42 protein-coding genes and 1 tRNA gene (2 of these 43 running past the window's edge) are annotated in these 57,671 nt (G+C 71.4%); 11 read left to right on the forward strand and 32 right to left on the reverse strand.

Annotated elements, in window-relative coordinates; all coding sequences use genetic code 11:
* On the reverse strand, positions 1-721 hold the 5' portion of the coding sequence (locus tag K4B79_RS00770; protein WP_232024176.1) for an ABC transporter substrate-binding protein. 773 nt of this gene lie to the left of the window's left edge; 721 of the gene's 1,494 nt are visible here — the first part of the coding sequence; its start codon is at positions 719-721; its stop codon lies off the left edge, out of view.
* The gene (locus K4B79_RS00775; RefSeq protein ID WP_232024177.1) at positions 718-1,254 is read right to left on the reverse strand and encodes a GNAT family N-acetyltransferase; all 537 of its coding nucleotides are present in this window, start codon (positions 1,252-1,254) and stop codon (positions 718-720) included. Before K4B79_RS00775 ends, K4B79_RS00770 begins: the two co-directional genes overlap by 4 nt.
* Positions 1,255-1,369: 115 nt before the next feature.
* Between K4B79_RS00775 and K4B79_RS00780 the strand changes: the two genes are divergently transcribed.
* The 4 genes from K4B79_RS00780 (at position 1,370) to K4B79_RS00795 (ending at position 4,692) form a co-directional block, all read left to right on the forward strand.
* On the forward strand, positions 1,370-2,377 hold the full coding sequence (locus K4B79_RS00780) for an ATP-binding protein (protein WP_232024178.1): 1,008 nt from the start codon (positions 1,370-1,372) through the stop codon (positions 2,375-2,377).
* Positions 2,378-2,446: 69 nt separating this feature from the next.
* Positions 2,447-2,839, forward strand: a complete 393-nt coding sequence (locus tag K4B79_RS00785) for an SCO5389 family protein (RefSeq protein WP_232024179.1) — start codon at positions 2,447-2,449, stop codon at positions 2,837-2,839.
* A gap of 93 nt (positions 2,840-2,932) precedes the next feature.
* Positions 2,933-3,445, forward strand: a complete 513-nt coding sequence (locus K4B79_RS00790; RefSeq protein ID WP_232024180.1) for a MarR family winged helix-turn-helix transcriptional regulator — start codon at positions 2,933-2,935, stop codon at positions 3,443-3,445.
* On the forward strand, positions 3,442-4,692 hold the full coding sequence (locus tag K4B79_RS00795; RefSeq protein ID WP_308280350.1) for a multidrug effflux MFS transporter: 1,251 nt from the start codon (positions 3,442-3,444) through the stop codon (positions 4,690-4,692). The genes K4B79_RS00790 and K4B79_RS00795 overlap by 4 nt, the downstream gene beginning before the upstream one ends.
* A gap of 1 nt (position 4,693) precedes the next feature.
* On the opposite strand, the gene K4B79_RS00800 is transcribed toward K4B79_RS00795, so the two are convergent.
* The 10 genes from K4B79_RS00800 to K4B79_RS00845 all read right to left on the reverse strand — a co-directional run bounded on the left by K4B79_RS00800 (position 4,694) and on the right by K4B79_RS00845 (position 15,046).
* Positions 4,694-5,548 carry an alpha/beta fold hydrolase gene (locus K4B79_RS00800; protein WP_232024182.1) on the reverse strand — a complete coding sequence of 285 codons (855 nt, stop codon included), beginning with the start codon at positions 5,546-5,548 and terminating at the stop codon, positions 4,694-4,696.
* A gap of 107 nt (positions 5,549-5,655) precedes the next feature.
* On the reverse strand, positions 5,656-7,014 hold the full coding sequence (locus K4B79_RS00805) for a GH1 family beta-glucosidase (protein ID WP_232024183.1): 1,359 nt from the start codon (positions 7,012-7,014) through the stop codon (positions 5,656-5,658).
* Positions 7,015-7,042: 28 nt separating this feature from the next.
* Positions 7,043-7,882, reverse strand: a complete 840-nt coding sequence (locus K4B79_RS00810; RefSeq protein ID WP_232024727.1) for a carbohydrate ABC transporter permease — start codon at positions 7,880-7,882, stop codon at positions 7,043-7,045.
* A gap of 7 nt (positions 7,883-7,889) precedes the next feature.
* The gene (locus tag K4B79_RS00815; RefSeq protein WP_232024184.1) at positions 7,890-8,873 is read right to left on the reverse strand and encodes a carbohydrate ABC transporter permease; all 984 of its coding nucleotides are present in this window, start codon (positions 8,871-8,873) and stop codon (positions 7,890-7,892) included.
* Between the two features lie 5 nt (positions 8,874-8,878).
* A complete protein-coding gene (locus K4B79_RS00820) occupies positions 8,879-10,195 on the reverse strand; it encodes an ABC transporter substrate-binding protein (protein ID WP_232024185.1) in 1,317 nt (438 codons plus the stop codon).
* 188 nt (positions 10,196-10,383) lie between these two features.
* The gene (locus K4B79_RS00825; RefSeq protein WP_232024728.1) at positions 10,384-12,513 is read right to left on the reverse strand and encodes an elongation factor G; all 2,130 of its coding nucleotides are present in this window, start codon (positions 12,511-12,513) and stop codon (positions 10,384-10,386) included.
* Between the two features lie 380 nt (positions 12,514-12,893).
* On the reverse strand, positions 12,894-14,012 hold the full coding sequence (locus K4B79_RS00830) for a serine hydrolase domain-containing protein (RefSeq protein ID WP_232024186.1): 1,119 nt from the start codon (positions 14,010-14,012) through the stop codon (positions 12,894-12,896).
* Between the two features lie 44 nt (positions 14,013-14,056).
* Positions 14,057-14,443, reverse strand: coding sequence for a hypothetical protein (locus K4B79_RS00835; protein WP_232024187.1), 387 nt, complete (start codon positions 14,441-14,443; stop codon positions 14,057-14,059).
* Between the two features lie 157 nt (positions 14,444-14,600).
* The gene (locus tag K4B79_RS00840) at positions 14,601-14,831 is read right to left on the reverse strand and encodes a hypothetical protein (RefSeq protein ID WP_232024188.1); all 231 of its coding nucleotides are present in this window, start codon (positions 14,829-14,831) and stop codon (positions 14,601-14,603) included.
* A 2-nt stretch (positions 14,832-14,833) separates the two neighbouring features.
* A complete protein-coding gene (locus K4B79_RS00845; RefSeq protein WP_232024189.1) occupies positions 14,834-15,046 on the reverse strand; it encodes an MbtH family protein in 213 nt (70 codons plus the stop codon).
* 115 nt (positions 15,047-15,161) lie between these two features.
* Between K4B79_RS00845 and K4B79_RS00850 the strand changes: the two genes are divergently transcribed.
* A complete protein-coding gene (locus K4B79_RS00850; RefSeq protein WP_232024190.1) occupies positions 15,162-16,247 on the forward strand; it encodes an alpha/beta hydrolase-fold protein in 1,086 nt (361 codons plus the stop codon).
* Positions 16,248-16,318: 71 nt separating this feature from the next.
* Here the strand turns inward: K4B79_RS00850 and K4B79_RS00855 are convergent, their stop codons facing one another.
* The 8 genes from K4B79_RS00855 to K4B79_RS00890 all read right to left on the reverse strand — a co-directional run bounded on the left by K4B79_RS00855 (position 16,319) and on the right by K4B79_RS00890 (position 36,572).
* On the reverse strand, positions 16,319-18,034 hold the full coding sequence (locus K4B79_RS00855) for an ABC transporter ATP-binding protein (protein WP_232024191.1): 1,716 nt from the start codon (positions 18,032-18,034) through the stop codon (positions 16,319-16,321).
* A complete protein-coding gene (locus K4B79_RS00860) occupies positions 18,021-28,985 on the reverse strand; it encodes a non-ribosomal peptide synthetase (RefSeq protein ID WP_232024192.1) in 10,965 nt (3,654 codons plus the stop codon). The genes K4B79_RS00855 and K4B79_RS00860 overlap by 14 nt, the downstream gene beginning before the upstream one ends.
* 74 nt (positions 28,986-29,059) lie before the next feature.
* Positions 29,060-30,847 carry an ABC transporter ATP-binding protein gene (locus tag K4B79_RS00865; RefSeq protein WP_232024193.1) on the reverse strand — a complete coding sequence of 596 codons (1,788 nt, stop codon included), beginning with the start codon at positions 30,845-30,847 and terminating at the stop codon, positions 29,060-29,062.
* Between the two features lie 2 nt (positions 30,848-30,849).
* On the reverse strand, positions 30,850-31,902 hold the full coding sequence (locus tag K4B79_RS00870; protein WP_232024194.1) for an iron-siderophore ABC transporter substrate-binding protein: 1,053 nt from the start codon (positions 31,900-31,902) through the stop codon (positions 30,850-30,852).
* A 181-nt stretch (positions 31,903-32,083) separates the two neighbouring features.
* Positions 32,084-32,923, reverse strand: coding sequence for an ABC transporter ATP-binding protein (locus K4B79_RS00875; protein WP_232024195.1), 840 nt, complete (start codon positions 32,921-32,923; stop codon positions 32,084-32,086).
* A gap of 56 nt (positions 32,924-32,979) precedes the next feature.
* Positions 32,980-34,068: a FecCD family ABC transporter permease gene (locus tag K4B79_RS00880; RefSeq protein ID WP_374208411.1), complete on the reverse strand. Its 1,089-nt coding sequence runs from the start codon at positions 34,066-34,068 to the stop codon at positions 32,980-32,982.
* 53 nt (positions 34,069-34,121) lie between these two features.
* Entirely contained in the window at positions 34,122-35,180 is a 1,059-nt protein-coding gene (locus tag K4B79_RS00885) for a FecCD family ABC transporter permease (RefSeq protein WP_232024196.1), read from the reverse strand.
* Positions 35,181-35,204: 24 nt separating this feature from the next.
* Positions 35,205-36,572, reverse strand: coding sequence for a lysine N(6)-hydroxylase/L-ornithine N(5)-oxygenase family protein (locus K4B79_RS00890; RefSeq protein WP_232024197.1), 1,368 nt, complete (start codon positions 36,570-36,572; stop codon positions 35,205-35,207).
* 263 nt (positions 36,573-36,835) lie between these two features.
* On the opposite strand from K4B79_RS00890, the gene K4B79_RS00895 reads away from it, so the two are divergent.
* Positions 36,836-37,783, forward strand: coding sequence for a methionyl-tRNA formyltransferase (locus tag K4B79_RS00895; RefSeq protein ID WP_232024198.1), 948 nt, complete (start codon positions 36,836-36,838; stop codon positions 37,781-37,783).
* A gap of 47 nt (positions 37,784-37,830) precedes the next feature.
* Here the strand turns inward: K4B79_RS00895 and K4B79_RS00900 are convergent.
* The 4 genes from K4B79_RS00900 to sucC form a co-directional block, all read right to left on the reverse strand.
* Positions 37,831-37,915 (reverse strand) — tRNA-Leu (locus K4B79_RS00900).
* 220 nt (positions 37,916-38,135) lie between these two features.
* Positions 38,136-39,698 carry an aldehyde dehydrogenase family protein gene (locus tag K4B79_RS00905; protein WP_232024199.1) on the reverse strand — a complete coding sequence of 521 codons (1,563 nt, stop codon included), beginning with the start codon at positions 39,696-39,698 and terminating at the stop codon, positions 38,136-38,138.
* 51 nt (positions 39,699-39,749) lie between these two features.
* The gene (sucD, locus tag K4B79_RS00910; protein ID WP_232024200.1) at positions 39,750-40,649 is read right to left on the reverse strand and encodes a succinate--CoA ligase subunit alpha; all 900 of its coding nucleotides are present in this window, start codon (positions 40,647-40,649) and stop codon (positions 39,750-39,752) included.
* Positions 40,650-40,660: 11 nt separating this feature from the next.
* Positions 40,661-41,791 carry an ADP-forming succinate--CoA ligase subunit beta gene (gene sucC, locus K4B79_RS00915; RefSeq protein WP_232024201.1) on the reverse strand — a complete coding sequence of 377 codons (1,131 nt, stop codon included), beginning with the start codon at positions 41,789-41,791 and terminating at the stop codon, positions 40,661-40,663.
* A gap of 144 nt (positions 41,792-41,935) precedes the next feature.
* Between sucC and K4B79_RS00920 the strand changes: the two genes are divergently transcribed.
* The 5 genes from K4B79_RS00920 (at position 41,936) to K4B79_RS00940 (ending at position 49,934) form a co-directional block, all read left to right on the forward strand.
* Positions 41,936-43,618 carry a thiamine pyrophosphate-binding protein gene (locus K4B79_RS00920; RefSeq protein WP_232024202.1) on the forward strand — a complete coding sequence of 561 codons (1,683 nt, stop codon included), beginning with the start codon at positions 41,936-41,938 and terminating at the stop codon, positions 43,616-43,618.
* Positions 43,619-43,627: 9 nt separating this feature from the next.
* Positions 43,628-44,869 (forward strand): formyl-CoA transferase, encoded by a 1,242-nt coding sequence (frc, locus tag K4B79_RS00925; protein ID WP_232024203.1) that lies wholly within the window; start codon positions 43,628-43,630, stop codon positions 44,867-44,869.
* 4 nt (positions 44,870-44,873) lie between these two features.
* Positions 44,874-47,018 (forward strand): acetate--CoA ligase family protein, encoded by a 2,145-nt coding sequence (locus K4B79_RS00930; protein WP_232024204.1) that lies wholly within the window; start codon positions 44,874-44,876, stop codon positions 47,016-47,018.
* 122 nt (positions 47,019-47,140) lie between these two features.
* Complete coding sequence (locus K4B79_RS00935; RefSeq protein ID WP_232024205.1) at positions 47,141-48,529, forward strand: OFA family MFS transporter; 1,389 nt, start codon at positions 47,141-47,143, stop codon at positions 48,527-48,529.
* Between the two features lies 1 nt (position 48,530).
* A complete protein-coding gene (locus K4B79_RS00940) occupies positions 48,531-49,934 on the forward strand; it encodes an OFA family MFS transporter (RefSeq protein ID WP_232024206.1) in 1,404 nt (467 codons plus the stop codon).
* Positions 49,935-50,027: 93 nt separating this feature from the next.
* On the opposite strand, the gene K4B79_RS00945 is transcribed toward K4B79_RS00940, so the two are convergent.
* The 8 genes from K4B79_RS00945 to K4B79_RS00980 all read right to left on the reverse strand — a co-directional run.
* On the reverse strand, positions 50,028-51,074 hold the full coding sequence (locus tag K4B79_RS00945) for a sugar phosphate isomerase/epimerase family protein (RefSeq protein WP_232024207.1): 1,047 nt from the start codon (positions 51,072-51,074) through the stop codon (positions 50,028-50,030).
* An 88-nt stretch (positions 51,075-51,162) separates the two neighbouring features.
* Complete coding sequence (locus K4B79_RS00950; protein WP_232024208.1) at positions 51,163-52,560, reverse strand: nucleotide pyrophosphatase/phosphodiesterase family protein; 1,398 nt, start codon at positions 52,558-52,560, stop codon at positions 51,163-51,165.
* Positions 52,557-53,837, reverse strand: coding sequence for a metabolite traffic protein EboE (gene eboE / locus K4B79_RS00955; RefSeq protein ID WP_232024209.1), 1,281 nt, complete (start codon positions 53,835-53,837; stop codon positions 52,557-52,559). The genes K4B79_RS00950 and eboE overlap by 4 nt, the downstream gene beginning before the upstream one ends.
* Before the next feature lie 3 nt (positions 53,838-53,840).
* The gene (locus tag K4B79_RS00960) at positions 53,841-54,689 is read right to left on the reverse strand and encodes a TatD family hydrolase (RefSeq protein ID WP_232024210.1); all 849 of its coding nucleotides are present in this window, start codon (positions 54,687-54,689) and stop codon (positions 53,841-53,843) included.
* Positions 54,689-55,408, reverse strand: coding sequence for an EboA domain-containing protein (locus tag K4B79_RS00965; protein WP_232024211.1), 720 nt, complete (start codon positions 55,406-55,408; stop codon positions 54,689-54,691). Before K4B79_RS00965 ends, K4B79_RS00960 begins: the two co-directional genes overlap by 1 nt.
* Positions 55,405-56,358, reverse strand: a complete 954-nt coding sequence (locus K4B79_RS00970; protein WP_232024212.1) for a sugar phosphate isomerase/epimerase family protein — start codon at positions 56,356-56,358, stop codon at positions 55,405-55,407. Before K4B79_RS00970 ends, K4B79_RS00965 begins: the two co-directional genes overlap by 4 nt.
* Positions 56,355-57,350 (reverse strand): SCO3242 family prenyltransferase, encoded by a 996-nt coding sequence (locus K4B79_RS00975; RefSeq protein ID WP_232024213.1) that lies wholly within the window; start codon positions 57,348-57,350, stop codon positions 56,355-56,357. The genes K4B79_RS00970 and K4B79_RS00975 overlap by 4 nt, the downstream gene beginning before the upstream one ends.
* Positions 57,347-57,671, reverse strand: the 3' end of a protein-coding gene (locus K4B79_RS00980; protein WP_232024214.1) for an inositol-3-phosphate synthase. Its footprint extends 1,004 nt past the window's final position; 325 of the gene's 1,329 nt are visible here — the last part of the coding sequence; its start codon lies beyond the right edge, outside the window; the stop codon is at positions 57,347-57,349. Before K4B79_RS00980 ends, K4B79_RS00975 begins: the two co-directional genes overlap by 4 nt.

A 57,671-nucleotide genomic window follows, 5' to 3' on the forward strand; every position in this document is an offset into this window, starting at 1 on the left:
CGACCTCGCCGGTGCGCAGGGCGCTCGCGCGGGCGGTGCCGTCGGCGATGAAGCGGACGTCGACGCCGGATGCCTGGGCGCGGCCGTCCCAGTAGTCGTCGAAGCGGGCGAGGGTGGCGGACGTGGAGCCGTTGACCTTCGTCAGCTCGAAGGGGCCGGTGGCGGTGCCGACCGGGTCGGCGGCACCCTTCGCGTCGTAGGCCTTCGGGGACAGGACGCCGAGGCTGGGGCTGGACAGCCGCAGGGGCAGCACCGGGTCGGGGGCGCCGGTGGTGATCCGTACGGCGGTGCCGGCGGCCTGGGCGGTGAGGGTGACACCGGCCAGGGCGGCGGGTGCCGGCTTGGCCTCGGTGGCGTGGGTGAGGGCGGCGGCGACGGCCTTCGGGGTGACCTCGGAGCCGTCCTGGAAGGTGGCCTCGCGCAGGGTGAACAGCCAGGTGCGGTCGTTCTCGCGGCGCCAGGACGCGGCGAGCGCGGGGGCGGCGGCGCCGTTGGCGTCCAGGGCGGTCAGGCCCTCGGTCACGCCGAGGCGGCTGAGGATGGTGGCGTCGGCCCCGTACGGCGAGAGGTTCTCGGCGGGCGGGAAGGCGAGGGCGACCCGGAGGCGCGTGCCGTCCTTCGCGTCGCCCGCGGAGTCGCCGCCGCCCGAGGCGAAGCAGGCGGTCAGGAGCGGGGCGAGCAGCAGGGAGCCCAGGATGTGTCGGCGTCGCACGGTGGTCATCGCCCCATCGGTATCTCGAAGTGGACGACGTGGTTCCCGCCGTCCGGGTCCTCGCGCTCGTCGTGCACGACCTTGCCGAGCGAGCGCCAGAAGGGTTCGGCGCCCGGGACGGCCGGGTCGGTGTGGAGGTAGACGGAGCGGTAGCCGCCGTCGGCGGCGGCGAAGGCGAGCAGCTCCTCCACCAGTCGGCGGGCGAGGCCGCGCCTGCGGTGCTCGGGGCGGACGTACACCCGGCGCAGCTGGGCGGTCTCGCCGGAGGGGAAGCGCTCGGCGAGGTGGCGCGGGTTCGGCGGGTGGGCCGGGCCCCGGGAGTCGAGCGCGGCGGTGGCCACGACGGCTCCGTCGGCCGGGTCGACGGCGACGAGCAGGGTGTGACGGGCGGGGGCGAGATAGGCGGCGGCCGGATCGATGATGTCCGCGTGCCATCGGGGCACGTAGCCGGTTCCGAAGTCGCGGTAGACGGTGTCGAGCATCACGGCTCGCGCACTTTCGAGGTCGTCCGGGCTCGCCGCCCTGATGCTGTAGTCACGCACTTGCACATCATATGCATTAAGCGCAAGAGGTTGATCAGGGGGCGATTTGACAGTGATCGACAACACGCCTAAAACCTAACGACATGACATCCATTTTCAAAAAGATGGAGCGGTAGTGCGCATCGCGTTCGTCGGCAAGGGTGGCAGCGGCAAGACCACTTTGTCGGCGCTCTTCTCCCGGCATCTGGCGCGCTCGGGCGCGCCGGTTCTCGCCGTCGACGGGGACATCAACCAACACCTGGCCGAGGCGCTGGGCCACGACGGGGACGACCTGGGCGCGCCTCCCCTCGGTGCCCATCTCTCCGAGATCAAGGAGTACCTGCGCGGCACCAACCCGCGGATCGCCTCCACCGAGGCGATGATCAAGACCACTCCTCCGGGCCGCGGTTCGCGCCTTCTGCGGCTGCTCGGGGACGACGAGCTGCACACGCGGCACGTCCGGCGCGCGGGTGACGTGCCGCTGATGGTCACGGGCGAGTTCGACGAGAGCGACCTCGGAGTGGCCTGCTACCACTCCAAGCTCGGCGGGGTGGAGCTCTACCTCAACCACCTGGTCGACGGCCCCGGCGAGTACGTCGTCGTCGACATGACGGCGGGCGCCGACGCCTTCGCCTCGGGCCTGTTCTCCCGCTTCGACCTGACCTTCCTGGTCGCGGAACCGACCCGCAAGGGCGTCTCGGTCTACCGCCAGTACCGGGACCACGCCCAGGAGTTCGGCATCCGGATCGCCGTCGTCGGCAACAAGGTGACCGGCGAGGACGACCTGCTCTTCCTCAAGGAGCAGGTGGGCGACGACCTGCTGACCCACCTGGTCCACTCCTCCTGGGTGCGGGCCGCGGAACAGGGGCGCGGCGAGGACGACCTCGACACCCTGGAGCCGCACAACCGGCACGCCCTGAGCCTCCTGCGCGAGGCCGTCGACTCCCGCCCCCGCGACTGGGACACCCTCCACCGCCACTCCGTCGAGTTCCACCTGCGCAACGCCCGCTCCTGGGCGAACGCGTCGACCGGCCTGGACCTGACCACCCAGGTGGACCCGGGCTTCGTCCCGGGCCCGGCGGCACTCGCCCGACGACCCCCTGACTCGTCTGAACGCCCTCTGACTCGTCTGACCGCCCCCTGATCACAAGAGCCCCTCTCACCACAAGAGAACTCCCCCCACCCGCACCACAAGAGAACAGGACCCCCTCACATGTCTCTCGACGTCTCCCCCGAACTCCTCGCCGAGGCCGAGCAGGGCGACATCCGCGAAGAGGACTTCGTGGCCACCGTCCGCACCTCCCTCCCCTACGCCTACGACCTCGTCGCCTCCCTCGCCACCGAACTCAAGGCCGGCATCGCCGAGTTCACCGACAACCAGACCCCTCCCCCCTCCGAGAAGGAGCGCGGCCAGCTCCTGCGCGCCCTCGCCAGCGACGCCATCCGCGGCAGCCTGGAGCGCCACTTCGGCATCGCCCTCGCCTTCCAGAACTGCCACCGCGTCGCGGCCTTCCGCCCGGACTCCGTCGACGGCGAGAGCTACGCGAAGTTCACGTCGGTGCGGTCGCAGGTGCTGAACCAGTCGCCGGAGTTCCGGGACTGCTAGTCATACGCCGCCTCGGTTGACAAGCAAACGCTTCTCGAATCCAACGGAACAGGCCATTGATCCGGGTACTTACCAAGCACTAGCTTCGTAAGTATGGCTGATGTTCCGGAAGAGGCGTCGGAGGACCTGATCCTGGCGGAGGCGTTGCGTTGGGGGGTCTCCCGACTGGCTTCCCGGTTGCGCGCCGAGCAACCGGGGGCCGGCCGGCCCCTGACACGACTGGCCGCGTCCGTGCTGGCCAACCTGCGGCACAGCGGGGCGCTGACCCCCTCGGAGCTCGCCGCCGTCGAGGGGCTGCAGACCCAGTCGCTGACCCGGGTGCTCAACGAACTGGAGGGCCAGGGGCGTATCCACCGCTCGCGCAGTGAGGTGGACGCCCGGCGCCAGAACATCGAGATCACCGACGCGGGCCGGGAGGCGCTGCGGGAGCACGTACGGGACGGCAACGCCTGGCTGGCGACGGCACTGCGCGAAACCCTGTCGCCGGCCGAGCGCGGGGTGCTGCGGATCGCCGCCGGGCTGCTGGAGCAGGTGGCGGAGGCCGAGGTCGCCGTCGAGGACCGCCGTGGGTCCGCGCGGGGCGAAGGGGCGGCACCGGCGCTGTGACCGCTCGCCGAACCGGCAGGGCGGCAGCGGGACTTCGGTACCCGTCCCCCGAACCGCCGGCACGACCAGCTCTGTTGACGGTCCTGGCCGGGCTGAGCGGCGTGAGTCCCCTGGCCACGGACATGTACGTCCCCGCCCTCCCCGACCTGGCCCGCTCCCTCGCCACCGACGCCTCCGGCGCGCAGCTGTCGCTGACCGGCTTCCTGGCGGGCATCATCCTCGGGCAACTCCTCCTGGGCCCGCTCAGCGACGCGGTCGGCCGTCGGCCCGTCCTGGTCGGCGGATCCGTGCTGTTCGCCGTCTTCTCCGTCATATGCGCCCTTGCGCCCACCGTGGACGTGCTCAACGCCGCACGCGTGGGGCAGGGCATCGCGGGCGCGGCCGGGATCGTCGTCTCGCGTGCCGTCGTGGCCGATCTCTTCGACGACCGCGACCTCCCCTCGGTCTACTCCCGTCTGGGGGCGATCACCGCGGCGGCCCCGGTGCTGGCACCGTTGGCCGGAGGCGCCTTGCTGCTGGTGGTGTCCTGGCGCTGGCTGTTCGCCGTCCTGGCCCTGATGGGCGTACTCCTGGCCCTCGGGGTGTGGCGGTGGATCCCCGAGTCCCACCCGCCCCACGCCCGGCTCGCGGGAGGGGCGGTGGCGAGTCTGCGTTCCCTCGGCAGCGTGGCCGCGCAGCGCGCCGTCCTCACCCCGGTGCTGGCCGTCGCCTTCGGCGGAGCCGCCGTCTTCGCCTACATCGCCGGAACCACCTTCGTCTTCCAGGACATCCACCACCTCTCCCCGGCCCTCTCCAGCCTCGTCTACGGCGTCAACGCCCTCGGCAACATGGCGGGAAGCCTGGCCTACGGCCGCCTGGCCGCGCGTCGGTCCCCGGAGACCCTCCTCGTGCTCAGCGGCGCGGGGGCCACGGCGGGGGCGGCGGCGCTGTTGGTCGTGCAGGCGAGCGTCGGCAGCACCCTGGCGTTCACATGGCTGTGCCTGTGGGTCACCATCAGCGCGTTCGGTGTGTTCTTCCCGGCCGTGATCACGGTCGCCCAGAGTCGCGGACGTGCCGCCCCCGGGGCCACCTCCGCGCTGCTGGGCGGCGGGCAGTTCCTCCTCGGCGCGGCCGTCTCCCCGGTGGTCGGGCTGTTCGGCACACGGAGCCCGGCTCCCATGGCGGCCGTGATGACCGCCTGCCTCGCCGCGGGCACCCTGGCGGCGATCGCCACCAGGCGCATCCGCGTGGACCCGGAACGTCCCTAGGTCATCCCCGGACCGTGTCGGCGAGGGCCGACGCCACCGCCCCCACGAACCGCTCCCCGTCGTCCAGCCACGGAAAATGCGCCGCGCCCGGCTGGACGACCAGTCGGGCGTTCGGGAACAGGCCCGTGTACTCCGACATCACGCGCGGAGGCCCCGCCACGTCGGCTTCGCCCGCCAGCACCAGGACCGGTGCCGTGAACGCGGTCAGGGCCGCTCTCGTGGTCGGTGGGTGGAAGGCGCCGGCGGAGGCGTAGACGCCGGCGGCCTCGTTGTTGCGTTGTTCGTCCTCGGCGGCGCGGAAGGCCTGGGACTCCTCGTCCCAGCGGGCGTACCAGAAGGGGGCGACGGACTGCCAGGAGTCCGGGGTGGCCCGGCCCTCGGTGACGGCTTCCAGGGCCGTGTAGGCGGGAGGGAACCAGGGCTCGTGCCGTCGCAGGCGGGCGGTTCGGAGGCGGTCGTCGGCGGTGATGTCGAGGCCGACGGCGTAGACGCTGGGGGTGATCAGGGCGAGCCGGGCGACGCGGTCGGGGTGGCGGGCCGTGTAGAGGGCGGCGAGGTTGGCGCCCGCGCAGTGGGCGAGGAGGTCGAGGTGGTCCAGGCCGAGTTCCTCGCGCAGGGCCTCGACGTCGTCGACCTGGCGGTCGCAGCGGTACGACGCGGGGTCCGCGGGCCGGTGCGAGCGGCCCGTGCCCCTCAGGTCCAGCCGGATCAGGGTGCGGTGGGCGGTCAGGCCGCCGAGGTCGCCCAGGTACGCCGAGTCCTGCATCGGGCCCCCGGGCAGGCAGACCAGCGGCGGCCCTTCACCGGCCAGGTGGTAGGTGAGGAGCGTGCCGTCGGGAGCTGGGAAAGTGGGCATCGCCGTGAGGTTTTCAGAGGGGCGGCGGCACGGCAAACGCTTTTGGCCGGACCGCCGCCCCTCTCTCCCTCGGGTCTCCCCGCGCCTCCCCCGGATCTCCCCCGGCCTCAGGCCGCCCTCCGCGCCCGTCCCCCGTGTGCGCGGATGATCTCCGCGTACCGGTGGCCCGAGCCCTTGATCGTGCGTCGCTGGGTCGCGTAGTCGACGTGGACGAGGCCGAAGCGCTTGTCGTAGCCGTAGGCCCATTCGAAGTTGTCGAGGAGTGACCAGGCGAAGTAGCCGGCCAGGGGGGCGCCCCGGCGGGCGGCGGAGGCGCAGGCGGCGAGGTGGCGGAGGAGGTAGTCCTGGCGTTCGGGGTCGTCGACGGTGCCGTCGGGGCGTACGACGTCGGGGTGGGCGGAGCCGTTCTCGGTGACGTAGAGCCGGCGGGCGCCGTAGTCGTCGGTGAGGCGCATCAGCAGGTCCTCGATGCCGGTCGGGTCGATCTCCCAGTCCATGCCGGTGCGGGGGACGCCGATACGGCGGACCGTGCGGACGCGGGGTACCGGTCCGGTGGGGTCGTGGGCGACGGTCTGCGGGAAGTAGTAGTTCAGGCCCAGCCAGTCCAGTGGCGCGGCGATCGTCTCCAAGTCGCCCGGCCGCTCGGGGAGTTCGACGCCGTAGACCTCGCGCATGTCCTCGGGGAAGCCGCGGCCGTGGACGGGGTCCAGCCACCAGCGGTTGGTGTGACCGTCCATACGGTGGGCGGCGGCGATGTCCTCGGGGCGGTCGGTGGCGGGGTGGATCGTGGAGAGGTTGTTGACGATGCCGACCTGGGCGTCCGGGGCGGCGGCGCGGATCGCGCGCGCGGCGAGGCCGTGGCCGAGGAGCAGGTGGTAGGAGGCGCGGACGGCGGCGGTCAGGTCCCTCAGGCCGGGGGCCATCGTGCCTTCGAGGTGGCCGATCCAGGCCGAGCACAGGGGCTCGTTGAGGGTGGCCCAGTGGGTGACGCGGTCGCCGAGACGCTCGGCCACGACGGAGGCGTACGACGCGAAGTGCTCGGCGGTCGCCCGCTCGGGCCAGCCGCCGCGGTCCTGGAGCACCTGCGGGAGGTCCCAGTGGTAGAGGGTGACGGACGGGGTGATGCCCGCCTGGAGCAGACCGTCGACCAACTCGTCGTAGAAGGCCAGGCCCTTGGGGTTCGCCGGTCCGTCGCCGCCGGGCACGACCCTGGGCCAGGCGATCGACAACCGGTAGGCGCCCACGCCGAGTTGGCGCATCAGGGCGATGTCCTCGCGCCAGCGGTGGTAGTGGTCGCACGCCACGTCGCCGTGGTCGTTGCCCGCGATCTTCCCGGGGGTGTGGGCGAAGGTGTCCCAGATCGACGGCGAACGGCCGTCCTCCGCCACGGCCCCCTCGATCTGGTACGCCGATGTGGCCGTGCCCCACAGGAAGTCGTGCGGGAGTGCGGCGAGGTCGATGGTCACGTAAGTCCCTTCAGGGTGAACGGAGTTGTCACTTGACGGCGCCCGCCGTCAGCCCGGCGACCAGATAGCGCTGGAGCAGCAGGAAACCGGCGACCACGGGCACGCTCACCACCAGCGAGGCGGCCATGATCTGGTTCCAGTACACGTCGTTGAGCGTGGAGTAGCCCTGGAGTCCCACGGCGAGCGTGCGGGTGGCGTCGTTGGTCATCACCGACGCGAACAGCACCTCGCCCCAGGCCGTCATGAAGGCGTAGACGGCGACCGCGACGATCCCGGGGACGGCGGCCGGCACGACCACCCGGAACAGCGCGCCGAGCGGTCCGCAGCCGTCCACGAGCGCCGCCTCGTCGAGATCGCGCGGCACCGAGTCGAAGTACCCGATCAGCATCCAGATCGAGAACGGCAGCGAGAAGGTCAGATACGTCAGGATCAGCCCGCCGCGCGATCCGAACAGGGCGATGCCGGTGGCGTTGCCGATGTTGACGTACAGCAGGAACAGCGGGAGGAGGAAGAGGATGCCGGGGAACATCTGCGTGGACAGCACGGTGACCGTGAAGACGCGCTTGCCGCGGAAGTCGTAGCGGCTGACGGCGTACGCGGCGAAGACCGCGATCACCACCGAGCAGACGGTCGCCGCGCCCGCCACGATCAGGGAGTTCACGAAGTAGCGGGCCAGCGGGACCGTCGACCAGATGTCGACGTACGGACGGATCGTCAGGCCGCTGGGCAGCCAGCGGAACTCGCCCGTGACGTCGGCCAGGGGCTTGAGGGAGCTGGAGACCATGACGTACACCGGCAGCAGGACGAACCCGGTGAGCAGGGTCAGGACCACGCGCCGGGTCCACAGGAACGAGCGCGGCGGGGCCATCGGGGAGCTAGGCATCGGAGGCGGCCCTCCGTCCGCGTGAGGTGAGCACGAGGTAGACGCCCGTCACGACGAGCAGGAAGAGCAGCAGCAGGACCGACATCGCGGATCCGGTGCCGAAGTTCCAGGTGACGAACGAGGCCTGGTAGATGTGGACCGAGATCAGGTCGGCGGCCTCGGGGGCGGCCCTGCCGAACAGGACGTACGGCGTGTTGAAGTCGTTGAAGGTCCACAGGAACAGCACCAGCACCAGGACCTGGTTGACGGGCCGCAGCGAAGGCAGGGTGATGCGGCGGATCTGCTGCCACACCCCGGCCCCGTCCAGGGCCGCCGCCTCGTACAGGTCCCTGGGGATGTTCTGGAGTCCGGCCATGACGATGAGGAAGGCGAACGGCCAGCCCTTCCACACGGACACGGTGAGCAGGGCCCAGAAGCTGTTGTCGCCGATGAGCCAGAAGGACGGCTTGTCGGTGAGGTGGAGCTGGTCGTGCAGGACGTGGTTCACCAGGCCGTTGTCGTGCTGGAACATGAACACCCAGGTGATGACGGCCGCGTAGACCGGCAGCGCGTACGGCACCAGGAACAGGGCCCGCAGCAGGCCGCGGCCGCGGAAGGTGTCCTGCATGCAGATCGCCGCCGCGGTGCCGACGAGCCAGCACAGGCCGACCGACAGCAGGGTGAAGGCGACGGTGACCAGGAAGGAGTGCAGCAGGGCCTCGCCGACGGGCGCGCTGAAGTCCACCGACACCTGGTAGTTGCCGAGGCCGGTCCAGGGGGCGGTGCCCCAGTCGCGGATGTAGAACTGCGTGAGTTCCTTGAAGCTCATCACGATGCCGATGACCATCGGCACCAGGTGGACGAGGAGTTCGAGGAGCAGGGCGGGCAGGAGCAGCAGGTAGGGCAGTCCGATCCGGCGGACACGGCCGGGGCGGGGGCGGCGCGGGGCGCCGGGGGGAGCCGGGCGGACCGGCTCCCGGACAGCGGTGGTCGTCATCTCGCTCACTTCGCCGGCATCTGCTGCCGGGCCTTCTCCAGCGCCGTCCGCACCGACTCGGTGGTGACGGGGCGTCCGGCGGCCGCGTCGGCGAACAGCCCCTTGATGGCGGTGCCTACGGCCGTCTCGAACTGGGACTCGTCGGCGACCTGGGGCAGCGCGGCCGCGCTGCTCGCGAGGGTGTCCTTCAGGACGGCGTTCGCGGGGGTGTTGAAGGCGGCGTCCGCCTGGGCCGACTTCACCGGCGGGATGGAGCTGTAGGCGGTGTTGAGGATCTTCTGTTCCGCGTCGCTCGTCATGAACTTCACGAACTGCTTGGCGCCGGAGAGGTTGTCGGTGTTCTTGAAGACGGCCAGGTTGATGCCGGCGACCATCGAGTTGACGTTCTCACCCGTGCCCGGGGTGCCGGACCGCACGGGCACCGGGGCGATGCCGTAGGCGTCCTCGCTCATACCCTGGGACTTCAGGTTGGCGGAGGCGGACTGCCACAGCAGCATCGCGGTCCTGCCCTTGGCGAAGTCGCTGACGGACTGGTTCTGGGCGTACTCGGCGTTGCCCGGCGCGATGATCCTGTCCTTGGCCATCAGGTCGACGTACTGCTTGACCCCGGCGACCGCCCCGTCGTTGGTGAAGTCGGCCTTGCCGTCGGCGGTGAAGAAGTCGCCGCCGTGCTGCTTGGCGAAGACGAAGGCGTGGTGGATGTTCTCCGACGGGTTCGCGCCCTCCGCCCCCAGGCCCCACTTGCCGTCCTTGGAGAGCTTCCTGCCGTCGGCGACCAGCTCCGCCCAGGTGGCCGGAGGCTTCGCGATCCCCGCGTCGGCGAACATCTTCTTGTTGTAGTAGAGCGCGTACGCCATCGAGTACAGCGGTACGGCGGCCGGGTCCTGGCCCCGCGCTCCCGTGGAGCCGAGCGCGGAGTCGACGAACCGGTCCTTGCCGCCGATCGCGGCGAGGTTCTTCGCGTCCCAGGGCAGCAGCGCGCCGGTGGCCTGGAGGGAGGCGCTCCAGGTGTTGCCGATGTTGAGCACGTCGGGGCCCTGGCCGGAGGTGGTGGCGGTGAGGATCCGGTTGAGCAGGTCCGACCAGGGCACGACCTCCAGCTCCACCCTGATCCCGGTCCGCTTCTCGAACTTGTCGAGTTCGGGCCGCAGGACCTTCTTGTCCACCTCGACACTGGCGCCCTGGTTCGAGGCCCAGTAGGTGAGCGTCTTCGGCGAGTCGTCGGACCCGCCGTTCGTCGCCGAACCGCCTCCGCAGGCCGACGCGGCGAGGGCGAGTGACAGGGTGACGGCGCCTACGGCCGCGGCTCGGACACTGCGCATGGCTGCCCCTTCGGGAAATGTACTCACGGCTTAATTTAGGACGTGAGTTAATCCGTGACACCGGAGGCCGTCAAGGGTTTGGACGTCACTTGTCGCGCTCCACCGTGTTCGCTTCCCGAACCCGGGAGCCCGCGCCCGCCACCGAGGAGCGGCCCCTCCTCGGTGCGGGAGGGGCCGCTTGTTCGCGGCTAGCGCGTCGGCGCCGGGGCGTAGCCCGTGGGGCGGGCCGTGAAGGTGCCGCGGCCCTGGGTGCGGCTGCGCAACCGCGTGGCATAGCCGAAGAGTTCGGCCAGCGGCACCGTGGCGGTGACCACGGTCGCGCCCGAGCGCATGGCCGAGCCGGTGACCCGTCCGCGCCGCGCGGCCAGGTCGCCGAGGACACCGCCGACGGCGTCCTCCGGCACGGTGACCGTGACCTCGACGACCGGTTCGAGCAGGGTCATCGCCGAGGCGCGCAGCGCTTCCCGCAGCGCGAACCGGCCGGCCGTGCGGAACGCCGTGTCGGAGGAGTCCTTCACATGCGTCGCCCCGTCGGTGAGCGTGACGCGCAGCCCGGTCACCGGGTGCCCGCCGAGCGGCCCCTCGGCGAGGGCGTCCCGGCAGCCGGCCTCGACTGCGCGCACGTACTCCTGCGGGACGCGCCCGCCGACGACGGTGGACCGGAACACGAAACCGGCGGTCCCGGTGCCCGGGGTGCCGACATCCGTGGTGCCGGTGCCCGTGGTACCGACATCTGTGGTGCCGACATGCGCGGTCCCTCCCTCCGAATCCGGCTCCAGCGGTTCCACGTCCAGGACGACATGGGCGAACTGCCCTGCTCCGCCGTCCTGTTTGACGTGCCGGTACACCAGGCCGGTCACGCCCCGGGCGACCGACTCCCGGTACGACACCCTGGGCCGGCCGACGGAGACTTCCAGCGCGTGATCGCGCCGGACCTTCTCCACCGCGACCTCCAGGTGCAGTTCGCCCATGCCGGCCAGCAGCGTCTGACCGGTCTCGGGATCGGTGCGGACCACCAGCGACGGGTCCTCCTCGACCAGCCGGGCGAGTGCCGAGGCCAGCCGGTCCGTGTCGGTGGACCGGCACGCCTCGACCGCCACGGAGACGACCGGCTCGGCCACGCCGGGCGGTTCGAGCACGACGGGAGCCTGCGGCGCGCACAGGGTGGCGCCGGGACGGGCGTACTTCAGCCCGACGACGGCGACGATGTCCCCGGCGAGCGCCCGGTCCACCGGTGTCCGCCGGTCGGCCCGCACCCGCAGGACGCGTCCGACACGCTCGGTGCGCCGCGCACCCGCGTCCAGCACGGTGTCCCCCTTTCCGATCGTTCCCGAGTACACCCGCAGATAGGTCAGCCGTCCCGTCGGGGTGGCGCTCACCTTGAACGCCAGCGCCGCGAACGGGGCGTGCGGATCGGCCGCCCGCTCCTGCTCCGACCCGTCGTACGTGCCCCGCACGGCGGGTACGTCCAGGGGCGAGGGCAGATACGCCACCACGGCGTCCAGCAGCGGTTCGACACCGCGGTTGCGGTAGGCCGAGCCGCACAGGACGACCACGCCGTCGCCGCTGCGCGTGAGGTCGCGCAGGGCCGCGGCGAGGGTCTCGGCGGAGAGCGTCTCCCGGTCGCAGAACTCCTCCAGGGCGGCGGGATGCCGTTCGGCCACGGCCTCCTCCAGGAGCCGGCGCCGCCGTCCCGCCTCCTCGCGCAGGGCTTCCGGCACCGGCCCCTCCTCGGCCGTGCCACCGCCGTCGCCACCGTCGGTCCAGGTCAGCGCGCGCAGCCGCAGCAGGTCGACGACGCCGGTGAAGCCGCCCTCGCGGCCGATGGGCAGCTGCACGACCAGCGGGGCCGGGTGCAGCCGCTCCCGGATCGACTCGACGGCCGCGTCGAGGTCGGCGCCCGCCCGGTCCAGCTTGTTGACGAACGCGATCCTCGGCACGCCGTGCCGGTCCGCCTGCCGCCACACCGACTCACTCTGCGGCTCCACGCCCGCCACGGCGTCGAAGACCGCCACCGCGCCGTCGAGCACCCGCAGCGAACGCTCCACCTCGTCGGCGAAGTCGACATGGCCCGGGGTGTCGATCAGGTTGATCCGGTGCCCGTCCCAGGAGCAGCTCACCGCGGCGGCGAAGATGGTGATCCCGCGGTCGCGCTCCTGCGGGTCGAAGTCGGTGACGGTGGTGCCGTCGTGGACCTCGCCGCGCTTGTGCGTGGTGCCGGTGGCGTACAGGATCCGCTCGGTGACGGTGGTCTTGCCGGCGTCCACGTGGGCGAGGATGCCGAGGTTGCGGACGGTGGTGAGGGCGTTGGTGTCGATGCGCACGGCCCGGGGCCTTTCGAAGTGAGGGTGGGACGGGGCGGCGCGATTCCCGGACGGGTGAAGGGACCTGACGGCACGTCAACAGGCCTGGTGCGGCCAGGTGTTGAGGTGGGGCGGGTGGGTCAGAGAGCCGTCACGGGCATCCGGTGCCGGCCGCGCAGCGGGCACCGGACGGACGGGGACACGAGGATCACCTCGTGCAGCGACCGGGGAACGACGACAGCGGTGCGGTAGCGCACGGCTCGTCTCCCCTCACTGGTCAGCTGGTCGGGACACACACGGCCCGACGTGGTCGCGGGCGGCGCGTGATCAGTGGTGAGTGTAGGCAGCCGGGGCGGGGACGGTCACCTCGTTTTCCCGCCCCCGGCCCGCCTCGCCTACCGGGTGCGCATGCGCAGCCCCTGGAGGCCGTCGTAGGCGGACATCACGACCTCCAGGCCGCGGGTGTCCTCCTCCGGTTCGCGCATCTGGTTCGTCACGTAGACCACCACCGAGCGGGACTCGGGTTCGATCATGACGAGCGAGCCGCCCCAGCCGCCCCAGCCGTACGTGGTGCCGAAGAGGCCGTAGCCCAGGCCGTAGCGGACCGGCATGCCCAGGATCCGGTCCTGGCCCGCGAACTGCTCCTGCCACGCGCGCTCGCAGCCCGCCGCGGACAGCAGCCGCGTTCCGCGCACCGCTCCCCCGCACGCCAACACCGACTGCGCGAGGGCGATCGAGCGCGCGGTGCCGAATCCGCTCGCGGCGGGGATCTCCGCACGACGCCAGGCGACGCTGTTGCCGTCCCGGACCCGTACTCCGTTGCCGCCCGCCGGGGCCGTGCTGCCGGGGGCGCGGGCCGCGTAGTCCTCGTCGCGGTGGGGCGGCGGGACGGTGCGGGCGAGGCGGTGGTCGTGCTCGGCGGGCAGGCCGATGTGGAAGTCGGCGCCCAGCGGCCCGGTGACCTCCTCGGCGAGGAACTCCCCCACCCCGCGGCCGGTGATCCGGCGGATCACCTCGCCGACCAGGAATCCCTGGGTGAGCGAGTGGTATCCGGCCGCCGTGCCCGGCTCCCACCAGGGCGCCTGGGCGGCGAGACGGGCCGTGACGGACTCCCGGTCGTACAGGTCCTCGGGGGTCACCGTGCCGTCCCAGTCGGGCAGGCCCGCGGTGTGCGAGAGCAGGTGCCGCACCAGCACCCGCTCCTTGCCCGCCGCGGCGAACTCCGGCCAGTACCGGGCCACCGGCGCGTCCACGTCGAGGTCGCCGCGATCGGCCAGGATCAGGGCGCACAGGGCCGTCATCGTCTTGGTCACCGACCAGACGCCCACGAGGGTGTCGCGCTCCCACGAGGTCGTGCGCCCGGCGTCCGTGTGTCCGCCCCAGACGTCCACCACCGGTTCGCCGTCCACGTGGACCGCGACCGAGCCGCCCGCGTCCCCGGCGTCCAGAAGGTCGGAGAGTGCTTCGGGCACCGCGGTGAACAGATCGTCGTACGAGCCCTGGATGTCAGCCATGACGTGCATTCAGCCCGCCGGGCGCCGACGCGGTCAACCGAATATCAGACGACGGTCTCGCAGTACCCGTTGGGCCGCGTGCTGACGAACATGCAGACTCTGTCGCCGGCCACCAGCGGGGTGTGCGGCCTGAACTCGCCCGAGAGGGTCGTCGGCGTCGAACTGGTGGTGAGGGTCCCCGAGGCCTGCAGGCCGTTGACGGTGAACGTGAGGCCCAGGGACGACGGGCGCGGTGTGAAGCGGAACCAGTAGCTGTAGCCCGTGGTGGCGCTGCCCCGGATGCCGTAACAGACGGGGGCCTCCGGGATGCACACCGCCGTGGTGCCGGCCGGTGCGGCGGGCGCCGCCTGGGCGGTCCCCGCCGTCGCGAGCGGGAGGGCGAGGGCGGCCGCGGCCATGGACAGTCCCGTGAGCAGACGTCTCGATCTCATGAAGAGCATCCTTTCGGCATGTCCCGAACAATCACCTCATGGTCCGGCCTCGACGTCCCGCGGCGAGGCGAACGCATCAGGTTTGTCCGAAACGGCCGCCTGATGGCCGGTCCTTGACGGCTTCCCCGCAGTGCGGGGCCCCCAGGAGGAACGGCCGCTACCCGCACGGACGGCCCGGGTACTCGTCGCTCTCGGGTACGCCCGCCGCGCGCATTCTGCGCAGGATCTCGGGCAGGGCCGCCGGATCCTCGATCTCCGCCGGGCAGTTCGTCTCCGTGTCGAAGACCAGGGTGTCGCCGGCCGTGTGCCAGACGACCCAGCGGCACCGGCTCCCGTCGCGCTGCCAGAAGTGCCCGTACTCCGCGGCGACTTGCGCCCGTCCGCTCACGGTCAGACCTCCGTGGACTCCACCAGGGACCGGGGACGCAGATCGGTCCAGTGGGCGTCGATGTAGTCCAGGCACGCCGCCCGGGTGTTCTCGGGGAGGACGATCGTCCACCCTGCGGGCACCTCGGCGAAGGACGGCCACAGCGAGTGCTGGCCCTCGTGGTTCACCAGGACCAGGAATCGGCCTTCGGTGTCGTCGAACGGGTTGGTGCTCATGTTCGGCGTCTCCTCGCGTCCGGGGGGATGGAAGGACCTGCCAAGCTCAGGTTAGGCTTGCCTAATTCGCGAGCTTAGTCTTCTCGTCCGCCCTCTCACAAGGAGACGTCCGCACATGGAGAGCGTCTTCGACACGTACGGACTGCCCGGCACCCCCGGCACCGACGAGTTCTGGGAGACGGCGAGGACACCCGTGTCCGTGCCCGCCGACGACGGGGGCGGCGGCTGGGTGACGTTGTTCCTGTGGCGCGGCACCCCGGCACGCGTCGGCTTCGAGAGCTGGTCGGACCCGGTACCCCTGCGCCGCTGGGACGACACGGACTGCTGGTACGCCGAGGTGCGCATGCCCCCGCGCCTGCGGGTGACCTACCAGTTCCTCACCGACGACGCCGCGTACGCCGACCCGTTCAACCCGGCCGGTGCGGGCGGTGACCGCTCGATCGCGGCGACCCCGGACGCCCCCGGCCAACCCCACTGGCCCCTCGTCGGTGCCGATGACGTCCTGCCCGTCCCCCGCACTCGGCTCCGCTGGGCCGGTCGACGACTCGACGGGCGGCGTACCGTACGGGTCCACCCGGCGGGCGGCGGCGGGCCGGTGGTGCTGCTGCTCGACGGGGACGACTGGCTCTACCTGCACCCGGCCATGACCGCGTTCGACGCGGCCGTCGCGGGCGGCGCGATGCCTCCCGTCACGCTCGTCTTCCTGCCGACACGGGACAGGGAGACCGAGTTCGCGTGCCGGCCCGCGTTGTGGGAGGCGGTCCGGGAGGAACTGCCGCCGCTGCTCGCGGAGTCCGGCGTACCCGCCGACTGGGACCGCCTGGTGGTCGCGGGGCAGAGCCTCGGCGGGCTGAGCGCGGTGTACGCGGCACTGGAGTTCCCGGACCTGGTGTCCCGCGTCGCCTGCCAGTCGGGGGCGTTCTGGTGGACGCCCGACGCCGTGCACGGACCCGACCCCCTGGGCGGCCCGGTCGGCGGCGCCGTCGCCGCGCGGCTGCGGGAGGGTCCCGACCTGTCCGGTCTGCGGGTCGCGTTCGACGTGGGGGAACACGAGACGCGGATGCTGCCCCACTGCGCCGCGGTCGAGACCCTGGCCGTACGGGCCGGCGCGACCGTACGGGCCTCGCGGTCGCCGTCCGGCCACGACCGGGCGGGCTGGCGGCACGCCCTGCTCAGGGACGTGGCCTGGGCCCTCGGGTAGCGGGCCGGTCAGGGGGGCGGTCCAGAGGGTCAACGGGCCGGTCCGGACGGTCAGCAGGCCCGTCCGGAGGGTCAGCGGGCCACCGCCCGGCAGTACTCCTCGTCGGTCGCCAGCAGATTCCGGTGGGTGTCCTCGGCGGTGACGACGCCGTCGTCGAGGACGAGGACCCGGTCGGCGGCGTCCAGGAGGGCCGGGCTGCTGGTGAGCACGACCGTGGTGCGGCCCCGCCGGAGCCCGGCGACATTGCGGGCGATGAGCTGTTCGGTGACCGCGTCGACGGCCGTCGTCGGATCGTGCAGGACGAGGACGTCGGAGTCGGCGGCCAACGCGCGGGCCAGGGACAGCCGTTGGCGCTGTCCCCCGGACAGGTTCGCGCCGCGGTCGCGGACGCCGTAGTCGAGTCCCTCGCGGTGCAGGGCGACGACGTCGGTCAGCATGGACGCCTCGACGGCCTCGGCGACCGTGCGGCTGGTGCCCGGCGGGTCGATGTTCGAGCGGAGGGTGCCCGCGAAGATCTCCGCGTCGTACGGATTCACCAGCAGGTGCGCACGGACCGCCTCGACCGACAGCTCCGCCAGGTCCCGCCCGCCGATCCGCACCGTCCCCTCGTACGCCTCGGGCGGGACGCGCGCGGCCAGGACCGCGGCGAGGTCGGCCGCCACGCGCGGCTGGTAGGCGGCGATCGCCACGAACTCCCCGGCGGACACCTGGAACTTCAGCCGGCGCAGGGTGCCGTACCGGACGCCGTCGATCTCCAGGTCACCGCCCGGTGCCGGCCGCTCCGTGCCCGGGGTCGTCACCGGGGGCGCGGCCAGCACCAGCGCCATCCGCTCGGCCGAGGCGCGGGCGATCATCACGTACTTCGGCATCTCCGAGAACAGCTTGAGCGGTTCGATGATGAACTGGGCCAGGCCCACGGCCATGACGAGTTCCCCGATGGTGATCCGGCCGGCGAACGCCAGCCACCCGGCCATCAGCGTCACGGCGGCGGCGAGGATCGCGTTGAGCGCCAGCGCGGTGCCCGCGTACACGCCGTTCACCCTGGCCACGGTGACCGCCTGGTGCTTCGCCTCGGTGCTGACGCTCCGGTAGGACAGGAACGCCTGGTGGTTGCCGCCGAAGCCGTGCAGCGGGCGCAGGCCGGTGATCAGGTCGGCGACCTTCGCGCCCGCGCGGGCCACCCGGGCCTGCTGTTCCCGGGTGCTGGTGCCGATCCGCTTGGACATCACGCTCAGGATCGACAGGATCGCGACGGTGCCGACGATCACCAGCAGGCCGAGCCGGAGGTCGGCCAGGCCCAGCGCGACGGCCGCGACCAGCACCGCGACCAGCGAGCTGATCAGCAGCGGCACCACCTCGATGATGTCGGCGGTCTGGTCGGCGTCCTCGGTGGCGATGGTCAGCACCTCGCCGGACTTGAGGTCGACGTCCCTGGCCACCGGCTGGAGCCCGCAGGCCGCGACCCGCACCCGCCAGCGGTGCGCCTCGGTGGTGTTGGCCTTCTGCAGGATGCGCATCCCGAACCGCCACGACAGCGACACCGTCGTGATGATCACGGCCAGCGCGCCGACGGACAGGGCGAGCGCGCCAGGGCTCCGGTCCCGCAGCGCGTGCTCGACGATCAGGCCGAGCGCGATGGGGAAGGCGGTCTCACCCGCCTGGTACAGGCCCATGAGACCGGTACCGGCGGCCATGGCGCCGATGTTGCGGCGCAGCGCGGTGCGCAGGATGTCGGACCCCGTGCGGGGCCGCTGCGTGTCAGGAGTGGTCGTCTCAGGAGTGGTCATCGATGTGGCGGGCCATCGCTTCCGGGGTGCGCAGGGCGAACAGGTCTCGGATCGTGATCACGGGGCCGAACTCCCGGCGGAGCAGCCCGATGAGCCGTACCGCCAGCATGGAGTGCCCTCCCAGGGACACGAAGTCGCTCACCGCGCTCACCTCGTCGTCGTCCAGGTCCAGTGCCTCGGCGAAGAACTCGCACACCACCATCTCGGTCTCGGTCTGCGGGCCGCGTTCGTCCGCCGTGGTCAGCGCGCCCAGCGGCTTGGCCTCCGGCAGCGCCTTCGTGTCAGCCTTCCCGTTCACCGTCAGCGGGATGCTGTCGACCTGGGCGTAGTGCGTGGGGCGCAGGAAGTCCGGCAGCCCGGCGCCCACTTCGGCGGCGACCACCGCCAACTCCGCTCCCTCCAGGACCAGATAGGCGGCCAGCCGGTACGCCCCGTCGACCTGCGGGTCCGGCTGGGCGACCGCGGCGACGAACCGGACCGCCGGGTGCGCGGCGAACACGGCCTCCACCTCGCCCAGTTCGACCCGGTGCCCCCGGATCTTGACCTGCTGGTCGGTGCGGCCCAGGTACATCAGGTTCCCGTCGGGCCGCCGCACCACCAGGTCCCCGGTGCGGTACATGCGCTCGCCGGGTGCGCCGAACGGGCAGGCCACGAAGCGGTGCGCGGTCTGGGCGCTCTGCCCGAGGTAGCCGCGCGCGATGCCGATGCCCGCCACGTACAGCTCACCGGGAACGCCGTCCGGCAGGGGCCGCAGCCACGGGTCCAGGACGTACACGTCGGTGTTGTCGATCGCCACGCCGACCACCGGGTCCTGGCATTCGAAGGTGCCGACGCCGAGGGTGTTGATGGTGTACTCGGTGGGCCCGTACAGGTTGTAGCCGACCGTGCCCTCGGTCTCCGCGAGCCGCCGCCACAGCGTCGGGGTGACGGCCTCCCCGCCCAGCAGCACCAGCGGGGGCCGCCGTTCCGGGTCGTCCAACAGCCCCTCGGCGACCAGCTGTTGGGCGTAGGTCGGGGTCACGTTGACGACGTCGATCCCGTGCTGAAGGCAGTACTCGACCAGCCGGGGCGCGTCACGCCTCAACTCTTCGTCGCAGATGTGCACTTCGTGGCCGTCGGCGAGCCACAGCAGTTCCTCCCACGACATGTCGAACGCGAACGACACCGTGTGCGCGATCCGGAAGACGCGATGGCCGTGCTCGGCCAGCACCGGTTCGAAGATGCGGCGCTGATGGTTGATCAGCATGTTGGTGAGCCCGGCGTACTCGGTCACCACGCCCTTGGGCTTCCCGGTCGACCCCGAGGTGTAGATCGTGTACGCGGGGTGCCGCAGGCGGTTCGGGTCGTCGGGCGCGAACGTCACGAACGGTTCGGCGTCGGGGAGGGGGCGGTCCAGCTCGATCAGGTCGCCGGTGAGCCTCGGCGACACCGCGCTCACCGTGAGGGTCACGTCCGGGCGCGCGTCCGCGACGATGGCGGCGATCCGCTCGTCCGGGTGGTCCAGTTCCAGCGGCACGTACGCGGCACCGACGCGCAGGACGGCGAACAGCGCCACGATCGAGTCCAGGGAGCGCGGGATCGCGAGGCCCACGTTCGTCTCGGGACCGATGCCGCGCCGGGCGAGCACGCCCGCCACCGCGCGGCTGCGGTCCCGGAGCTGGGCGAAGGTCATGGTCTTGCCGTGGGCGACGAGCGCGACCCGCTCGGGGTCACGGTCCGCCGCCCGGTCGAACCGGTCCACGACGGTGTCCGTACCGACGTCGGTACGCCTCTCCCGCGTGGGCTCGGGCCCCAGCCCGCGCAGCGCGCCGACCGGTCCGGTCGACCGGGCCACGTCGTCGAGCACGCGCAGATAGTCGTCCAGCAGCCGCCGGGCGTTCCCGGAGTCGCCGTCGCGGTACTCCAGCTTGACCGTGAGCCGGTCGCCGGGCGTGACAACCCATGTGAACGGATAGTGGGTGGAGTCGTCCGCCTTCACCGCGGTGATGCCGTGCCGGGCGTTCATCTCGGCGAAGGCGTCCATGTCCAGGAAGTTCTGGAGCACGAACAGGTTGTCGAACAGGGTGTCGTGCCCACTGGCCCGCTGGATCTCGCCGAGCCCCAGGTGCTCGTGCTCCATCGCCTCGACCCTGGCCGCCTGCACGGCCGACAGGTACGCGCCGACCGTGTCGTCCGGCCGGGCCCGCGTCCACTGGGGCACGGTGTTGAGCAGGACGCCGACGATGTCGTCCAGTCCCTCGCCCTCCCGGCCGGAGACGGTCACACCGAACACGGCGTCGCTACGGCCCGTGCGGGCGCCGAGGAGCAGGCCGAACGCGCCGGTCAGCACCGAGTTCAGCGTGACGCCGTGCGCCTTGGCCGCTTCGCGCAGCAGGTCCGAGCGCTCGGCGGACAGCGTGTGTACGAGCGTTCGCGGCAGGCCGTCCGAGAGGGCGGGGGTCGGTCCGCCGAGCAACGTCGGGCCGGGCAGGGCGGCCAGGTGCTCCGCCCAGAAGCGTTCCGCCACGGCCGAGTCCTTGGCGGCGAGCGCCCGCGCGTGGTCCTCGAAGCTCGGGGTGGCCGGGACGGGGGCCGGGAGCTCGCCCGCGAGGACGGCCTCGTAGGCGTCGAAGAGGTCCCGCAGCACGATCTCGCGGGACCAGCCGTCCCACAGCAGCAGGTGGTAGCTCAGCAGCAGGCCGTCGCGGTCGCCGGGCAGCCGCACCACGGTCAGCCGGACGAGGGGCGGCTCCCCCGGGTCGAATCCGGTGTCCCGGTCCCGGGCGCGCAGGGCGTCGACCTCCGCCTCGTTCGCCAACTCGACGGTGCGGACGGCGACTCGGCGTCCGGCGCTGAGGACCTGGACCGGGTTTCCGTCCTCGTCGGTGGTGAAGCCGGCGCCCACCACCGGGTGCCGCGCCATCACGTGACGCATCGCCTCGGCCAGCGCCCCGGTGTCCAGACGCCGGTCGAAGGTGAACCAGCTCTGCGCCACGTAGTGCCCGGCCGGGCCCGCCATCTGGGCCTGGAAGAACAGGCCCCGCTGGAGCGGGGTGACCGGTGCCGTCCGCTCGGCCGTCCCGGCGGCGTCCGCGACGCGTTCCAGCGCGTCGAGCCAGTGCCCGGTGATCTCGTCCGGGATGCCCTCGGCGAGGGTGAAGGCCGCGCGCAGGCTTCCGGTGGTCTCGTCGAGCCAGGCGTTGACCTCGACGGCGTACGGGCTGCCCTGCTCACCGCCGGTGATGTGCAGCGCCTGGGACTCGCTGCCCCGGCCGAGGTAGTTGAACAGCACCTGCGGGCGGGTGTTGAGCAGCGGGGCCGTCTGCGGGTTGAGATACCTGAGCTGGCCGTACGCGAGGTGCCCGCGCTCGTCCGGCCGGCGTTCGGCGACCTCACGGGCCGCCGCGACGGGATCGGTGTGGGCCGTCAGGCGTACGGGCGCGATGGAGGTGAACCAGCCGACCGTGCGGCTGTAGTCGTGGTGCTCGACGGCCGGGACCCGGCCGTGCCGCTCCAGATCGATCGCCAGATCGGTGGGCGAGGGCTGGACGCGGGTCAGCGCGGTGCGCAGCGCGCCGCACAGCAGCTCGGTGAGACCGACACCGAGGGCGGCGGGGGCGGTGCGGGTCAGGCGTTCGCTCACCTCGGGCGCGAGCACGACCGTGGTCTCGCGCAGCCCTTCGGCCGCGGGGAGCAGCGCGGGCGCCTGGAGTGTCGTGATCCAGTGTCCGAGGTCGTCGACGGCTTGGGTCGACCCGGTCGCCAGCGCCTCGGCGTACTCGGCGTACGGCGTGGTCGGGGGCGGCAGGGGCTCGCCGCGCAGGGCGGCGGCAAGGTCGTCCAGCAGGATCAGCCAGGACACCGCGTCTACGGCGAGGTGGTGCGCGGTGATCACGAGGGTCCGGCTCGCCTCCAGCCACGAGAACGCGATGACGTCTCCGGACTCGGGGTCGAGCCGCGCGGCGGCCTCGTTCGCCACCGCCGTCGCAACGGTCGCGTCGGTCCCGTCGGGGCGTACGACGGTGACCTCGCGGGCGGGTTCGGTGCGCAGCGCCCATACGCCGTGCTCGATGCGCAGGCGCAGCCGGAGCAGCGGGTGCGCGGCGACGACGGTGTTCGCGGCGCGCTGGACATCGGCGAAGTCGGTGCCCTCGGGCGTCGGCAGGGTCCTCGCCTGGGCGAACCGGGCGAGGGGGCCGCCCAGTTCGCGTTGGCGCAGGATGATGGGTGTCGGGGGCAGGGGGCCGTCCTCGCGGGGCACGGGCTCGGCTGCGGCGACGGGCGGTGCGCTCGTCGCCAGGTGCTCGGCCAGGGCACGGGGTGTCTTGAACAGGAAGACGTCCCGGGGCGCGATCTGCAGGCCAAGGGTCCTGGCCCGATTGATCACGGTGATGGCCAGGATGCTGTCGCCTCCGGCGCGGAAGAAGTCGGTGTCGGCGTCGACGGTCGTGCTGCGCAGGGTGTCGGCGAAGATGTCGGTCAGGGCGGTGAGTGTGTTGTCTGCGGGTCGGTGGGGGCTGGTCGCGCCCCGCGGCGGAGCCGCACATGGATACAGCCCCGCGCCCCTGGGGGGCGTAGCGGCTGCGCGCTGGATGAGTGCCCGCCTGTCCAGCTTGCCGTTCACCGTCAGCGGCAGCGCCTCGATCGACAGCACCCGCCCCGGCACCATGTGCGCGGGCAGCTTCGTGGACAGCAGCTCGGTGAAGTCGCCCGGCACCTGGCCCACCACGTGTGCCACCAGATGATCGCCGCTGTCGGCCACGGTGACGGCCACGTCCACCACACCGTCGAGTTCCCTGACGGCGGCCTCCACCTCGCCCAACTCGATCCGGAACCCCTTGAGTTGGACCTGGTCGTCGGCGCGGCCGACGAACTCCAGCTCGCCGTCGAGCGTTCGGCGGGCGAGGTCGCCCGTGTGATACATCCGGGAGCCGTCGCCCGCGAAGGGGTCGGCCACGAACCGGCCGGCGGTGAGCCCGGGCCTGCCCAGGTAGCCGAGCGACACCTGGTCGCCGGCGACATAGATGGCGCCCACACGACCGGGCGGCACCGGCCGCAGCAGGTCGTCGAGCACATGGGTGACCAGACCGGGGATCGGGCCGCCGATCGGGCTGGCGCCGCCGTCGGGGCCGAAGTCCTCGTCGGTCAGGACCCGGTGAGTGACGTGGACGGTCGTCTCGGTGATGCCGTACATGTTGACCAGCTCGGGCGAGGCGAGGCCGTGCCGCTCGACCCAACCACGCAGCCGGCCCAGATCCAGTGCCTCGCCGCCGAAGATGATCCGGCGCAGCGCGGGCAGCGGTTCGCCGGCGTGCCGGTCGGCCTCGATGAACTGGTAGAACGCCGACGGAGTCTGGTTGAGGACGGTCACTCCGCGCTCGCGGACCAGACGGTGGAAGTCGAGCGGGGAACGGGTCAGTCCGTGGTCCGGTATCAGCAGCTCACCGCCGTGCGTCAGCGCGCCCCACAGCTCCCAGACCGCGAAGTCGAAGGAGAAGGAGTGGAACTGGACCCATACGTCGTGCGGGCCGAAGCCCATGTCGGGCCGGGTGTTCGCGAGCAGCGTCACCACGCTGGAGTGCGGGACGACGACCCCCTTGGGCCTGCCGGTGGAGCCGGACGTGTAGATCACGTACGCGGGATCGTGCGGGCCGGCCTCGCGCGCGGGCCCGGTGCTCCGCGAGGACAGCCCGTCCGGGAGCGGGTCTCCCTGCACCAGCACGTGGGCCGGCACCCCCGCACGGGCCAGCAGGCCGGTGAAGCGGTCCCGCTGCGCGCGGTCCACCAGGACGACCTGCGGCGCGGAGTCGGCGAGGACGTACTCCAGGCGTTCGTCCGGGTAGGCGGGGTCCAGGGGCACGTAGGCGCCGCCCGCGCCGACGATCGCGACCAGGGCGACCACCTGCTCCACGGAACGGGGAAGGGCGACGGCGACCCGCTGCCCCGGGGCGACACCGGCGGCGCGCAGGACCGAGACCAACTCCTCCTTCGCGTGGGCCAGTTCGCCGTACGTCAGGGAGCGGCTGCCGCCGTCGAGCGCGCACTGGGTGAGGGCGGTGGAGTCCGGGTCGCGGCGCGCGGCGGTGTCGAACAGCTCGCCCAGCGTGGTCGGGGTGACCCTCGCGGGATGCCGGGCGCCCTGGAACGCCAGCTCGTCGACCGGGGTGTCGGGCCGGGTGAGCAGGGCGGCGAGGGTGTGCGTGAAGGTGCGCAGGATCTCCTGGGCGCCGGTCTCCCGCAGCAGGTCGCCGTCGTAGATCAGGTTGAGGCGCGGGCGGCCGTCGGGGGTGCGCTCCACCACGAGGGTCAACGGGTAGTGCGGGGCGCCCTCGTTGACGATGTCGGTGACGACGAGGGTGTCGCCGGGGCGCCGCAGGGCGTCGATGTCGGTGGCGACGTCGAAGACGACCAGGGTGTCGAAGAGGGGGCCGGCGCCGACCTGGCGGCCGATCCCGGCGAGCGAGACATGCTGGTGCGGCAGGACCGCGCTCTGGTGCTTGCGCACCGAGGCGAGCAGGTCGCGTGCGGTGGTGGTGTCGGCCCAACGGGCGCGTACGGGGATCGTGTTGATGAACAGTCCGACCATGTTCTCGATGCCGGGCACGTCCGCGTCGCGGCCGGACACCGTGGAGCCGAACACCACGTCCCTGCCGTGCAGGAGGCCGCCCAGCGTCACCGCCCAGGCGCTGTGCACGGCCACGCTCAGCGGCACGCCGGCCGCGCGGGCGGCCGCGTCGATGTCGGTCTCCGGTGCCGCGGCGATGTCGGCGAACCGGTCCGACGGGGTGTGGTCGGGGGCGACGAGCGAGGACCCCGGCAGGTCGGCGAGCTGGTCGCCCCACACGCGGTCGCTCTCGGCGTCGTCGCGGGCGGCGAGCAGGCGGACGTAGTCGGGGAAGCCGCCGAGCGGGTGCACGGTGCCGGGCGCGTGGTACTCGGCCAGCAGGGCGCGGAGCATCGGCGGGACCGACCAGCCGTCGGCGATGATGTGGTGCACGGTCTGCACCAGGACGTTCCGGCCGGCGCCCGCGCGGACCAGGGTGTACCGCATCAGCGGGCCGGTGGACAGGTCGAACCCGGTGCGGCGGTCCCGTTCGGCGTACGCGCGGATCTCGGCGTCGGTGATGCCGGGGCGGTCCAGTGTGGTGAAGGGTGCCTCCACCCCGCTCTCCAGCACGGACACCACACGGCCGTCGGCCAGGGCCACGAACCGCGCGGACAGGTTGGGATACAGCGTGAGCAGCCGGGTGGCCGCCCTCGCGAGCCGGTCGGCGTCCACCTCGCCGTCCAGCGTGAGCAGTTGCTGCTCGACGTAGCTGCCGGCCGAGTCGTCGTCGAAGACCGAGTGGAAGTACAGGCCCTCCTGCAACGGGGTCAGCGGCAGGATGTCCCGCAGGGCGGGCCCGTCCAGGGCGTCGACGTCGGCCTGGGTGAGCGGTACCAGGGGGAAGTCGCTGGGAGAGTGGCCGCCGTGGTCGAGGGCGGCCAGCCCGGTCAGGGTGGTCCGGAAGTACTCCCCGAGGGTGGCGATGTCCTCGTCGGTGAACACGCCGTCGGGCCAGGAGACCGTGGTGATCAGCTCGTACTCGCCGCCGGTCGCGGTGGATTCGGCGATGGCGTTGAACTCCAGGGCGCGCGGCAGGCGCATGTCCGGGTCGCGCTTCTCGCCCAACTGTCCTGTGGTGCCCGCGTGTTCCCAGTCGCCGGAGCCGCCCGCGTCGAAGCGGCCCAGGTAGTTGAACAGCACCTGCGGGGCGGGGTTGTCGAACTCGACGTGGGTGAGGTGGCGCAGGGCGCCGTAGGAGACGCCGTTGTCCGGTACCCGGGCGAGGTCCTCCTTGACCGCCTTGAGGGCGGCGGCCAGGTACTCCGGGGCGGTGAGGTCGGGTGCGGTGCCGGGGTCGACGGTGACGGGGAACAGGGTGGTGAACCAGCCGACGGTCCGCGAGAGTTCGGGTTCGAAGCCGGCGGTCGCCGCCACGAACCGGCCTTCGCGGCCGTGCCCCTCGAGTTCGATGTGCGCGAACGTCTGGTCCTGGCCGAGGTGGCGTCGCCAGCGGGCGAGCGTGACGGCGAGGGCGGTCATCAGGACGTCGTTGACGCCCGCGTGGAAGCTCGCGGGGACCGTGCCCAGGAGCGCGGCCGTGACGTCGGGGCCGACCGAGACGGTCCGCAGCCGTTCCCGCGCCACGGTGTCCGTCCCGGACAGCGCACGCCTGCCCACCGGTTGGTCCGTCCCGGGCAGGGGACGCCGGTAGTAGGCACTGTCCGCGTCGAAGGCCGCGCGTTCCAGCAGCTGCGTCCAGCGCCGGAACGACGTGCCCACCGGGGGCAGGTCGATGGGCGCGCCCGAGGTGAACTGCCGCCAGGCGGTGGCCAGATCGTCCCGCAGGATCCGCCAGGACACGCCGTCGATCACCACGTGGTGGGCGACCAGGACCACCTGCCGTGCCGCGCGGCGCCAGACGGCACGCAGCATCACGCCGCCCGCCGGGTCCAGGCCGTCGGTGGCGAGCGCGAGGCACTCGTCGAGCGGACGGTCGCTCTCCTGCCACCGCACGGCGGCCCGGTCGGCCTCGGGGATGTCGAAGCTCCAGCGGTCGCCGCGCACGAGCCTGGCGCGCAGCATGGGGTGGCGCTCGGCCACGGCGGCGAGGATCGCGTCGAGGGCGTCGGCGGTCAGGTCCGCGGGGGCGTTCAGCACCGCCGACTGCACGAACCCGTCGATCGCGTCCGTGGTCTCGCCGAGCCACTGCACGACGGGGGACCCCACGACGGGCCCGGTCGGTACGTCCCGGTGGTCCACGGTGGAGAGGTCCTCGCGGCTCGCCACGGCCGCCAGTGCGCCCACGGTGGTGTGGGTGAAGATCTGTCCCGCCGTGACGTGCAGGCCCCTCTCCCGCAGCGCGCTCAGCAGCGAGATGGCCAGGATGCTGTCTCCGCCGAGCTGGAAGAAGTCCTGGTCGACGCCGACCTCGTCGAGCCGCAGCACCGCCGCGACGGCCGCGCACACCGCGCGTTCGTCGTCGGTGGCGGGCGGGACGAGTACTCCGGTGCCGATCGTGGGCTCCGGCAGCGCGCGCCGGTCGATCTTGCCGTTCGCGGTGAGCGGGAACTCGCTCAGGACGACGATGTGGGCGGGCACCATGTACTCCACCAGGTGCTCGGCGGCCCACGCCGTGACCTCCGCCGCCCGCAGGTCCTCGTTCCCGGCGGCCGGGATCACGTAGCCGACGAGGTAGGTGCCGCCGGCCGCGTTCTTCCTGGCGACGACGCAGGTGTGCCGTACGCCGGGGTGTTCGGCGAGACCGACCTCGACGTCCTCGATCTCCAGCCGCATACCGCGGATCTTGATCTGGTTGTCGGCGCGGCCGAGGAAGTCCAGCGAGCCGTCCGGGGTGAACCGTGCGAGGTCGCCGGTCCGGTAGAGCCGGGAGCCGTCGTCGGCGAAGGGGTTCGCCACGAACCGGGACGCCGTCAGAGCGGGCGCGCCCACGTACCCGCGCCCCAGGAGGAATCCACCCACGTACAGTTCGCCGCCGACGCCGACCGGCACCGGGCGCAACTCGTCGTCCAGGACGTACAGCTGGGTGTTGGGGTTGGCCCTGCCGATCGATGTCGACAGGCGTTCGGCCGCGCCCCGGTAGATGACGTGCGAGACGCCGATCGTCGTCTCGGCCGGGCCGTAGCCGTGGTACATGGGGATGTCGAGCTTGGTGCGGAACCGCTCGTACAGCTCCGGGGTCAGCACCTCGCCGCCGCACCACACGTGCCGCAGGCTGTCCAGCCGGTCGGAGTCGCCGGCGATCTCCAGCAGCACGTCCAGCATGGACGACACCAGGTAGGTGAAGGTGACGCGCTGCTCGGCGATGACGCTCAGCAGGTGGTGCGGATCGCGTTCGCCGCCGGGCCGCAGGACCACCAGCCGGCCGCCGGACACCAGCGGCAGGAAGATCTCGTTGACGGAGATGTCGAAGGACAGCGGGGCCTTGAACAGCGAGGCGTCGTCGTGGCCGAAGCCGAGGATCTCCTCCACCTGCCACAGCAGGCGCTCGCTGATCGCCTCGTGCCGGATCATCGCGCCCTTGGGCCGCCCGGTCGAGCCGGACGTGAAGATGACGTACGCCAGGGCGGCCCCGGGGACGGTGATGCCGGTCCCGCCGGTGGGACGGTCACCGAACCGCCAGTCGTCGAGGTCGACGGCCACGGCCTCCGGTTCGGCCGGGTCGTGCTCGCCCGAGGCGTTCAGCTGTACGACGACCCCGGCGTCCTCGATGACGACGGCCCGGCGCGCGGCCGGCCACTGCGGATCCAGCGGCACGAACGCGCCGCCCGCCTGGAGCACGCCGAGCAGCCCGATCACCATCTCGGCGGAACGGCCCAGGGAGACGCCGACGACCTGCTCCGCGCTCAGGCCGCGGTCGAGCAGATGGTGGGCCAACTGGCTGGAAAGCTCGGCCACCTGACGGTAGGTCAGGGACCGGCGCTCGTCCACTACGGCGACGGCGTCCGGCCTGGTCCGGGCCTGCTCGCGGAACATCTCCACGACGGTGGGGCGGATCCGGTCGGCCTCGGTGTCGTTCCACTCGGCCAGGAGCCGGAGCCGCGTCGCCGCGTCGGCCGGGCCCATGCTGCCCAGCGGGCGGTCCGGGAAGTCGGCCAGGTCGTCCAGGGCCAGCTGCGCGTCGGCCTGCCCGACGTCCTCGGGAACGGCGATGCTCCAGCCCTCCGGGCCCGCCTCCCGGCTGCTGCCGGGCCCGCTCCCGCCGCCGTCGATCCATGCCAGGACATCGGCGAACGGTGTGGCGGGGGTGAGGTCGATGCCGTCGGGGCTCCGGCCCGTCGCCCAGTAGTGCAGCGCCGCGGCGCAGGCTTCGGCGATGGTCCGGTCGGAGCGGTCGCCGGTGCGCCGACGCAGGTCGGCCAGGCGCGTGGGGGACAGCAGGACGAGACGAGCGCTCGGTTCCATCATCGAAGACTCAGCACCCTTTCCACACCATGAGAATGAGGCACAGCGACGTCAGGTGTCATGACACAACGGATGTACTAACTGCCTTCTCGCCAGGCCCGCCACAGCCGGGCGTACCGGCCGCCCAGGGCCACCAGCTCCTCGTGGGTCCCCTGCTCCACGACCCGTCCCGCGTCCAGCACGGCGATCCGCTCCGCCGCCATCGCCTGGGTGAGCCGATGGGCCACGAACAACGTCGTCCGGCCGGCGCACGCGGCGAGCACGGCCCGCTCCAGTTCGGCGGCGCCCTCGCTGCCCGCCTCCGCGGTCGACTCGTCGAGCACCACCACCGGCGAACGGCTCAACACCAGCCGGGCCAGGGCGATCTGGGCGACCTTGGTGGCGTCCAGCCGCTCCCCGCCCTCGCCGACCGGGGTGTTCAGCCGCTCGGGCAGGGCGTCGACCCAGGTGTCGGCGCCGACCGTGCGCAACGCGTCCATCAGCTCGGCGTCGGTCGCCTCCGGCGCGGCCAGTCGCAGATCGTCGGCGAGCGGGCCGGAGAAGACGTGGGTCTCCTGCGTCAGGATGCTCACCAGGGCCCGCGCCCCGGCCTCGTCCAGACCGGCGAGGTCGGTCGGGCCGATGCGCACCGAGCCGGACTGCGGGGTCCCGATGCCCGCGATCAGTGCGGCCAGGGTGGTCTTGCCCGCGCCCGTCGCTCCCACCAGGGCGAGCGAGCCGCCCGCCGGGATCGTCAGATCGACGTCCCGAAGGACCGGCTCCTCGGTGCCGGGATAGCTGAACGTCACCCCTTCGACCGTCACCGGCCAGGGCCCGACGGCCGCCGGCGCGACGGCCGGGTCGCCCACCAGCCGTTCCTCCGCGGGCTCTCCCAGCACTCCGACGAGCCGGGTCAGGCTCGCGCCCGACTTCTGCGCCTCGTCGAAGGTGAACATGATCATGCCCAGCGGGGTGAACAGCCGGTGGAAGAGCAGGGGGGCCGCGGCCACCTCGCCCAGGCTGGCGGCGTCGGCCTCCAGAAGGGCGTATCCCACCACGATGATGAGGACCAGTCCGATGAACTCGGCGCGGTTCTCCCGGCCCACGAACCGGCCGAAGAACCGGAAGACCTCGATACCGAGGTCGCGCACCCGCCACGACTCGTGGGTGACCTTCTCCCGGAAGGCGTCCTCCAGGCGGTACGCCCGGACGGTGTCGATCCCGTTCAGACCGCTGATCAACGCCTGGGCGCGGTCGGCCTGGGCCACCCGCTGCTTGCGGTAGAGCGGAGCGGACCGGGGCAGATACCAGCGCAGGGCCAGCGCGTACGCGGGCAGCGCGCCGGCGCCCGCCAGGCCGAGCCGCCAGTCCAGTCCGAACATGCCGGCGGTGGCGATGGCGACCAGCACGCCCGCCGAGAACACCGTGGGGACCGCCATGCGGATGCCCTTGGACAGCACGGCCACGTCGTCGCCGACCCGGGAGAGCACGTCTCCGCGGCCTACGTGTTCGACGCGCGCGCTCGGCATCCCCAGGACCGCCCGTACGGCGCCTTCCCGCAGCCGGGCGAGCAGGTCCGCGCCCAGCCGCCCGATCAGGTAGGTCGACACCGCGGTGGCCGCCGCGCCGAACAGCGCGGCGGCCCCCATCAACACCCCGATCCTGACGAGGATCGAGCGCGGTTCGCCCTCGACCACCCCGTCGACGACCCGGCCGAGCAGCAGCACCGGGAACACCTGGAGCGCCGCTCCGGCCACCGTGGTCAGCACGGTGGCCAGCGTCAGCCACGGCATCTCGCGGCAGTGCGCCGCGACCCATCGGGTCGCCTCGCGTCCGGTCGCCGTGTGCAGGGCGACCGGGGCGAGGCGCGTGTCGGTGGTGCTCACACCTACTCGGCCGACTTGACGAGTTCGTCGATCGCGTACGGCATGGAGAGCAGGGTGCCCTGGGAGATGGCGGCGCCGACCGCCGGGCCCTCGCTGTCCAGCAGGTACGAGACCTTGCCGTTCTTGACGGCGTCCAGGTTGGAGAACAGCTTGAACTTCTTCAGCGCCGCGGTGTCCGCCTTGTCGTTGATGACGAAGATGCGGTCGACGTCGACCAGGTCGACGCGCTCGGGCGAGAGCTGCGTGTAGAAGTTGCCGTCCGCGATCTTGTCGATCTCGGTCTGGTACTTGAAGCCGATGCCGGTCACCAGTCGTCCGCGCACGTCGGTGGAGGTGAACGGGGCCACCGAGTCCTTGTACCAGGACAGCACGACGGCGGTCTGGCCGGCGAACGCCGGGTGGGCCTTCTTGGCCGCGTCCAGCTGCCCCTGGATGTCGTCCACCATCTTCTCGCCCTCCTCGGCCTTGCCGAGCGCCTTGGCGATGTGGAGGGCGTTGTCCTGCCAGGGCGCGCTGAACGGCTCCTTCTCGGCCTTGGTACGGCCCACCGTCGGCGCGATCCTGGACAGCTTGTCGTAGGCGGCCTGGTCGATCTCGGAGTACACCGCGATGATCAGGTCCGGCCGCAGGGCGGCGATCTTCTCGTAGTTGGGGCCGGAGTCACCGTTCTTCATGATGACCTCGGGCTTGGTGTCGCCCCACTTGTCCTTCACCCAGGGCCACTGCGTGTTGATGTCCGGGCTCTGGCCCGCCGGGTTCGGGTACTGGTCGACCATGCCGACCGGCTTGATGCCGAACGCCAGGATGGTCTGGTCGTCCGTGTAGCCGACGGAGACGACCCGCTTGGGCGCCTTCTCGACCTTGGTGGATCCGAACGCGTGCTCCACGGTGACCGGGAAGGCGCCGGCCGCCGCGGCGGCCGTGGTGTCGTCACTCGACTCGCTGCCCGAGTCGGAACCGCATCCGGCGAGGAGGCCCACGCCGAGGGTCGCGGCGGCCGCCATCCCCGCCAGCCGCCGCCAGGGCTTCACGAGCGTCGTTCTATGGAGGAACATCCGCAATCCCTTGCTTTCGCACTGTCCGCTGCGCCTCTTTCTAAGGGCAGGCAAACCTTATCCACAGAAATCAGGTTAGCCTAGCCTAAGTGATGAAATACCTTGGTCCATCCGGGACTTGACCGGTGATCGGGCGCCGGGTCCCGCTCGGCGGAGCAGGTCCTGTCCGGCGGAGCAGGTCCTAGGGGACCTGGACGTGGGTGCGGCCGATCGGCACGATGAGCGGGCGGTCGCCCACCGGGTCGTCGATCACCTTGGCGCGCAGCCCGAACGCCTCGTGCAGCAGGTCGGCGGTGATGACGTCACGCGGATGCCCCTGGGCCAGGATCGCCCCGTCCCGCATCACGACCAGGTTGTCGCTGTAGCGCGTGGCCAGATTCAGATCGTGCAGCACCATCACCACGGTGCAGCCCGACTCGTGCAGGTCGTCCACCAGGTCGAGCACGTCGATCGCGTGGGCCAGGTCCAGATAGGTGGTCGGCTCGTCCAGCAGCAGCAGATCGGTGCCCTGGGCCAGGGTCATCGAGATCCACACGCGCTGGCGCTGACCGCCGGAGAGCGAGTCGACCGGACGGTCCGCCAGATCGGAGACCCCCGTCATGGCCAACGCCCGCTCCACCACGGCGGCGTCGTCCGACGACCACTGCCGCAGCCAGCTCTGGTGCGGATGACGGCCCCTGGCGACCAGGTCGGACACCGTGAGCCCCTCCGGCGCGACCGGCGCCTGCGGCAGCAGGCCGAGCTTCTTCGCCACGTCCCTGGTCCTGAGCCTGCCGATGTCGTCGCCGTCCAGTACGACCGTACCCCTGGCCGGCTTCAGCAGCCGCGACAGCGTCCGCAACAGGGTCGACTTCCCACAGCCGTTGGGGCCGATGATCGTGGTGATCACCCCGGGCGGGATCGCCACGTCCAGGTCGTCGATGACGGTCCGGGCGCCGTACCCGACCGTGACGCTCCTGGCCGCCAGCCGTGAGACGGCATCGACCCCGGACTCGATCTCGGTGATGGACTGACCGGCCACCGGGCCCCCTCGTGTTTAGCCTTGCCTAAGTTTCGCATCATCCAACCGAGGTTCGTCTACTTGAGGTTCGCCCGCACCAGCAGATAGACGAGGAAGGGCCCGCCGATCGCGGCGGTGACCACGCCGACCGGGAGGGAGACCGGCAGCGCCGCGCGTGCGAGCAGGTCCGAACCGACCAGCAGCAGCGCCCCCACCAGGCCGGAGGCCGCCAGGGGCGGTGTCGGGAACCTCGCCAGACGCATCGCCACCTGCGGCGCCACCAGCGCGACGAACGGGATCGGACCGGCCGCGCCCACCGCCACGGCGGCCAGCAGGACCGCGCACAGCAGCAGCACCGCCCGCACCCTCGCGTACCGCACGCCCAGGCCCGCGGCGACCTCGTCGCCGAGGTGCATCGGCTTGAACTGGAACGCGGCACCCGCCACGACGACCAGGAGGACGAGCGTGCACCACACGGCCAGCCGGATCCCGTCCCACGAGCGGTCGTCCAGCGAACCGATCAGCCACCGCTGGGCCCGGGCCACGTCCCTGATGTCCGCCTTGACCAGCAGCCAGTTCGTGATCGCCTCCATCACGGCGCTCACCGAGATGCCGATCAGGATGAGCCGGAACCCGTCGACCCCGCGCCGCCACGCCAGGAAGTACACCAGCAGCCCGGTGCCGAGACCGCCCGCGAGCGCCGCCGCCGAGAGGCCCACGGAACTGGTGATCGCCGCCGCGGCCCCGCCGGACACCGTCACCAGGAACACCGCGACCGCGCTCGCACCCCAGGTGATCCCCAGAATGTCCGGGCTGGCCAGCGGGTTGCGGGCGATGGACTGCGTGATCGCCCCGGACACCCCGAGCGCGATCCCCACGAGAATCCCGGCCAGGGCCCGCGGCATCCGCAGATCCATGATGACGAACTCGTCGACCTGCTCACCCCGGCCGAAGATCGTCGCGATCACCTGGGGCAGGCCGATGGGGAAGTCCCCGACCCCGATGGACACGCAGAACACCAGGAAGGTCGCCGCCGCCAGCAGGAGCGTGACGCCGACGAGCCAGGGCCGCCACACGAACGACACGCGGCCGAGCCGCACACCGGGCGCCAACGACGGCTTCTCATCCGTCCCGCCCGGCTCCACGCCTGTCCCGTCCGCCTTCACGCCCGTCCCGTCCGCCTTCACACCCGTTCCGTTCGGCTCCACGCCCGTCCCGTTCACGCGTTCTTGAACTTTCCGCGCCACACCAGACCCGCGAAGAACGGGGCCCCGAGCAGAGCGACGACGACACCCGCGTCCAACTCGCCCGGCCGTACCACCAGGCGGCCCACGATGTCGCAGACCAGCAGGACGATGGCGCCGAGCAGACCGGCGTACGGCACCAGCCAGCGGTAGTCGGGACCGGTCAGATAGCGCGCCACATGGGCCACCATGAGCCCGAGGAACGCGATGGGTCCGCACGCCGCCGTCGCCGCGCCCGCGAGCAGGGTGATGGCGGCGATGCCGATGGTCCGGCTCAGCGCGATGTTCACTCCCAGTCCCCGCGCCACGTCATCGCCCAGGTTGAGCAGGTTGATGGTGGGCAGCGTGGTCAGGGCCGCCACCAGCCCGACGGCGACGAACGCGGTCACCGGCCAGATGACGTCGAATCCGATCCCGGCCACGGAGCCGGCGTTCCAGAACCGCAGCGCGTTCAGCGACGCCTGGTCCGACAGCGCGACCGCGGTGGTCATCGCCGCGAGGAACACCGTGATCCCCTGCCCGGCCAGCGCGAGCGTCAAGGGGTTGCCGGCGCCCCGGCCGATGCTCGCCAGCCCGAACACGACGACACCGGAGACCGCCGCTCCCAGGAAGGCGAACCAGACGTACTGGAACGGGTTGGAGAACCCGAACACGGCGATCACCGTCACCACGGCGAACGAGGCGCCGGCGTTCACCCCGAGCAGCCCGGTGTCCGCGATCGGGTTGCGCGTGTACCCCTGGATCAGCGCCCCGGCGACGCCCAGGGCGATGCCCGCCACGATCGCGAGCACCGTCCTGGGCACCCGTACGGTCTCCACGATGAGCCTGATCTCGGTGAGGCGCCGGTCGGCCTCCGGCGCCGCGAACAGACCGTGCCACACCTCGGCGGGACTCAACGCGCGCGCGCCGACGGCCAGGGACACCGCCCCCGCGATCACCAGGATCACGACCAGCGTGCCCAGACCCACACCCCGCCGCCGGCGGGCCCCTGTCGTCCCCCCGGGGGCGGGGCGCTGCAGTGTAGTCGTGCCCATGGCGAGGTACGTTATCCCTTTTGATCAGCGGGCCGTGCTGCCGATCTCGTCGGGGACCGGCCGTGCCTCGTCGGAGGCGGGCTTGCGGTCCCGGTCGAGGATCGAGTCGAGGATCTCACCGACCCTGATCGCGGTGTTGGACAGCAGGGACGAGGTGATGCCGTGGGTGTGCTCGGTGCCGCCCTGGAGGTAGATGCCGCAGCGCAGTTCGGGCTCCGTCGCGACACGGTAGTCGCGTTCGACGCGTACGCGGCCCTCGTCGTCGCGGCGGCAGCGGTCCGCGACCTCGCCGAGGAGCCCGAGCGGATCGGCGGGGCTGTAGCCGGTGGCGAACACCACGACATCGGCGTCCAGGGGGCTCTCCTCGCCGGTGATCAGGGACTTCACGGTGGCGCGCACCTTGTCCGGCCGCTCCTCGACGCCGGTGAGCCGGGACACGTTGAGGAAGCGCAGCCGCTCGGTGCCGAGGACCTTCTCCTGGTACATCTGCCGGTAGAGGTCGTCGATCAGGTCGATGTCCACCACGGAGTAGTTGGTGTTGCCGTGGTAGTCCATCAGCCGGCGTTTGACGTCGTCGGGCGCGGCGAAGTACTCGTCGACCGCCGAGGGGTCGAAGATCCGGTTGGCGAAGCTGCTGTCGTCGGCGGGGCTGTAGCCGTAGCGCGAGAAGACGGCGCAGACCTCGGCGCGGGGGAAGCGCCGGTGCAGGTAGGCGACGTTCTCGGCCGCGCTCTGCCCCGCGCCCACGACGACGAACCGGGAGGGCGGGTTCCCCTCCGACCCCGCCTCCAACTCGTCGACCTTCGCGAGCAGTTCGGAGTTGTGCCAGATGCGCTCGCCGCGCTCCACCCCGTCCGGCATGAGGGGGCGCAGCCCCGTGCCGATCACGAGGTTGCGGGCCCGGTGGACCACCAGCCCCTCCCCCGAGCGGACGGTCAACTCCAGGTGTTCCACGATGCCTTCGCGGACGACGGGCGTGACCCCGACGACCTCGTGGCCGTAGGAGACCATGTCGTCGACCTGGGCCGCGGCCCACTCGAAGTAGTCGTGGAACTCCACCCGCAGCGGGAAGAGCGTCTTGTGGTTCAGGAAGTCGATCAGCCGTCCCTTGCTCTTCAGGTAGCACAGGAAGCTGAACTCGCTGGTGGGGTCCCGGAGGGTGACCAGGTCCTTGAGGAAGGAGACCTGCATGGTGGCGTCGTCGATGAGCATGCCGCGGTGCCAGCCGAAGCGCGGCTGCTGCTCGAAGAAGTGAGCGGTGACCGCCTCCTGCCCGCCGACGCGTGCGTTGTGCTCGCGGAGCGCGATCGCCATGGCCACGTTGGACGGCCCGAAGCCGATGCCGATGACGTCGTGGACCGGTGATGCGCCACCCGGTAGAACCTGTGCCATGTGACTCCCATCGTGCAGGTGCAACCGCCATGTGAGGCGGCCGTTGTCAAGCATCGGGAAGCTCGAGAAATGGGCACGCCGAAGAAGAAGCGGCCCAAAACTTAGGTAAGGCTAAGCTGAACCTGTGAAAGTGTCGATAGGGCAAACCGGGCACCCTCGGCCACGCCACCCGGCCAACAGCCGCCCCAGCAGGGCCCATTGCACCCTTAGGTAAGCCTTGCTTTACTTTCTTCGGTCTGCCCCCCTGCCTGAGGAGGAACCCGATGCGGGTCGCCATGTTCGGTTATCAGACCTGGGGGCACCGCACCCTCCAAGCCCTTCTGCACTCCGAGCACGAAGTGGTGCTGGTGGTGACGCACCCCAAGAGCGAGCACGCGTACGAGAAGATCTGGAGCGACTCCGTCGCCGACCTCGCCGAGGAGCACGGCGTCCCGGTACTGATCCGCAACCGCCCCGACGACGAAGAGCTGTTCGCGCGCCTCAAGGAGGCCGACCCGGACATCATCGTGGCCAACAACTGGCGGACCTGGATCCCCCCGCGCATCTTCGACCTGCCGCGGCACGGCACGCTGAACGTGCACGACTCGCTGCTGCCGAAGTACGCCGGCTTCTCCCCGCTGATCTGGGCCCTGATCAACGGGGAGTCGGAAGTGGGCGTCACCGCGCACATGATGAACGACGAGCTCGACGCCGGCGACATCGTGCGACAGGAGGCGGTGCCGGTCGGCCCGAGGGACACCACCACCGACCTCTTCCACAAGACCGTCGACCTCATCGCCCCGGTCACCATCGGCGCGCTCGACCTCATCGCCTCCGGACAGACCGAGTTCACCCAGCAGGACCGGTCCCGGGCGAGCTTCTTCCACAAGCGCGCCACGGAGGACATCCGCATCGACTGGACCTGGCCGGCGGAGGACCTCGACCGCCTGGTCCGCGCCCAGTCCGAGCCGTACCCGAGCGCCTTCACCTTCCACAAGGGCAGGCGCCTGGAGGTGCTGGCAGCGGTGGTCTCCCAGGGCCGCTACGGCGGCACACCCGGCCGCATCTTCTACCGAGAGGGCGACGGCGTGGTGATCGTCGCCGGCGCCGACGCCCGCACCGGCCGCAACCACGGTCTGGCCATCACCCGGGTACGGACCGAGGACGGCCGCGAGATGCCGGCGACCGAATACTTCACGTCCATGGGCGGCTATCTGACCAACCAGCCGTGAAGCACGAAGGGTGCCGACCAATGGCCGGCACCCTTGTGCGCTGTAAGTGTCCGAGGGGGGACTTGAACCCCCACGCCCCATAAAGGGCACTAGCACCTCAAGCTAGCGCGTCTGCCATTCCGCCACCCGGACCAGGTGTCTGCCGCCTTGCCAGGAGTGTTCCCGGCGGCGACATGGACAACAATACCAAGCTTTCGGAGTGCCTTTCACCTGCGTTTCCGTCGGGCGGACCCCCTTCCCGGACCGGCCGTGGGGGTGACGTCGGTGCTTCACCCGGAGCGATCGGACGGTTACGTCCGGGCGGGTCCGGACCGACCGGCACCCCGGGAAAGGAGTGCCGGTCGGCCGGGGGTCACGGCATGAGGTGGTAGTCCGGGAAGTTCCCGGGCAGCCGCTCCCCCGCCGGGCCGCGGGTCGCCGCGCGCACCAGCAGTTCGCCGCCGACGAAGGCGCCCCGCCAGGACGCGCCGAACCCGCCGAACAACTCGTCGCGGTCGCCCCGCGAGCGGGGCTTGCCGTGGCCGACCTTGAAGGCGCGGATCTGCGGGGCCAGCCGGTCGAAGGTGGCCCGGTCGTCCGTGGACAGGGTGGCGACCAGCGCGCCGTTGGACGCGTTCATCGCGGCCAGCAGCTCCGCCTCCGTGTCGACCAGGACGATGGTGTCGACCGGGCCGAACGGTTCCGCGTGGTGCAGCGGCGAGGACGGCGGCGGGCCCAGGAGGGTGACCGGGAGGACGTACGCCGAGGTGTCCTGGCCGGGCAGGAACCTCGCGTCGGCCGGGTCGCCGCGGTGCAGCGGGACGGCGCCGCGCTCGACGGCCTCGGCGACCTGGTCGCGCAGTTCCTTGGCCTTGGCCGCGTTGATCACCGGCCCGAAGTCCAGCGCGGGGAAGGGATCGCCGGGCCGCTGCACGGCGAGCGGGTGCCCGACCCTGAGCGTGCGCACCGCCGGGAGGTAGGCCGCCAGGAACTCGTCGAACAGATGACGCTGGACGACGAAGCGCGGGTACGCAGTGCAGCGCTGCTTGCCGTAGTCGAAGAGCTTGGGGATCACCGCGGTGAGCGCGTCCCAGTCGGTGTAGTTCCAGATGCCCCAGGTGTTGAGTCCCTCCTGTTCCAGTACATGTCGTTTGCCGAGGTCGGCGACAGCCGTGGCCACCGCGGCGCCGGTGTCGCGGCCGCCGACGAAGGAGACGCAGCCGATCTCCGGCGCCCGCACCAGCGCCTCGGACAGCTCGCCGCCGCTGCCGCTGACGAGGGTGACGGGGATTCCCTCGCGGGCGGCGAGTGCGCAGGCCAGGGTCAGACAGGCGACACCGCCGTCGGTCGGGGTCTTGGCGATGACCGCGTTGCCTGCCAGTGCCTGTACCAACACTGCGTGAACGAGCACACTCATCGGGTAGTTCCAACTCGCGATGTTGGACACCGGGCCGTCGAGCGGGACGCGGCCCGCGATCATGGGTTCGATGCCGTCGACGTACCAGCGCACTCCGTCGATGGCGCGGTCGACGTCCGCCTGGGCGAGCCGCCAGGGCTTGCCGATCTCCCAGACGAGCAGGAGGGCGAGCAGTTCGCGGTGCTGGGTGAGGGCGTCGAGGGTGGCCGCGACGCGGGCGCGGCGCTCGTCGAGAGGGACGTGCCGCCAGGCGCGGTGCTGGTCGAGGGAGGCGCGTACCGCCTGGTGGGCGGTGCCGGCGTCCAGGCGCGGCGGGCCCGCGATCGGGCTGCCGTCGACGGGGCTGGTGGCGGGCAGGACCCGGCCGTCCGCCCGCCAGGCCGAGCCCCACAGGTTCAGGACGCGGTCGTCGCGGAATGCCTCGGGGGCGACGGCGAGGCAGCGCTGCCAGGCGTCGGTCCAGGAGGTGCCGCGTTTGAGGGTGAGGGTGGTGGTGTCGGGGGTGAGGGTGGTTGCCATCGGGTTGCTCCGCTCTCGGTGCACAGTCGGGGGCGGGGTGCGTGGCTCACGTCATCCGGGGGTGGCCGTCCGCTGTTCCTCAAGACGGTCGAGGACGAGTTTCGCCGTCTCGGTCGGCGTGCTTCCCACGCGCACTCCGGCCGCTTCCAGCGCCTCCTTCTTCGCCCGCGCGGTGCCGGACGAGCCGGACACGATCGCGCCCGCGTGGCCCATCGTCTTGCCCTCGGGCGCGGTGAAGCCCGCGATGTAGCCGACGACCGGCTTGGTGACGTGCTCCGAGATGTAGGCGGCCGCGCGTTCCTCCGCGTCGCCGCCGATCTCCCCGATGAGGACGACGAGTTCGGTGTCGGGGTCGTCCTGGAAGGCGGCCAGGCAGTCGATGTGGCTGGTGCCGACGACCGGGTCGCCGCCGATCCCGACGCAGGTCGAGAAGCCGATGTCCCGGAGTTCGTACATGAGCTGGTAGGTGAGGGTGCCCGACTTGGACACCAGCCCGATGCGGCCGGGCTTGGTGATGTCGGCGGGGATGATGCCCGCGTTGGACTGGCCCGGGGTGATCAGTCCGGGGCAGTTGGGGCCGACGATGCGGGTGCCTTTGGCCTGCGCGTACGTGGTGAAGGCGACGGAGTCGTGGACGGGGATGCCCTCGGTGATGACGACGGCGAGGCCGATGCCGGCGTCGGCGGCCTCCATGACGGCGGCCCTGGCGAAGGCGGGCGGCACGAAGACGACGGTGACGTCGGCGCCGGTCGTCTCGATGCCCTCGGCCACGGATCCGAGGACGGGGACGGCCCGGTCGTCGAAGTCGACCGTCTGCCCGGCCTTGCGCGGGTTGACGCCGCCGACGACGTTCGTGCCGGCCGCGAGCATGCGCCGGGTGTGCTTCATGCCCTCGCCGCCGGTCATGCCCTGGACGAGGACCTTGCTCTCCTTGGTGAGATAGATCGCCATGTCCCGTCTCCTCAGGCTGTGGTGGCGAGTTGGGCGGCACGGCGGGCGGCGCCGTCCATGGTGGTGACCTGCTGGACCAGCGGGTGGGCGTGCTCGTCGAGGATGGCCCGGCCGCGCGCGGCGTTGTTGCCGTCGAGGCGGACGACGAGCGGCTTGGTCAACCGGACGGTGTCCAGGGCCCGCACGATGCCGTCGGCGACCGCGTCGCAGGCGGTGATCCCGCCGAAGACGTTGACGAAGACGGATTTCACGGCCGGGTCGGAGAGGATGACGGACAGTCCGTCGGCCATGATCTGGGCCGAGGCACCGCCGCCGATGTCGAGGAAGTTGGCGGGGCGGGCCCCGCAGCCGGCGACCACGTCCAGGGTGGACATGACCAGGCCGGCGCCGTTGCCGATGATGCCGACCTCGCCGTCGAGCTTGACGTAGTTGAGGCCCTTCTCGGCGGCCGCCGCCTCCAGCGGGTCGTCGTGGGCCGCGCCCTCCGTCCCCCAGCGGGCCTGTCGGAAACGGGCGTTGTCGTCGAGGGTGACCTTGCCGTCGAGGGCCAGGATCCGGCCCTGTTCGGTGCGGACGAGCGGGTTGACCTCGACCAGGACGGCGTCCTCGCGGACCAGGACCTCCCAGAGCCGGACGAGGACGTCGACGGTCTGCGGCGGCAGGCCGGCGGCCGCGGCGATCTCGGCGGCCTTCGCCGAGGTGACGCCCACGGCCGGGTCGATGTGGACGCGGGCGACGGCTTCCGGTCGAGCGGCGGCGACCTCCTCGATCTCCATGCCGCCCTCCGCCGAGGCGATGGCCAGGAAGCGCCCGGCCGCGCGGTCGAGGACGTAGGAGACGTAGAACTCGCTCTCGATGTCCACCGGTTGGGCCAGCATCACCTTGCCGACCGTGTGGCCCTTGATGTCCATGCCGAGGATCTGACGGGCCGTGATCTCGGCGGCGGCCGGGTCGGCGGCGAGCTTGACCCCGCCCGCCTTGCCCCGCCCGCCGGTCTTCACCTGGGCTTTCACCACGACACGGCCGCCCAGCCCGCGGGCGATCTCGCGGGCCCGCTTGGGCGAGTCGGTGACCTCGGCCCGTGGCACCGGGATGCCGTGTTCCTCGAAGAGTTCCCTTGCCTGGTGTTCGTACAGGTCCATTCCGGCTCCTGACTCAAAAGTGCCGCACGCCCCCTGGACACCACCCACCGGATGCGGGATAACAAGGTTCATACAGTATTCGTCGACTGTATGCAATGTACCTCGAGAGCGTTCCAACCCCCTACGAAGGGACAGGACTTCGCCATGCCCGACGACACCCAGGACGTCATTTCCGGTGGTCATCTCGTTGCCAAGGCGCTCAAGGCAGAGGGGGTCGATCGCATCTACACCCTGTGCGGCGGCCACATCATCGACATCTACGACGGCTGCGTCGACGAGGGCATAGAAGTCGTCGACGTCCGGCACGAGCAGGTGGCCGCGCACGCCGCCGACGGCTACGCACGCATCACCGGCAAGCCGGGCTGCGCGGTGGTCACCGCGGGCCCCGGTACGACCGACGCCGTCACCGGTGTCGCCAACGCCTTCCGCGCGGAGTCCCCGATGCTCCTCATCGGCGGCCAGGGCGCCCTCACCCAGCACAAGATGGGCTCCCTCCAGGACCTGCCGCACGTCGACATGATGACCCCGATCACCAAGTTCGCGGCGGCCGTGCCGGACACGGCGCGGGCGGCGGACATGGTGTCGATGGCGTTCCGCGAGTGCTACCACGGAGCGCCCGGCCCCTCCTTCCTGGAGATCCCGCGTGACGTGCTCGACGCCAAGGTCCCGGTGGCCAAGGCGCGCGTGCCCGAGCCCGGTGCCTACCGCGCCTCCACCCGCTCGGCCGGCGACCCCGAGGCGATCGAGAAGCTCGCCGACCTGCTGGTGCACGCCGAGAAACCGGCCATCCTGCTCGGCAGCCAGGTCTGGACGACCCGCGGCACCGAGTCGGCCATCGAGCTCGTACGGACCCTCAACATCCCGGCCTACATGAACGGCGCGGGCCGCGGCACCCTGCCGCCCGGCGACCCCCACCACTTCCAGCTGTCGCGCCGGTACGCCTTCTCCAACGCCGATGTCATCGTCATCGTCGGCACGCCCTTCGACTTCCGCATGGGCTACGGCAAGCGGCTCTCCCCGGACGCGACCGTCGTGCAGATCGACCTCGACTACCGGACCGTCGGCAAGAACCGCGACATCGACCTCGGGATCGTCGGCGACGCCGGCCTGGTGCTCAAGTCGGTGACCGAGGCGGCCTCCGGGCGCCTCAACGGCGGGGCGTCCAAGCGCAAGGAGTGGCTCGACGAACTGCGCGCGGCCGAGCAGACCGCCATCGAGAAGCGGCTGCCGAGCCTGAGGTCGGACGCCTCACCCATCCACCCCTACCGCCTGGTCAGCGAGATCAACGACTTCCTCACCGAGGACTCCATCTACATCGGCGACGGCGGCGACATCGTCACCTTCTCCGGTCAGGTCGTGCAGCCCAAGTCGCCCGGTCACTGGATGGACCCGGGGCCGCTCGGCACCCTCGGCGTCGGCGTCCCCTTCGTCCTCGCGGCCAAGCAGGCACGGCCCGACAAAGAGGTGGTGGCCCTCTTCGGCGACGGCGCCTTCTCCCTCACCGGCTGGGACTTCGAGACCCTCGTCCGCTACGACCTCCCCTTCGTCGGCATCGTCGGCAACAACTCCTCCATGAACCAGATCCGGTACGGCCAGAAGGCCAAGTACGGCGAGGAGCGCGAGCGCGTCGGCAACACCCTCGGCGACGTCCACTACGACAAGTTCGCCCAGATGCTGGGCGGTTACGGCGAGGAGGTGCGCGACCCCGCCGACATCGGCCCCGCGCTCCGCCGCGCCCGTGAGTCCGGCAAGCCGTCGCTGATCAACGTCTGGGTCGACCCGGACGCCTACGCCCCCGGAACCATGAACCAGACCATGTACAAGTGAGGTGCCCCGATGACCGCTTCGTCCACCAAGGCACTCCAAGGCATCCGCGTCCTGGACATGACCCACGTGCAGTCCGGGCCCTCCGCGACCCAGCTGCTGGCCTGGCTCGGCGCCGACGTCGTCAAGCTGGAGGCGCCGACCGGTGACATCACGCGCAAGCAGCTGCGCGATCTCCCGGACGTCGACTCGCTCTACTTCACGATGCTCAACTGCAACAAGCGGAGCATCACCCTCAACACCAAGACCGAGCGCGGCAAGGAGATCCTCACCGAGCTGATCCGGCGCTCCGACGTCATGGTCGAGAACTTCGGACCCGGCGCGGTCGACCGCATGGGCTTCACCTGGGACCGCATCCAGGAGATCAATCCGCGAATCGTCTATGCCTCCATCAAGGGGTTCGGCGACGGCCCCTACACCAACTTCAAGGCGTACGAGGTCGTCGCGCAGGCCATGGGCGGGTCGATGTCGACCACCGGTTTCGAGGACGGGCCGCCGCTGGCGACGGGGGCCCAGATCGGGGACTCGGGCACGGGTGTCCACGCCGTGGCCGGCATCCTCGCGGCGCTGTACCAGCGCGAGCAGACCGGGCGCGGTCAGCGGGTCAACGTGGCCATGCAGCACGCTGTGCTCAACCTCTGCCGGGTGAAGCTGCGCGACCAGCAGCGTCTGGCCCATGGCCCGCTCCGTGAATATCCCAACGAGGACTTCGGCACGGAGGTTCCCCGGTCCGGGAACGCCTCCGGCGGCGGGCAGCCGGGCTGGGCGGTCAAGTGCGCGCCGGGCGGCCCGAACGACTACGTGTACGTGATCGTGCAGCCGGTCGGCTGGAAGCCGATGAGCGAGCTGATCGGGCGGCCCGAGCTGGCCGAGGACCCCGAGTGGGCGACACCGGAGGCCCGACTGCCCAAGCTCAACAAGATGTTCCAGCTGATCGAGGAGTGGTCCTCGACCCTTCCCAAGTGGGAGGTGCTGGAGCGGCTCAACGCCCACAACATCCCGTGCGGGCCGATCCTGTCCACCCGGGAGATCATCGAGGACGACTCCCTGGTCGCCAACGAGATGGTCGTCACCGTCCCGCACCCCGAACGCGGCGAGTTCACCACCGTGGGCAGCCCGCTCAAGCTCTCCGACTCCCCCGTCGAGGTGACCAGTTCACCGCTGCTCGGCGAGCACAACGAAGAGGTGTACATCGGCGAGCTCGGCCTCGGCGACGAGGAACTGCGCCTGCTCAAGTCGAACGGAGTGATCTGACGTGATGGCCGAGGACCGGCACCTGAGGGTGCGCACGCTTCTCGACTCCGTGCGGGCCGAGGGACGGGCGGCGCTGACCGCACCCGAGGGCAAGGTGATCGCCGACGCGTACGGGATCGCCGTACCGGGTGAGGAGCTGGCGACGGACGTCGAGGAGGCGGTCGCGTACGCGGCGCGCTTCGGCGGGCCCGTCGTGATGAAGATCGTCTCGCCCGACATCCTGCACAAGACCGACGCAGGCGGTGTGATCGTCGGGGTCGAGGGCGCCGCCGACGTACGGGCCGCGTTCCACGAGATCGTCGACAACGCGCGGGCCTACAACGCGCGGGCGCGCATCGCGGGCGTCCAGGTGCAGGAACTGCTGCCCAAGGGGCAGGAGGTCATCGTCGGGGCGGTGACGGACCCGACGTTCGGCAAGGTGGTCGCCTTCGGGCTCGGCGGGGTGCTGGTCGAGGTCCTCAAGGACGTCACCTTCCGGCTCGCGCCCGTCACCGCCGACGAGGCGCTGTCCATGCTGGACTCGATCCGGTCGGCGGAGATCCTGCGCGGGGTGCGGGGCGCCCCGGCCGTGGACCGGTGGGCGATCGCCGAGCAGATCCGCCGGGTGTCCCAACTCGTGGCGGACTTCCCGGAGATCGCGGAGGTCGACCTCAACCCGGTGATCGCCACTCCGGAGGGCGCGGTCGCCGCGGACATCCGCGTGATCCTCTCCGAGGCGCCGGCGAAGGAGCGCCGCCGGTACACGCGCGACGAGATCCTCACCTCCATGCGCCGCCTGATGGAGCCGCGTTCGGTCGCCGTGATCGGCGCCTCCAACGAGCAGGGCAAGATCGGCAACTCGGTGATGCGCAACCTCATCGACGGCGGCTTCGCCGGAGAGATCCATCCGGTGAACCCCAGGGCCGATGACATTCTGGGCCGCAAGGCGTACAAGAGTGTCACCGACGTTCCCGGTGAGGTGGATGTGGCGGTCTTCGCGATCCCCGCCAAGTTCGTGGCCTCGGCCCTGGAGGAGGTGGGACGCAAGAAGATCCCGAACGCCGTGCTGATCCCCTCCGGCTTCGCGGAGACCGGCGAACACGAACTCCAGGACGAGATCGTCGCCATCGCCGAACGGCACGGTGTCCGGCTCCTCGGGCCGAACATCTACGGCTACTACTCGACGTGGCAGGACCTGTGCGCCACGTTCTGCACGCCGTACGACGTCAAGGGCGGCGTCGCGCTGACCTCGCAGTCCGGTGGCATCGGGATGGCCATCCTCGGCTTCGCGCGGACCACGAAGACGGGCGTGTCGGCGATCGTCGGCCTGGGCAACAAGTCCGACCTCGACGAGGACGACCTGCTGACCTGGTTCGGCGAGGACCCGCACACCGAGTGCATCGCGATGCATCTGGAGGACCTCAAGGACGGGCGCGCGTTCGTCGAGGCCGCGCGGGCGACCGTACCGAAGAAGCCGGTCGTCGTCCTCAAGGCGGGCCGTACGGCGGCGGGTGCGAAGGCCGCCGGCTCGCACACCGGCGCGCTGGCGGGCGACGACGCCGTGTACGACGACATCCTGAGGCAGGCCGGTGTCATCCGGGCGCCCGGTCTGAATGAAATGCTGGAGTACGCGCGCGCGTTGCCGGTGCTTCCCGCCCCCCAGGGCGACAACGTCGTGATCATCACGGGTGCCGGCGGCAGCGGTGTGCTGCTCTCGGACGCGGTCACGGACAACGGACTGTCCCTCATGGAGATCCCGCCGGATCTCGACGAGGCCTTCCGGAAGTTCATCCCGCCCTTCGGGGCCGCGGGCAACCCCGTGGACATCACCGGGGGCGAGCCGCCGTCGACGTACGAGGCGACGATCCGGCTCGGTCTGGAGGACCCGCGCATCCACGCGCTCGTCCTCGGCTACTGGCACACCATCGTCACTCCCCCCATGGTCTTCGCCGAGCTCACCGCGCGCGTGGTGGCCGAGTTCCGCGAGCGGGGCATCGAGAAGCCGGTGGTGGCCTCCCTCGCGGGTGACGTCGAGGTCGAGGAGGCCTGCCAGTACCTCTACGAGCGCGGTGTCGTGGCGTACCCGTACACGACGGAGAAGCCGGTGGCCGTGCTCGGCGCGAAGTACAGGTGGGCGCGGGCGGCGGGGCTGTTGGGGGGCGGTTCATGAGGTGAGGGAGACAGGGTCCGGCCGACGGTGCGCGTCGGCCGGGCCCCGGGACCCGTGCGCACACGAAAGGCATTGGACAGGGGGCGCTGGCCAGCACTTTCGACGCAAGGGGTGCGACACACATGACAACGACCGATCTGCCAACCTCGGTCTCCTACCGCGAGGTCACGGACGCCAACGGACGTGTCTACCGCCTCGGTGAGACCGACATCGACATCATGGGCCGCAAACGCAAGTGGATGGTCATCCTGCCGTGGGTCGGCATGATGGGCATCAGCTCGGCGGAGTACGCGTTCGCGTCCGCCGAGGACACTCTGCACACGGCGCACCACTGGAGCAGCGGGCACATCTTCTGGATGCTGGGCGTCTGGGTCTTCTTCCAGGCGGCGGTGGCCTTCCCCGCCGGCAAACTCCGCGAGAGCGGCAGGCTTCCCGCCCGCTGGGCGATGATGTGCGGCGCCGTCGGCACACTTCTGGGATATCTCTCCCTCGCCTTCGCACCGCACGTGATCGTCGCCTACATAGGCTTCGGCATGTTCAGCGGTATGGGCGCGGGCATGGTCTACGCGACCTGCGTGAACATGGTCGCCAAGTGGTATCCGGAGCGCAAGGGCGGCAAGACGGGCTTCGTGAACGGCGGCTTCGCCTACGGCTCCGTGCCGTTCGTCTTCATCTTCACCGGCTACATGGACCTCACCAACTTCCGCTGGGTGCTGGTCTCCGTCGGTCTGTTCCTGGCCGCGGTGGTGGCCGTGTCGGGCTACTTCTTCAAGGACCCGCCGAAGAACTGGTGGCCCGCCGACGTCGACCCGCTGAAGAAGCCCGACGACGCACGTGCCCGGCGCGCGCTGGAGAAGAACCCTCCGGCCGTGCACCAGTACACCCCCAAGGAGGCGTGGCAGACCGGTCGTGTGGCGCTCATGTGGTTCTGTCTGCTGTGCACCTCGGGCGTGAACATCTTCGGTATCGCCTTCCAGGTGCCCTTCGGTGACGAGGCCGGCTTCGCGGGCGGCATCGTGGCGACGGCCATGTCCCTGAAGGCGATCGTGAACGGCACGGGCCGAGGGGTCATCGGCTGGCTCTCCGACCGTTACGGCCGCAAGCAGTGCCTGATCTTCGTCTGCATCGTCCTCGGACTGTCGCAGTACGGCATCCTGTTCGCCGGCAACATCGGCAACCTGCCGCTGTTCCTGCTGTTCTCCTCGATCTCCGGCTTCGGCGGCGGCGCCATCTTCCCCATGTTCGCCGCGATGACCGCCGACTACTTCGGCGAGAACAACAACGCCTCCAACTACGGCCTCGTGTACTCGTCGAAGCTGGTCTCCGGCCTGCTCGGCTCCGGTATGGGCGCCGTCGTGGTGGGCGCCTGGGACTACGCCGGCGCGTTCATCCTGGCGGGCTCGATCTCCCTCTTCGCGGGCTTCATGGCCACGTTCCTGCACCCCCCGGGCCGCCCCAAGGCAAAGCGCATCGCTCCCAACCCGCAACCCCTCGGCGAGGAGATGGCGTGACATGACGGCTGACCCCGTCGCACAGAACGACCCGGCACGACCCGGCGCCGCGAACCGTCCCTACCGTGAAGTGACCGACGCGCACGGCCGCGTCTACCGTGTCGGCGAGACCGACCGGGACATCCTCGGTCACTCCCGCAAGCTCATGGTGTATCTGCCGTGGATCGCCATGATGGCCATCAGCGTCTTCGAATACGCGTACGGCTCGGCGGAGGACACCCTGTCCCACGCCCACGGCTGGACGCAGAGCAACACCTTCTGGATCCTCAGCGTGTGGGTCTTCTTCCAGGCCGGCATCGCCTTCCCGGCGGGCTGGCTGCGGGAGAAGGGCATCCTGACGGCCCGCAAGGCGATGTACATCGGCTCCGTCATGTGCTTCCTCGGGTTCATCGCCCTGTCGCACATGAGCAACGTCTGGCTCGCCATCCTCGGGTTCGGCGTGGTCGGCGGCCTCGGGGCCGGCCTGGTCTACGCGACCTGCATCAACATGGTCGGCAAGTGGTTCCCCGAGCGGCGGGGCGCCAGGACCGGCTTCGTCAACGGCGGGTTCGCGTACGGGTCGTTGCCGTTCATCTTCATCTTCAACTACGGCTTCGACACCGCGAACTACCACCGTGTGCTGGATCTCATCGGCTGCTACATCGTGATCGTGGTCTTCGGCTGCGCGTTCTTCTTCAAGGATCCGCCGAAGAACTGGTGGCCCGCCGACGTGGACCCGTCGACGTTCTCCGGCAGCGGCAAGAACGCCACGAGTCTCGCCAAGAACCCTCCCGCGGTACGGCAGTACACGCCCAAGGAGGCCATCAGGACGGGCATGCTGCCGCTGATGTGGATCTCGGTCGTGCTGACCGCCGGGGTGTCCATCTTCGGGATCTCCTTCCAGGTCGACTTCGCCAAGGAGGTGGGCTTCGGCCCGCTGGTGGCGGCCTCTTCGATGGGCGTCATGGCGGTGATCAACGGCATCGGCCGTGGCGTGGTGGGCTGGCTCTCCGACAAGTGGGGCCGCAAGTCCACCCTGGTGTTCGTCATCGTCGTCCTGGGACTCGCCCAGTTCGGCGTGATCTGGGCCGGTGACGTCAAGAGCGAGTGGCTGTTCCTGTTCTTCGCCTTCCTCTCCGGCTTCGGCGGGGGCGCGTTCTACCCGCTGTTCGCGGCGCTCACCCCGGACTACTTCGGGGAGAACTACAACGCCACCAACTACGGGCTGGTGTACAGCGGCAAGCTGATCAGCGGTCTGTTCGGCGGTGGTCTGGGCTCCATGGTGGTCGCGGCCTGGGGCTACAACGGCGCGTACGCGCTGGCCGGCGGTGTGTCGATGGTGGCGGCGGCGATCGCGCTGCTGCTGCGGCAACCAGGGCGGACAGCCGGGGTCACCACGGCCCCGGAACCTCAAGCCGCCGGCTGAAGGACGCGTACGTGGGAAGGCCCTCCCCAGAGGCGGGGAGGGCCTTCCCGTCTGTCTGTCAACCTGCCTGCCTTCTACCTGCCTGCCTTGCCGTCAGCACTTCTCCCGCAGCGAGTGCAGATGGGCGCTGGAGCGGCGGGCGAAGGTGAAGGACTCGGTCGGGTTGTCGTGCTCGGCCTGCCAGTGGTGGGCCAGGCGGTGGCCGCGCAGCCGGGTCACGGCGGAGATGAACCGCTGGTAGTCGATGTCGCCGTCGCCGACATCGGTCATGCGGTAGCCGTAGGTGTTCGACGGGTCGCTCTCCCCGTCCTTGACGTGGAAGAGCGGGTAGCGGTTCGGCTGCCTGAGGACGTAGTCCAGGGGCTCGAAGGGCGCGGGCGTGCCGTCGGGCCGCTTGGAGAAGCGGAACTGGCCCGAGTACGCCCAGAAGATGTCCATCTCCAGGAACACCAGGTCGGGGTCGGTCTCCTTGAGCAGCACGTCGTAGAGGCGGACCTTGGGGTTGTCGGTGGCGAAGGAGAACTCCTCGGAGTGGTTGTGCTGGTAGAACTTCATGCCGCGCGCCTTGGCCGCCGCACCGTAGGTGTTGAACTCCTCGGCCGCCCGCTTCCACGCGTCGACGGTGGAGCCGTAGCGGAACGGGCCGGACGCGGTGCCGATGTGCTTGAGGCCGAGGGCCTGGGCGTCGTCGAGGACCTTGGTGAGGTTCTGGGCGAAGGTGTAGGCGTTCGGGTCATTGGAGTAGTAGCCGACATGGCTGCCGATCGGGTTCAGGCCGTGGTTGCGCGCCAGCCGCTTGAGCTGGGCGAGGGTGATCGGGCCGGCCGAGCCCTGGGTGTATCCGGCGAACTCGACCTCGTCGTAGCCGTACTTCTCCAGCTCGGCGAAGACGGGGCCGAAGCCGAGGGTGGAGACCTTGTCGCGCAGGCTGTAGAGCTGGATGCCGAGCCGCCCGGGCGGCAGGACGGGACGGCCCCGGCCGCCGGCGGCGGTCGCGGTGGTGGCGCCGGAGGTGGCGGCCGTCGCGGGGGCCGCCGCGCCGAGCAGGGCGGCGGCGGTGGCACCGGCGGCCACGCCCAGCATGCCGCGTCTGGTAAGGCGGTGGGTGAGTTCGGGGTCGGGCTGGGAGATGCGGCTCATTGCTGGAACTCCTCGGTGTGGGAGGGCGTTGTCAGTGGTGAGTGCTTCACTGGGGACCAGTCGGACAGGACCGGCCCGGTGGTACCGGTCAGGTGAGACCGGCCAGTTGGAGCAGGAGTGCTTTCACATCGGTGGCCGCGACGCGGTCTCCGACAGCGCGGGGGGTGGAGCAGATGAGGAGCGGACCGTCGTCGTCGCTCGCCGGGAGGCGGCCGTGGCTGCCGCGAATAGGTGAGGGGTCCAGGGGCACGACCGCCATGCGGTAGCGCATCCCGAGTTTCTTGCGTGCCAGGGCCTTGGCCGCCTTGACCTTCACATAGGGGTCAAGGGGGTCCATGAAGAGTTCGACCGGGTCGTAGCCGGGTTTGCGGTGGATCTCGACCAGGCGCGCGAAGTCGGGCGCGCGGTCGTCGTCGAGCCAGTAGTAGTACGTGAACCAGGCGTCCGGTTCCGCGACGGCGACGAGTTCGCCCGCGCGCGGATGGTCCAGGTGGTGGGCCTTCTTGCCTTCGTCGTCGAGGAGCTGCTCAATGCCGGGCAGTCCGTCCAGGGCGGCTCGGGTGGCATCCAGGTCCTCCGGCCGGCGGACGTACACATGGGCGATCTGGTGGTCGGCGACGGCGAAGGCGCGCGAGGCCATCGGGTCGAGGTACTCCATGCCGTCCTGCGTGTGCACCTCCAGCAGACCGGCGCGGCGCAGGGCGCGGTTGATGTCGACGGGCCGGTCCACACGGGTGATGCCGTACTCGGACAGCGCGACGACGGTACGGCCCTCGGCGCGCGCGTCGTCCAGCAGCGGGGCCAGGGCGGTGTCCAGGTCGGCGGCCGCCTTCAGGGAGCGCGGGTCGTCGGGGCCGAAGCGCTGCAGGTCGTAGTCGAGATGCGGGAGATAACAGAGCGTCAGATCGGGATGGCGGGTGCGGATGATGTGCCGGGTCGCGTCGATGATCCAGCGGCTGGAGACCAGGTCGGCGCCGGGTCCCCAGAAGTGGAAGAGGGGGAAGGTGCCGAGCTTCTCGGTGAGTTCGTCGTGCAGGGCCGGGGGCCGGGTGTAGCAGTCGGGTTCCTTGCGGCCGTCGGAGTAGTAGACCGGACGGGGGGTGACGGTGAAGTCGGTGTCGGCGCCCATGGCGTACCACCAGCAGATGTTGGCGACCGTGTAGCCGGGGTGCGCGCGGCGGGCGGCGTCCCAGAGTTTGTCGCCGGCGACCAGCCCGTTGTGCTGACGCCACAGGAGTACGTCGCCGAGTTCGCGGAAGTACCAGCCGTTGCCGACGATGCCGTGCTCCGACGGGTGGGTGCCGGTGAGGAAGGTGGACTGGGCGGCGCAGGTGACGGCGGGCAGGACGGTGCCGAGCGGCGCCCGGGAGCCCGACTGGGCGAGGGACTTGAGGTGGGGCATGTGGTGCAGGAGACGGGGGGTGAGGCCGACGACGTCGAGGACGAGGAGGGGTGTCGGCTCCGGAGCGGTCCGTTCGGTGCTCATGGCAGCTCCTTCAGGCCGAGATCGGTCAACAGGTCGCGGGCCAGGGCCAGTTCGGCGGCGATGCCGTCGGCGAGCTGGGACCGGCCACGGGGCCGCAGCTCGGGCGGGAGGGCCTGCCAGGTGTAGGTCTCGACCTCCAGATGGCGGGTGAGCGGGTGCGGGCCGCCTACGAGCCGGGTGAGGGCGGCCTTGAGGACGGGGAGCGTGGAGGTGAGGGGCGCGGCGGGGGCCGCGTGCAGCGGGACGTGGAAGTGCGCGCGCCAGGGGGCCGCTTCGGGGAGCGTGTCGCCCCGGAGGGCTTCGCCTAGGTCGTCGGTGCCGCGCAGCCCGGCGGCCGTGGCCGTGCGGGTCTGGTGCAGGAAGCGGGGTTCGTCGAAGGCGGCCAGGGCCGCACGGACCTCGGGGAGATGGGGGTGTTCGGCGTGCAGGGCGGCCGAGAGCTGGGACTTGACGACGGGAATCCCGGCTCCGGTGAGCTCGTCCAAGGCGGTGTGCGGGTCTTCGAAGGAGGTGGCGAGGTGGCAGGTGTCGACGCAGATGCCGATCCGGTCGTGGGCGATCGCGGTCAGGGGTGCGATGGCGTCGCGGGTGGTTTCGACGACACAGCCGGGTTCCGGTTCCAGGCCGACACGGATGGAGCGGCCGGTCAGTTCGGCGAGCGCGTCGAGGCGTTCGGCGAGGGTGCGGAGGGCCTTGCGGGCGGTGTCCACGCGGTCTGCGGGGAGGGGTCCTGTGGGCCCGGGGGTGGTGGTCGGCGAGTCGGGGGTCGCCGGATCTGTGGTCGCGCGGACGGAGGTGGTGGGGTCCGCGGTGGTGGGGCTCGGGTGCGGCGGCAGGTCGGTGCGCCAGGCGAGGGGAAGGGTGGAGACGCTGCCCTCGGTGACGTCGTCGGGGAGGAGTCCGGCCAGGACCCTGGCCAGGGCGGTGGTGTGGTCGAGGCGCTCGGGGTCGGACCAGTCCGGCCGGTAGACGCGGTACTTGACCTCCTCGGCACCGAAGCCCTGATAGGGGAAGCCGTTGAGGGTGACGACCTCCAGGCCGCGTCGGTCGAGTTCGCCGCGCAGGGCGCGCAGCGCGGACGGATCGGTGACGAGGGCGTGCGCGGCGTCCTTGGCGAGCCACAGGCCGATGCCGAGGCGGTCGCGGCCGAGACGGCGGCGGACGGGCTCGCAGTGGTCGCGGAGTTGGGCGAGGACGCCGTCCAGGGTCTCGGCCGGGTGGACGTTGGTGCAGTAGGCGAGGTGGACGGTGGTGCCGTCGGGGTGGCGGAAACGCATGCCCTACTCGCCCCCACGCAGGATCGAGTTGCCCTCGTGGGTGCCGGCGGTGTCGGCGACGGTCAGGTCGAGGCGGCCGCTGAGCGAATAGAAGGCGACCGGGTTGCGCCAGAGCACCAGGTCCACGGTGTCCTCGTCGAAGCCCGCCGCCAGCATGGCGTCCGCGACCCGGCGGGTCTTGAGCGGATCGCTTCTGCCCCAGTCCGCCGCCGAGTTGACCAGGACCTTCTCCGGGCCGTGGATCTCCAGGAGGGCGACCATCCGCGCCTCGTCCATCTTGGTGTCCGGATAGACGGAGAAGCCAAGCCAGCAGCCGCTGTCCTTGGCCTCCTTGACGGTGGTCTCGTTGAGGTGGTCGACCAGGACGCGGTCCGCGGGCAGTGCGGACTCCCTCACGACGTCGAGGGTGCGGCGCAGGCCGGCGAGCTTGTCGCGGTGGGGGGTGTGCACCAGAGCGGGCAGTTCGTGGTCGGCGGCGAGCTGGAGTTGCGCGGCGAGGGCGGTGTCCTCGGCGGGGGTCATCGAGTCGTAGCCGATCTCGCCGACGGCCACGACCTGGTCCTTGACGAGATACCGGGGCAGCTCGTCGAGGACGGGCAGGCACCGCGGGTCGTTCGCCTCCTTGGGGTTCAGGGCGAGCGTGCAGTGGTGGGCGATGCCGTACTGGGCGGCGCGGAACGGCTCCCAGCCCAGGAGGGAGTCGAAGTAGTCGAGGAAGGAGGCGGGAGAGGTGCGGGGCTGACCGAGCCAGAAGGACGGCTCGACGACCGCGCGGACGCCGGCGGCGTACATGGCCTCGTAGTCGTCGGTGGTGCGCGACGTCATGTGGATGTGGGGGTCGAAGAGGCGCATCAGGACTCCTTGCCGTCGAAACCGTCAGAGCCGTCGAAGGAGCGGGTGCCGTGCCCGGCGGATGCCGGGTCCGTGGTGGTGGCCAGGGTCAGAACCCGGTGCAGGTCGTCGGGGACGGGGCGGCCCGCGGCGGTGCGTTCGGAGGCGTAGTCGCCGAGCATGCGGGCGAGTTCCTCGTCGGCGTGGGCGCGGCGGTCCAGGTCGCTGACCTCGTCCACGGGCACGCCGGTGAACAGGCACTTCAGGACGGCGTGGCGCCAGAGGTGGGGGGCCAGGTGCCGGGCGGTGTACGGGCCGACGGCGGCGGCCAGGAGCCGGGTGTCGTTGGTGCGCAGGGCGTCCTCGACGAGCGGGAGCGCGTCCGGTCCGGGCACCAGGTGGGGCAGGGCGTGCAGGACGGCACGGCGTTCGGCGGCGGTGCCCTGGGCGTAGACGCGGCTCAGGGCGTCGGTGTCGGCACGGGCCGCGTGCAGGATCAGGACGCGGACGGCGTCGGCGTGCTCGGGGCCGCAGCGGCGTCCGGCCTCGGCGAGGCGCAGCTCCCACACGGCGATCGGGCCGCGCGTGCCGGGGTTCGCGGCGGCCTCGTCGAGGGCCTGGTCGAGCCAGGCTCGGGCGCCGTCGCCCAGGCGGGAGCGGAGGTGGCGGTGCAGGTCGGCCGGCGGGGTGCGGGCGGGGATGGTGCCCTGGGGAGCCGGGGTGGCGCCGGGGTGGGTCATGGGGTGCTCCCTTCTGGGGTGGCGGAGGGTTCGCCTGAGGGGGGCGCGTCGCGCAGCGGGGGCGGGTTCGGGGGCGCGGTGGTGGTCGCCGCCCGGTGGAGGAACGGGAGGGAGAGTTCGGCGAAGTGGGGTCCCGCGTGGGAGTGGCGGGGCAGTTCGACGACGGTCAGACCCTGGTAGCCGACGGCGGACAGGGCCGCGAGGACGGGTGGGAAGTCGATCTCCCCGTCTCCGAGAGGGAGGTGTTCGTGGACGCCCCGGCGCATGTCCTCGATCTGGACGTGGCGCAGCCAGGGGGCGGCGGCGCGTACGCAGTCGGCGGGCGGCAGGGGTTCGAGGCACTGGCAGTGGCCGATGTCGAGGGTCAGTCCGAGGTGCTCGGGGTCTCCGAGGGCGCGGCGCAGGCGGTGGAAGTCGGCGAGGGTGGCGAGGAGATGACCGGGTTCGGGTTCGACGGCCAGCGGGACGCCGGCGGTCGCGGCGCTCTCCAGCACGGGGGTGAGGGCCTCGGCGAGTCGCTTCCACGCGGTGTCCTCGTCCGTGCCGGCCGGCGTGATCCCGCTGAAGCAGTGCACGGCGTGGGCACCGAGGTCGGCGGCGACCCGCACGGCACGGACGAGCAGGTCGACGCGTCGGTCGCGGTCGTCCGGATCGGGGTCCAGCAGGGAGGGGCCGTGTTTGCGGCGCGGGTCGAGCACATAGCGGGCGCCGGTCTCCACGGTGACCTCCAGACCGAGGTCGCTCAGCCGGTGCGCGAGGCGGCCGGTGCGGGCGGGGAGATCCGGGGCCAGCGGGTCGAGGTGCATGTGGTCGAGGGTCAGGCCGACGCCGTCGTAGCCGAGGTCGGCGAGGAGCGCGAGGGCGTCGTCGAGACGGAGGTCGGCGAGGCCGTTGGTGCCGTAGCCGAAACGGAGGGGGGTGGGAGCGGGGGCTGGGGCCTTGTCGCTCATGTGACGCTCACCTTCTTCGCGAACCGCGCTGCGAGCGGGGACAGGGCGGCGGTGAGCAGGGCGGCCACCGGGGCGCCGGAGCGGGCGGAGAGGGCGCACTGGAGGGGGATCATGGCGCGGATTCCGGCGCCGACGGCCCGTTGGGTGAGCGGGGGTGAGGGATTGAGGGTGGCGTGGAAGTAGGGGCGGGCGACGGTGCTCGCGTAGGCGGCGGTGAGGACGGCGGCGACAGCCGGGCTCGTCGACCTTCCCGGCGTCCCCGGAGTGCCCGGAGTGCCCAGGCTCCCCTGGCTTCCCTGGCCTTCCTGGCTCCCCTGGCTTCTCGGTGGGTGGGTCAGCAGGCCGGACAGGGCGGCCGTCGTGGTCAGCGCGGAGAGGGCGGCGAGGGGTGAACCGCCTTGGGTTTCCCGGCGGGAGACGGTCGTGACCGCGAAGGTGTGCGCGCCGAGTACGGCGGCGGACGGGAGGGCGGGGCGGATACCGCTGGTCGCGGTGGCCGCCGCGCCGAGGAGGAGGTCGAGTCCGCGGGCCGCCGCCATGGCCGCGGGGCCTGCCGCGGTGTGCTTCAGGGACAGGTCGTACGCCCAGACGGTCGCCGCCAGGGGGACCGCGACAGTGAGGGCGGGGCGACCCGCGCAGGCCGCCAGGGACAGACCGGCGCCGGTGAAGGCGCAGGCCGCCGCGAGGGCCGCGGTGGGATGGACACGGCCGGACGGGAGGGGGCGGTGCGGGCGTTCGACGGCGTCCTCGACACGGTCGGCCCAGTCGTTGAGGGCCATTCCGGCCTCGTACAGGCACAGGGAGGAGCCGATGGCGAGCAGAGTGCGGCGGTTCGCCCGCCCGGAGGTGGCGGCAGCTCCGGCGAGGGCGTCGCCGGGGACGGTGAACAGGGCGGGCAGGCGCAGCAGTTCGGCCCAGGCCCGCGCCCTGCCGGTACGGCCGGGGAGACCCGCCTCCGGTCGCCCCTCTCCCGCGGGCCGTCGGCGGCTCATCGCCGCTCCTCCGAGAGCACGTCCGTCCCACGTCCCGGGCCCCCACCGTCCCCTGGCTCCGAAGCCGCCCCGACCCCAGCATCCGAGTCCTCGACCACCGAGCCCCCCACACCTCCCGCACCCGAGTCCTCGACCACCGAATCCCCCACACCTCCCGCACCCGAGTCCTCAACAGCCGAATCCCCCACACCTCCCGGCCGATCGCCCGCCCCACCCCGCAACCGCCCCGCGAACCCCACCAGGGCCGTGTACTGCTCCCCCAGTGCCGCGGGCGCCTCCCCCACCGGGTCCTTGAAGTAGAAGCCCAGCTCGGACAGCGGG

The sequence above is a fragment of the Streptomyces lincolnensis genome (genome assembly GCF_021173675.1).
GTDB classification, from domain to species: domain Bacteria; phylum Actinomycetota; class Actinomycetes; order Streptomycetales; family Streptomycetaceae; genus Streptomyces; species Streptomyces lincolnensis_B.

Bases quoted from the DNA above. Each gene is read 5' to 3' on its own strand.
- K4B79_RS00835 (WP_232024187.1), bottom strand. From the start codon at position 14,443: ATGAGATCGAGACGTCTGCTCACGGGACTGTCCATGGCCGCGGCCGCC.
- K4B79_RS00785 (WP_232024179.1), top strand. From the start codon at position 2,447: ATGTCTCTCGACGTCTCCCCCGAACTCCTCGCCGAGGCCGAGCAGGGC.
- K4B79_RS00960 (WP_232024210.1), bottom strand. From the start codon at position 54,689: ATGCGCCTCTTCGACCCCCACATCCACATGACGTCGCGCACCACCGAC.
- sucC (WP_232024201.1), bottom strand. From the start codon at position 41,791: ATGGACCTGTACGAACACCAGGCAAGGGAACTCTTCGAGGAACACGGC.
- K4B79_RS00845 (WP_232024189.1), bottom strand. From the start codon at position 15,046: ATGAGCACCAACCCGTTCGACGACACCGAAGGCCGATTCCTGGTCCTG.
- K4B79_RS00930 (WP_232024204.1), top strand. From the start codon at position 44,874: ATGGCCGAGGACCGGCACCTGAGGGTGCGCACGCTTCTCGACTCCGTG.
- sucD (WP_232024200.1), bottom strand. From the start codon at position 40,649: ATGGCGATCTATCTCACCAAGGAGAGCAAGGTCCTCGTCCAGGGCATG.
- K4B79_RS00895 (WP_232024198.1), top strand. From the start codon at position 36,836: ATGCGGGTCGCCATGTTCGGTTATCAGACCTGGGGGCACCGCACCCTC.
- K4B79_RS00815 (WP_232024184.1), bottom strand. From the start codon at position 8,873: ATGACGACCACCGCTGTCCGGGAGCCGGTCCGCCCGGCTCCCCCCGGC.
- K4B79_RS00945 (WP_232024207.1), bottom strand. From the start codon at position 51,074: ATGAGCCGCATCTCCCAGCCCGACCCCGAACTCACCCACCGCCTTACC.
- frc (WP_232024203.1), top strand. From the start codon at position 43,628: ATGACCGCTTCGTCCACCAAGGCACTCCAAGGCATCCGCGTCCTGGAC.
- K4B79_RS00905 (WP_232024199.1), bottom strand. From the start codon at position 39,698: ATGGCAACCACCCTCACCCCCGACACCACCACCCTCACCCTCAAACGC.
- K4B79_RS00950 (WP_232024208.1), bottom strand. From the start codon at position 52,560: ATGAGCACCGAACGGACCGCTCCGGAGCCGACACCCCTCCTCGTCCTC.
- K4B79_RS00920 (WP_232024202.1), top strand. From the start codon at position 41,936: ATGCCCGACGACACCCAGGACGTCATTTCCGGTGGTCATCTCGTTGCC.
- K4B79_RS00830 (WP_232024186.1), bottom strand. From the start codon at position 14,012: ATGGCTGACATCCAGGGCTCGTACGACGATCTGTTCACCGCGGTGCCC.
- K4B79_RS00855 (WP_232024191.1), bottom strand. From the start codon at position 18,034: ATGACCACTCCTGAGACGACCACTCCTGACACGCAGCGGCCCCGCACG.
- K4B79_RS00970 (WP_232024212.1), bottom strand. From the start codon at position 56,358: ATGAGCGACAAGGCCCCAGCCCCCGCTCCCACCCCCCTCCGTTTCGGC.
- K4B79_RS00850 (WP_232024190.1), top strand. From the start codon at position 15,162: ATGGAGAGCGTCTTCGACACGTACGGACTGCCCGGCACCCCCGGCACC.
- K4B79_RS00820 (WP_232024185.1), bottom strand. From the start codon at position 10,195: ATGCGCAGTGTCCGAGCCGCGGCCGTAGGCGCCGTCACCCTGTCACTC.
- eboE (WP_232024209.1), bottom strand. From the start codon at position 53,837: ATGCGTTTCCGCCACCCCGACGGCACCACCGTCCACCTCGCCTACTGC.
- K4B79_RS00810 (WP_232024727.1), bottom strand. From the start codon at position 7,882: ATGGCCCCGCCGCGCTCGTTCCTGTGGACCCGGCGCGTGGTCCTGACC.
- K4B79_RS00800 (WP_232024182.1), bottom strand. From the start codon at position 5,548: ATGCCCACTTTCCCAGCTCCCGACGGCACGCTCCTCACCTACCACCTG.
- K4B79_RS00790 (WP_232024180.1), top strand. From the start codon at position 2,933: ATGGCTGATGTTCCGGAAGAGGCGTCGGAGGACCTGATCCTGGCGGAG.
- K4B79_RS00860 (WP_232024192.1), bottom strand. From the start codon at position 28,985: ATGATGGAACCGAGCGCTCGTCTCGTCCTGCTGTCCCCCACGCGCCTG.
- K4B79_RS00870 (WP_232024194.1), bottom strand. From the start codon at position 31,902: ATGTTCCTCCATAGAACGACGCTCGTGAAGCCCTGGCGGCGGCTGGCG.
- K4B79_RS00890 (WP_232024197.1), bottom strand. From the start codon at position 36,572: ATGGCACAGGTTCTACCGGGTGGCGCATCACCGGTCCACGACGTCATC.
- K4B79_RS00965 (WP_232024211.1), bottom strand. From the start codon at position 55,408: ATGACCCACCCCGGCGCCACCCCGGCTCCCCAGGGCACCATCCCCGCC.
- K4B79_RS00935 (WP_232024205.1), top strand. From the start codon at position 47,141: ATGACAACGACCGATCTGCCAACCTCGGTCTCCTACCGCGAGGTCACG.
- K4B79_RS00975 (WP_232024213.1), bottom strand. From the start codon at position 57,350: ATGAGCCGCCGACGGCCCGCGGGAGAGGGGCGACCGGAGGCGGGTCTC.
- K4B79_RS00940 (WP_232024206.1), top strand. From the start codon at position 48,531: ATGACGGCTGACCCCGTCGCACAGAACGACCCGGCACGACCCGGCGCC.
- K4B79_RS00885 (WP_232024196.1), bottom strand. From the start codon at position 35,180: ATGGGCACGACTACACTGCAGCGCCCCGCCCCCGGGGGGACGACAGGG.